Consider the following 44,528-nt stretch of genomic DNA (forward strand, 5'->3'; position numbering starts at 1 on the left):
CGGACGCCGTCCTCGATGCAGATCACGAGGCGGTGATGCGAGGCGAGGGCGATAACGGACTTGGGCACCGGCAGGACCCAGCGCGGGTCCACCACAGTGGAGCTGATGCCTTGGGCGCCGAGGCGGTTGGAGACGTCGAGAGCCAGCTCGGACATGGCGCCGACGCTGACGATCAGGACGTCGTTGTCGCTGGACCCGGCGGGCCGCCGGGCCAGCACGTCGACGCCGTCGCTGAGGCGTTCGAGCGCTTCCACTTCGGCGCCGACCGTGCCCTTGGAGTAGCGGATCACGGTGGGGGCGTCCTCGACGGCGACCGCCTCGCGCAGTTCCTCGCGCAGCCGGGTGGCGTCGCGGGGCGCGGCCAGGTGCAGGCCGGGGACGATCTGCACCATGGCCATGTCCCACATGCCGTGGTGGCTGGCGCCGTCTGGCCCGGTGACCCCGGCCCGGTCCAGCACCACGGTCACGCCGGCTTTGTGCAGCGCCACGTCCATCAGCAGCTGGTCGAAGGCACGGTTCAGGAAGGTCGCGTACACCGCCACGACGGGGTGCAGGCCGCCGAAGGCCATGCCCGCCGCGGAGGTGAGGGCGTGCTGCTCGGCGATGCCGACGTCGAACACCCGGTCCGGGTGGCGGGCGGCGAACTTGTGCAGCCCCACCGGGATCAGCATGGCGCCGGTGATTCCGACGATGTCCTTGCGCTCGTCGGCGATGTCGGCGATCTCATCGGCGAACACGGAGGTCCAGGACTTCGCGCCGCCGGCCTCGGTGGGTTCGCCGGTTTCCGGGTCGATGATCCCGACGGCGTGGAACTGGTCCGCCTCGTGAGCCCGGGCCGGCGCATAGCCGTGGCCCTTCTCGGTCATGGCGTGGACGATCACGGGGCCGGCGTAGTTCTTGGCCGTGGACAGCGCGTTCTCCATGGCCTGGAGGTTGTGGCCGTCCACCGGGCCGATGTACTTCATTCCGAGGTCCTCGAACATGCCCTGCGGCGCCCACCAGTCCTTGATGCCCTTTTTCATGGCATGCAGGCTCTTGTAGGTGAACTGTCCCACGGGGCCGCCGCTCTGCAGCCGCTTCTTCCACCAGTCGAGGGCGCCTTCGTAGGCGGGCGCGGCGCGGAGTGAATCGATCGTGGGGCGCAGCGAGGCGAGGTAGTCGGCGACGCCGCCGACGGTCGGGGCGTAGGAGCGGCCGTTGTCGTTGACCACGATCACCACACGTCGCTTCTTGTCCGCGGCGATGTTGTTGATGGCCTCCCAGGCCATGCCGCCGGTCAGGGCGCCGTCACCGACGACGGCGATCACGTACCGGTCGCCGTCGCCGGTCAGCCGCCGGGCGCGGGAGATGCCGTCGGCCCAGGACAGCGAGGAGGAGGCGTGCGAGCTTTCGACGATGTCGTGCTCGGATTCGCCGCGGTCCGGGTAGCCGGAGAGCCCGCCCTGCTGGCGGAGCGTGCTGAAGTCCTGGCGGCCGGTGAGGAGCTTGTGCACGTAGGACTGGTGGCCGGTGTCGAAGACGATGCTGTCGCGGGGGGAATCGAAGATCCGGTGCACCGCGATGGTGAGTTCAACGACGCCGAGGTTCGGCCCGAGGTGGCCTCCCGTCTGGGAAACGTTGCCGATCAGGAACTCCCTGACCTCGGCTGCCAGCTGCTCCAGCTGCGCCTCGGACAATTTGTTCAGGTCCTGCGGACTCCGGATGGTCTCCAAGATTCCCAACGGCCCCTCCTTGCGGGTAGTAGACATGCCTTTTAACTCTAACGCCTCCGAACCGGGCCGGGTGCCGGAAACGGGAAAGCCCCGGTCCGTCGGTGACGGGCCGGGGCTTTCGGGCGGTGCTGCCGGAACTGACCTAGCTGGCCGAGATCTGGCGCAGCACGTACTGCAGGATGCCGCCGTTGCGGTAGTAGTCGGCTTCACCCGGGGTGTCGATGCGCAGGACCGCGTCGAACGAGGTGGTGGAGCCATCTTCGGCCGTGGCGGTGACCTTGAGGGTCTTCGGCGTGGTGCCTTCGTTGAGGGCGGTGACGCCCTCAACGGCGAAGGTTTCCGTGCCGGTCAGGCCCAGGCTGGCGGCGTTCTGGCCGGCCGGGTACTGCAGCGGCAGGACGCCCATGCCGATCAGGTTGGAGCGGTGGATACGCTCGTAGCTCTCCGCGATGACAGCCTTGACACCCAACAGTGCGGTGCCCTTGGCGGCCCAGTCACGGGACGAACCGGAGCCGTACTCCTTGCCGGCCAGGACAACCAGCGGGGTGCCGGCGGCCTGGTAGTTCTGCGCGGCGTCGTAGACGTAGGCCTGCGGGCCGTCGGCCTGGGTGAAGTCGCGGGTGAAGCCGCCCTCGACGCCGTCGAGGAGCTGGTTCTTGATCCGAATGTTGGCGAAGGTGCCGCGGATCATGACTTCGTGGTTGCCACGGCGTGAGCCGTAGGAGTTGAAGTCCTTGCGCTCCACACCGTTGGCCAGCAGGTACTGGCCGGCCGGGGTGTCGGACTTGAAGGAACCGGCCGGGGAGATGTGGTCCGTGGTGACGGAATCGCCGAGCTTGAGCAGCACGCGCGCCCCGGTGATGTCCTGCACGGGCTCCGGCTGCGCCTGCATGCCCTCGAAGTACGGGGGCTTCCGGACGTAGGTGGACTTCTCGTCCCAGGCGAAGGTGTCGCCGGCCGGGGTGTCGAGTGCCTTCCAGCGCTCGTCGCCCTCGAAGACACCCTCGTAGCCGCGGGCGAACATGCCCTTGTCGATCGAGGAGTCGATGACCTGCTGGACCTCGACCGGGTTCGGCCAGATGTCCTTCAGGAAGACGTCGTTGCCGGCCTCGTCCTGGCCCAGGGCGTCGTTTTCGAAGTCGAAGTCCATGGTGCCGGCCAGGGCGTACGCGATGACCAGCGGCGGGGAGGCCAGGTAGTTCATCTTGACGTCCGGGTTGATCCGGCCTTCGAAGTTGCGGTTGCCGGAGAGCACGGCGGTGACGGAAAGGTCGTTGGCCTGGATGGCCTCGGAGATTTCGGCGTCGAGCGGGCCGGAGTTGCCGATGCAGGTCGCGCAGCCGTAGCCGACGATGTAGAAGCCGAGCTTCTCCAGGTACGGGGTCAGGCCCGACTTGTTGTAGTAGTCGGTGACGACCTTGGAACCGGGGGCCACGGAGGTCTTGACCCACGGCTTGGAGGTGAGGCCCTTGTCCACGGCGTTGCGGGCCAGCAGCGCGGCGGCCAGCATCACGGACGGGTTGGACGTGTTGGTGCAGGAGGTGATCGAGGCGATCGACACCGCGCCGTGGTCCAGTTCGAACTCGCGGCCGTCGGCGGTCGTGACGGCCACCGTCTTGGACGGGCGGCCGTTCGACTTCGGGCCGTGCGCGTGCGGCGCCTGGTCCGTGAGGTGGGTGCCGGAGGCGGTGAAGGACGGGGCGTCCGACGCCGGGAAGCTCTCGTCGATCGCTTCGTCCAGGCTGCCGTCGGCCAGGTCTTCCTTCACGTAGTTGCGCAGGTCCTCGCGGAACTGGGCCTTCGATTCGGAGAGGATGATGCGGTCCTGCGGGCGCTTCGGGCCGGAGATCGACGGGACAACCGTCGAAAGGTCCAGCTCGAGGTACTCGGAGAACTTGATCTCGCGGGAGGGATCGTGCCAGAGGCCCTGTTCCTTCGCGTAGGACTCCACGAGGGCCACGTTCTCGTCGGACCGGCCGGTGAGGCGCAGGTAGTCGAGGGTGACGTCGTCGATCGGGAACATCGCGGCGGTGGAGCCGAATTCGGGGCTCATGTTGCCGATGGTGGCGCGGTTGGCCAGCGGCACGGCAGCGACGCCTTCGCCGTAGAACTCCACGAACTTGCCGACAACACCGTGCTGGCGCAGCTGCTCGGTGATGGTGAGTACAACGTCGGTGGCGGTGGCGCCGGCCGGGATGGACCCGGTCAGCTTGAAGCCCACAACGCGCGGGATCAGCATGGAGACGGGCTGGCCGAGCATGGCAGCCTCGGCTTCGATGCCGCCTACGCCCCAGCCGAGCACGCCCAGGCCGTTGACCATGGTGGTGTGCGAGTCGGTGCCGACGCAGGTGTCCGGGTAGGCCCGGAGCGCGCCATCGACTTCACGGGTCATGACGGTGCGGGCCAGGTATTCGATGTTGACCTGGTGCACAATGCCGGTTCCCGGCGGGACGACCTTGAAGTCGTCGAACGCGGTCTGGCCCCAGCGCAGGAACTGGTACCGCTCGCCGTTGCGCTGGTACTCGATCTCCATGTTGCGCTCCAGTGCGCCGGAGTTGCCGAAGGCGTCGATCTGGACGGAGTGGTCGATGACCATTTCCGCCGGTGCCAGCGGGTTGACCCGCTTGGGGTCGCCGCCGAGTTCCTTGACGGCCTCACGCATGGTGGCGAGGTCAACAACGCAGGGCACGCCAGTGAAGTCCTGCATGATCACGCGCGCCGGCGTGAACTGGATTTCAGTGTCGGGCTCGGCGTTGGGATCCCAACCGGCCAGTGCGCGGACGTGATCGGCCGTGATGTTGGCGCCGTCCTCGGTCCTCAACAGGTTTTCAAGCAATACCTTGAGGCTGAACGGAAGGTTTTCTGCACCTTCAACGGAGTTCAACCGGAAAATTTCGTATTCGGTACCGGCTACATTAAGTTTGCCTTTTGAACCGAAGCTGTCCACAATGCTCATCGCAGGACTCCTCTCGCAACAGTTTCATCTTTGTCGCGCCGCAGACCCCTTGCTAGTTAGGTCAGCCTAACTAAGACATGAGTGATGATTTCTCAACAGTGAATTCTCAAAAGTGACTGCAGTGCGCGATGTCGGACTACTCCGCCCATCCTAGTGGCCTCAGCCCCGGGGAGTCAGTAACGCCACAGTCTCCAGGTGGTGGGTGTGCGGGTACAGGTCGAAGGCGCGCAGCCCCGCCAGGGCCCAGCCGGCCTGCTGGAAGTACCCCACGTCCCGCGCGAACGACGCCGGATCGCAGGAGACGTAGGCGATGGCGCGGGGCCTGGATGCCACCAGCTGGTTCACGACCGCCTTGCCGGCGCCGGCCCGGGGCGGGTCCAGGAGCAGGGCGTCGAAGCTGCGGGGCTGCTGCCGCAGCACGCGTTCGACCTTGCCTTGGATGATTTCGACCTGGGGCGCGCCGTGCAGGTTCTTCCGGGCGTCCCGGCTGGTGCCCGGCGCCCCTTCCACGGACAGCACGGAACCGGTGACCCCGACGGCGTCGGCCAGGGGCGCGGTGAAGAGCCCGGCGCCGGCGTACAGGTCCGCCACGACGGACCCGGCATTGAGGTAGCCGCCGCCCTGCAGGAAGCCGGTGACGGCCCCCACCAGTGTCTCCGGGGCGTCCCGGTGGATCTGCCAGAAACCGTCGCCGGTGACGCGGTATTCGTGCCCGGCCGCGGTTTCCTGCACCCAGGTGCGGCCGCGCAACTGCGTCACGGCACCGGTGCCGGGGTCAACGGCCGCCACCGAGATGTCGTCGGGCAACTGGGCGGTGATCGCGGCGAGCCGCTTGGCCCGGGTTCCGGCAGACGGGACCAGGAGCACCAGCGGCCGGGAGCCGTTGGCGGGAGCTGCGACCTCCACCCGCTCGATGCCCTGCAGGTCAATGTCCCAGAGCTTGAGGGCGTTGATGTCCTCGACGGCCAGCGGCATCTCGCGGACGGGGAAGACCGAGTCGGAGCGGTGCGCGTGCATGCCCAGCTTGCCGCCGGCCGTCAAGGCGAAACCCGTGCGGGTCCGCCAGGCCAGGCCGGTGCCGGCGGCGCCCGCCGCCTCCCCCACGGCTTCGACCGGGACGGCAAGCTCGACGCCGGCGAGCCGGCGCAGCTGCTCGGCCAGCACCTCGGCCTTGAGGCCGCGCTGGCGGTCCAGCGCGACGTGGCCCAGCTCGGCGCCGCCCACCGGCGGGTGGCCGTGGGACCAGGAGCGCTGCGAGTCGGCGGCGTGCCAGAAGTGCTCCACCCGGTCCGGCGAGGCCTCCAGCACCTCGACGACGTCGGCGCGCCAGAACTTGGCGGACTCGCCGTCGTCGGTCAGCCGGATCCGGACCTTTTCGCCGGGGATGCCGTGCCGGACGAAGATCACACGGCCCTCGTGCCGGGCCACGCAGTGGCCGCCGTGGGCGACGGGGCCGACGTCGACAATCAGCTCGGTGCGGGCGGGGGTCCGGGTGTCGGTGCTCATTGGATGTCCTGCAGTTTCTTGGCTTCTTCGGAGGATTTCAGCTGCCACGGCACACTGGCGACCATGACGCCGGGCTCGAAGTGCAGCCGGGTCTTGATCCGCAGCGCCGTCTGGTTGTGCACGAGCTGCTCCCACCATTTGCCCACCACGTATTCGGGGATGTACACAACGATCAGGTCGCGCGGGGAGTCGCGGCGCATGTTTTTGATGTACTCCATGATCGGCGTGACCGTCTCGCGGAACGGGCTCGCCAGCACCGTCAGCGGTACCGGGATCTCCAGCTTCTCCCAGTCCTCGAGGGTCTGCTCCGTTTCCTCGGGGCTGATATCCACCGTGATGGCGTCCAGCCGGGAGGGCCGTGAGGCCCGCGCGTAGGCCAGCGCCCGCAGCACGGGCTTGCGGACGTGCGAGACGAGCAGCACGGCGTGCACCCGGGTGGGCAGCGCGCGCGGCGAGGAGTCCTCATCCACGGCGAGTTCCTTGGCCACGTTGTCGTAGTGCGCCCGGATGCTCCACATGATCAGGAACAGGATGAACATGGCCAGCAGGGCGATCCAGGCCCCCTGTTCGAACTTGGTGATCAGCACGATCACCAGGACCAGGCCGGTCATGCCGAAGCCGATCGTGTTGATGGTGCGGGACTTGAGCATCCGCAGCTTGGTGGCGGCGTCCTTGGCGAGCTTCAGTTCACGGCCCCAGTGCCGGATCATGCCGAGCTGGCTGAGGGTGAAGGAGATGAAGACGCCCACGATGTAGAGCTGGATGAGTTTGGTGACGTCGGCGTCGAAGGCGATGATCAGCACCAGCGCGCCGGCGGCCAGCGCCAGCACACCGTTGCTGAACGCGAGCCGGTCGCCGCGGGTGCGGAGCTGGCGCGGCAGGTAGCCGTCCTGGGCGAGGATCGAGCCGAGGACCGGGAAGCCGTTGAAGGCGGTGTTGGAGGCGAAGACCAGGATCACGCCGGTGGCGGCGACCACAATGTAGAACGGGATCGAGCCGGGGCCGAAGACGGTCTCCGCGATCTGGCTGATCGCCGGGTTCTGGATGTAGTCCTCGGGCAGCGGCTTGCCGTCCAGCAGGAACTCCTTGGCCGGGTCCAGGACGATGTGCACCTTGGTGGCGTTGGCCAGGTAGATGATGCCGGCCAGCATGGAGGCCGCGATCACGCCGAGCAGCAGCAGCGTGGTGGCCGCGTTCTTGCTCTTGGGCTTCTGGAAGTTCGGCACGCCGTTGCTGATCGCCTCGACGCCGGTCAGGGCCGCGGCGCCCGAGGAGAACGCCCGAAGCAGCAGGAACGCGCCGGCCAGGCCCACCATCCCCTCGTCGAACCCGGCAGCCGGGACGATCTCGAACGCGGCCGACGGGGCCTGGCCCAGCTGGCCGGTGGCGGCCTGGAAGATGCCGACGGCGGTCATGCCGAGGATCGAGAACATAAAGATGTAGGTCGGCACCGCGAAGACGCTGCCGGCCTCGCGGATGCCGCGCAGGTTCACCAGGGCCAGGATCACGACGCCGATCGTAGCGATCGCGGCCTGCCGGCCGTGCAGCGACGGGACGGCCGTGGTGAGGTACGCCGCGGCCGAGGACATCGACACCGCTACGGTGAGGACGTAGTCCACCAGCAGGGCCGAGGCGACGGTGAGCCCGGCGTACTTGCCCAGGTTTTCGTTGGCGATTTCGTAGTCGCCGCCGCCGGAAGGGTAGGCGTGGACGTTCTGGCGGTACGAGGCCACAACGGTCAGCAGCACCACCATCACGGCCAGGCCCACCCAGGGTGAGAAGGCAACGGCGCTGACGCCCGCCAGGGCCAGGGTCAGCAGGATTTCGTCCGGTGCGTACGCCACCGAGGAGAGCGCATCGGAGGCGAAAATGGGGAGCGCAATCCGCTTGGGCAGCAGGGTGTGGGCCAGACGGTCGTTCCGGAAGGGCCTGCCTACCAGCACCCGCTTCACGGCATTGAAAATTGTCAGCACCAGACAAAGCTAGTCTGATTCGGGTCCGATGTCATGACGGCGGAGCCCGTCCGCCAGGCCCCCGGCGGGCCGCGCCGCTGATCGACGGCCTGCGGGTGCGCCCTGGCCGGTACAGTTTTACGCAGCAGCAAACCGCAGCAGCGCAAGAAGGTAGCTTGAGGAGGCACGTGTGGCGCACTTCGTGATCATGGGTTGTGGCCGTGTTGGGGCGACCCTGGCGCACACACTGGAGGACGCCGGCCATTCGGTCGCGATCATCGACCAGGACGACCGCGCTTTCCGCCGGCTCCGGACCGGCTTTTCCGGCCGCAAGGTCACGGGCGTCGGCTTTGACCGGGAAACGCTCAAGCAGGCCGGCGTCGAGGAGGCCTACGCCTTCGCCGCCGTGTCCAGCGGTGACAATTCCAACATCCTGGCCACCCGGGTGGCCCGCGAGACCTTCCACGTCCCGCACGTCGTGGCGCGGATCTACGACCCGGGCCGCGCGGAGATCTACCAGCGGCTCGGCATTCCCACGGTGGCGGCGGTGCGCTGGAGCGCGGACCAGGTGTTGCGCCGGATCCTGCCGGAGCAGCACCTCGCCGGCGACTTCCGCGACCCGTCCGGCCGGCTGGTGCTGGCCGAGGTGGACCTGGACGCCGGCTGGATCGGCCACCCGCTCTCCGCGATCGAGAAGGCCGCGGACATCCGCATCGCCTACCTCACCCGCTTCGGCGAGGGCATCCTTCCCGGGCCGGGAACCGCGTTCCAGGACGGAGACACCGTCCACGCCATGCTGAGCGTGGACCGCACCTCCGAGGTCGCCCACATTCTTGCCAAGTCCCCCGCCAAGGAGTCCTAAGTGAAAGTAGTCATCGTCGGGGCGGGCAGCGTCGGTTCCTCGATCGCCCGTGAACTGCTGGCCCACAAGCACGAGATCCTGCTGATCGACCTCAAGCCGGAGGTGATCGGCCGCAGCGGGCTGCGCGGCGCGCACTGGCTGGTCGGCGACGCCTGCGAACTGAGCACGCTCAAGGACGCCCGGCTGGAGGACGCCGACGTCGTGGTCTCCGCCACCGGCGACGACAAGGTGAACCTCGTGGTGTCGCTGCTGGCCAAGACCGAATTCGGCGTCGGCCGGACCGTGGGCCGGGTCAACAATCCGAAGAACGACTGGATGTTCGACGATTCCTGGGGCGTCGACGTCGCGGTGAACACCCCGCAGCTGATGACGGCGCTGGTGGAGGAAGCCGTGGAAATCGGCGACCTGGTCCGGCTGCTGACGCTGCAGACCGGGGTGTCCTCGCTGGTCGAATTCACGGTGCCGCACGACTCGCATGTGATCGGCCTGACCGTGGGTGATATCGACTGGCCCGAGGACGCCACCCTGGTGGCGATCCTGCGCGACCAGGCGCCGATCACCCCCAGCCGGGACGATGTGATCGACGGCGGCGACGAGCTGTTCTTCGTCACCACGATCGCCGCGGAGGACGGGCTGCGGGCCCTGCTCTCGGCGCCGGAGTCCGACGTCGAAGCCGCCGGGGAGCCGTCCGGTTCCGGCCGCCACCCGGCCGCCGTCGAGCCGCATGGCCGCGAGACGCAGCCCGCCGGCGACGACGGCTTCGAGGGCTGACATCCCCAAGTAGCTGGCAGTTGTTGCCGTTTTCAGGGCTGAAAACGGCCACAACTGCGGGTCAGTTGGGCTCGACCGGCTCCTCGGCGGGGGCCTCAACGGCGGCCGGCGCGGGGCGGGTGAGCAGCCAGGCCACCCACATGCCCAGGATGTACAGCGGCGCCCCCATGATCAGCCGGGTGGTGGCGAGGCCGGCGAGGCCCTGCTCCCCCATGAAATACAACGGGACCTGGACGAGCAGGCGCAGGACCAGCACCGAGATGATCACCCAGGTGCCGATGCGGTAGGCCTTGACCCTGGCGGGGTGCTTGCGCCAGTCCAGGCCCTCGTTCCGGATAAACCCGAAAAGGAGCCCGGCGAACGGCCACCGCACAGCGATTGAGATGGACATCGCGACGATGTACCCGAGGTTGGTGAAGAACCCGAGCACGTAGAAGTCCTCGGCCTTCCCGGTCGAATTCGCCAGCCAAGCCGAGAGCCCGACGCCGACGATGCCGGCCAGCGCCTGCGTCAGCGGTTTGCGCTGGAGAAGCCGCGCGACGGTGAACGCCGCGGCCACGGCCAGCGCGGCAACGAGGGCGAGCGGAAGTTCGCGGGTGATGGTGAATGCGACCAGGAACACCAGCCCGGGCAGGATGCTCTCGGCGATGCCCTGGACACCGCCGGCGCTCTTTAGCACGTCGATGTTGCCGTTGCCGGAGCGGTGCAGGCCTGCCTTGGCCGCATAGCCTTCGGCGAGCTGGGCCACGGTGGGCTGCTGGTCTTCGGGGGTGCTCATTGCTCCTCCTGGCGGGAGAGTATTTCGTAGCGCGGATTGAACATGGTGGGCAGCCCGTCACGCACCGTGACCATCCCTTCGAGCCGCAGCTCCAGCCCGGCCTTGACGCCGGGGATCCGGCGGCGGCCCAGCCAGATCACGCGCAGCCGGTCCGCGGCGACGGCGGGTCCCTTGCGGCGGACCCCGGCCGGGCCTGACGGGCTGGCCTGCCCGGCCGCGGCTGCCCGCACGGCTGCGGGGCGGGCCTTGGGCGGCGGGGCGTCGTGGTCGGTGATGATGGCGGTGAAGGCGGCCACCTCGCCGGCCGGGGCATACGTCACGGACTCGATGAAGCCCCGGCACACCACGCGGCCGCGCTCCGGAAGCCCCCGCACAGGATCGGCGGCGGCTGGTTCCTTGCCGGAGGCATCAGCCAATCTGGGTAATCTCCGGTCCGCGCTCGGGCTGGTCAAACTCGGGGGCACCCTGCGGTGCCGTCGCGCCGGAGTCGCGCGGCAGGCGGAGCTGCAGCAGGTCGCGCGGCGGCATCGGGTTCTCGCCCCGGACCACAACAATCTGGCGGAAGAGGTCCTCGAGTCCGGCGGCGGCGTTGCGGTCCAGCGCGGCTTCCCCGCCGAGGACGCCGCGGAGGAACCAGCGGGGGCCGTCGACTCCGATGAACCGGGCCACGCGGTAGCCCTCGCTGCCGTCGCCGGCGGGCAGCTTGGCGACGAGTTCGATGCCGAAGTGGCCCTCGATCTCGTCGACCTGGCCGCCCTGGCTGCCCACGGACTGGCCGATCTGCTCGCGGATTTCGTCCCAGAGGCCCTCGGAGCGGGGCGCTGCGAAAGCCTGCAGTTGCAGGCTGGAGCCTTCCAGGTCCATGGTCACGGCGACCACGCGCTGGGTGGCTTCCTCGACTTCCAGCCGGAGCTGCAGTCCTTCGCGCGGGGCAATCAGCAGGGCGCCGAGGTCCACGTAGCCGTCCTGGTTGTCGATTTCCGAGGCGTCATACGGGCCGGACCCGCGGAGGGCGCCGTCCGTGGCCACGGGGGGTGCGCCGGCGTCCACAGCGTCGGCCTCCCGGGTCTCGCCGGGGTCCGTCAACTGCTCCTGCTTGGCTTTCCTGCCACGCCCAAAAACCATGGGGTTGTCTCCTTAGTTGTGATCCTGCGCGAAGTTCCTGGCCCCGCGCGGGGAACAGCTGTGTGTAACGGCCGGGGTTCAGGCCCCGGGGGCGCCGAATCCGCCGGTGGAGCCGAAGCCGCCGCCGCCGCGGACGGACTCGCTGAGTTCCCGGACGGGCACGAAGTCGGCGTACTCCACACGCTGGATGACCATTTGTGCAATTCTATCGCCGCGTCGCAGTTCAATCGCCTGCTCGCGGTCGGTATTCAGCAGTGTCACGGCGATCTCGCCGCGGTATCCGGCATCCACGGTGCCGGGCGCGTTCACCACGGTCAGTCCGTGCTTGGTGGCGAGACCGGAACGCGGGTGGATCAAGGCCACGAAGCCGTCCGGAAGGGCGATGGAGACTCCGGTGGGAACCAGCCGCCGCTCCCCCGGCCCGAGCACAACGTCCTCGCGCGCGCGCAGGTCCGCGCCGGCGTCGCCCGGGTGGGCATACGAGGGCGGTTCCAGTCCGTCGTCGAGCATTTTGAGCTGCACCGTCAGGGTGGGGGCTCCGTAGGCGGAAATGCCGCCGGCTGCGGGCCCTGCCGGCGGGGTGGTCGCCGCGGTCGTTTCTTCAGTCACAGTTCCCCACTGTAACGCCCGCGGGGAGGATCGACCTACCGCGCGGGCGCCGCCGCAGCCCGGTATGGCGGTGGCCGCCTGGCCAAGGTGAAAAGGCCCGGAAAAAGTGGAAAGCTGGACCCATGCCCGAATCCAGCGCCGCCGTGCCTGCCTCCAACACCCCCCACAACGCCACCGTCCTCTATAGCGAAAAGCTCTGGCCAAGCTTCTGGAGCTGGCTGGTGGCTGCGGGACTGGCCGGGGCCGGCATCCTGGTGTTCGCGCCGATCAGCATCGCCGCCGGCATCACGGCCGCCGTGGTGCTCTTCGTCATCCTGGCCGTGCTGCTTGTCCTGTCCACGCCGTCCATCTCGGTCACCGCCGGCACCCTGCGCGTCGGCCGGGCCACGATCGAGAGGAGCTTCGTTGGCGCCGCCGAGGCCTTCCGCGGGGCGGAGGCGACGGCGGAGCGCGGCACCCGGCTCAACGGCCTGGCGTTTATGTGCATCCGGGGCTGGATCGATCCGGTGGTCCGGATCGAGATCACCGACCCCTCGGACCGCACGCCATACTGGCTGGCTTCCTCGCGGCACCCGGACCAGCTCGTCGCGGCCCTGAACGGCTGACCCCGCAGCATCGACCCCGGCGGCGCTTAGCCCTCGCAGTCCTTGCAGTACTTCAGGCCGTCCTTTTCGCGGGCGATCTGCGAGCGGTGGCGGACGAGGAAGCAGGAGGCACAGGTAAATTCGTCTGCCTGGGCGGGCAACACCCGGACCAGCAGCTCCTCGCCGGACAGGTCGGCGCCCGGGAGTTCGTAGCCTTCGGCGAGGTCGGTTTCGTCTTCATCGACCACCGCGGAAGGCTTGTCCGTACGCCGCGACTTCAGTTCCTCGATGGAGTCCTCGTTGAGGTCTTCTTCAGTCTTGCGCGGCGCATCGTAGTCTGTCGCCATTAGTAGTTGCTCACACTCCGCATTCGTTGGGTTGGATCGCCGCCTCCGCACCGGCGGGGGCTGGTAGCCCCCGGTCCAGGCCGGGTTCGGTTCACCGATGTCAACGCCGGACAAGCGCTTTTTGTGCCCGATGATCGGGCCATTTTTACGCACATCCCCGCCGTAACGCCAGAGTCCTGCGGTCCGGGGGCCGCGCGGCCTCTGCCGGCCGGCTCTAATGGGGCGCAAAGTCGCGGAAAATCACGGCGCGCCCGCCCTCCTAACCGGAATAGCTGCCCATCGGTGGCAGAGTTTCGAATGTTAGTAATGCCAGGGTGGAGGATTTGTATGCAGGATCTACGGCTTGTAGGCGTCCACGACGACGGGGAGCATCTCCTGGTCAGTGGCACCGGCGGCGAGATGTTCCGGCTGCCGATCGATGAGGCTCTTCGGGCGGCTGCCAGCCGGACGCCGGCGAAGGCCGCTTCCGGCGTGGGCGCCGCGCCCATTGCCATGTCCCCCCGCGACATCCAGGCCAGGATCCGCAGCGGTGCCACCGCCGACGAAGTCGCAGAACTTTCCGGCATCCCACTGGCCAAGGTCCAGCGCTATGAGGGCCCCGTGCTGGCCGAGCGCGAGTACGTCGCGCAGCAGGCCCGCAAAATCGAGGTCGCTTCCCCGTCCGCCGGGCACGACAGCTACCGTTCCTACTTCGGCGACCAGCCCGCAACACTCGATGACATGGTCACGCACCGGCTCCGGGCCCACGGCGTCGAACCCTCCACCGTGGAGTGGGATTCCTGGCGCCGCCCGGACGGGAGCTGGAACGTGGTGGCCCGGTTCGACGCCCCCTCCGGAGCGCACGCCGCGATCGGCGAAGAGCCGCCGGCCATGTGGACGTTCAGCCCGGCCCGGAAGTCGCTGCAGAACGCCAACCGCTGGGCCCAGCAGCTCAGTGAACTCGAACCGATTGACGGCCCGGTCCCGGCCCGGCGGCTCTCCGCGGTCTCGGACCGCCCTTTTGATTTTGAAACCGACGCCGAAGCTGCGGCGCGCACCGCCACCGCGCAGCTCAGTGTGGTCCATCCGAACGGAGCCCATCCCTTCGGCGGCCCGCAGGAAAAGGACGCCGACGGGCTGCTGGACATGCTGCGGTCACGCCGCGGCCAACGCCTGGGCCTGGACGAGGACGCCGACGACGCCCTGGCGCTGCTGCTGACCAACGGGGTTCCGGCCGCCCACCCCCGCCCGTCCGAGGTCCCGCCGCCGGAAGACTCCGGCGACGACGACACCGAGGTTCCCGGGGAGCCCGCACCGGCCGCGGAGGAACAGGCCCCGGCAGCGAAGACCGAACCGCACGCGGTTCCGGATGCGTTCGCCCGGCGCCGGGATGCCCGGCCGTCCATGCTCTCCCGGCTGAGCCTGGCGCCGCGGCAAGAGGACACCGACGGCGACGACGCGCTGAAGCTGCACGACGGGGTCAGCACCGAGACCCGCGAAATCACCATCGCGGCCTCGCAGTTGCGCCCGGTCCGCACCGGTCCGACGTCCAGCCCCGGGCTGGACGAGCTCCTGGGCGGCGGCCCCTCGCGGCGCGCGCAGGCCGACTCCCCCGCCGATTCACCCGCCGGCGACGCGCCCGTCAACGGCCCGTCCGACGCCCGGGCGTCCCACCGGGACTCGTCCCGCACCGACCCCGCCCGCGGTGACCGGGAACACGAAACACCCGAACGCCAGCCGTCCAAGCCCAAACGCTCCAGCGTTCCCAGCTGGGATGAGATCGTCTTCGGCACCCGCAGCGACTAAGACTACCGCCGGCACGTCACGCCCGTCAGGCTACGGGCCGAACAGGAGACGGCTCAGCCAGGAAGCCGCTCAGTCAGGAACTAGTTCAGTGCCGCGGAGCCTTCCGGGCCGGCTTGGCTCCGGTTTTCCCCTCAGCCTTGAAGCACAGCAGCGGGACCTCGCGCTCGGCCTTGGTCAGCGAACCGTGCTGGCCGACCACCTCCAATGCCCTTGCCTGGACCCGGCGGGTGTCATAGAACGCCAGCGCGTCACGGGCGGCAATCATTACATCCCCGATCCGTGCCCTCACCGGGCCGCGGACGTCCCCGAACAGCCCCGCGGCCACGGCCTCCTTCCGCGTAAAGGCCCAGATCCGGTCGCCGAAGCGCGCCCGCCACGCTTCCAGCAGCCGCCGCCGGCCGGCGTCGTCGGCTCCGTCCTCAAGGTAGAGGTGCACCATCCGAGGCTCCCCCGCTGTGTGCCGGACGCCGGCGATCAGTTCCGGGTCGGCCGAGTAATCGATCCGCTGCGATTCCGGCACGTCCAGCATGCCGTGGTCGCCCGTGACCAGCACGGTCGTGCCGGCGGGGAGGGTGGCGTTGAGCCGGCGCACGGTGGCGTCCAGCTCTTCGAGCTGGTGCTCCCACTGCGGCGACTGGCAGCCGTAGCGGTGCCCGGCCTTGTCCAGTTCGTGGACATAGAAGTACATCAGCGAGCTCTCGGCGCCGGCCATGGCTTCCGCCGCGGCGGCCGTCCGGGCGTGTGAGGTGGTCCCGGCCAGGAAACGGCCGCCGCGCAGCGCGGCCCGGGTCATGGCAGAGTCGCTGAACCGCGGCAGGGCGACGGTGCTGACGTCGACGTGTCCGGCGGCCCGCTCAAAGACGGTGGGCATCGGCTGCCATTGCTGCGGGTCGACGCCGTCGTCCCAGTTGCCCAGCATGTTCACCACCCGGTCCTGGTCCGGGTCGAGGACGTCGTAGCCGACCATGCCGTGCTGCCCGGCGGGCAGTCCGGTGCCGAAGCTGGCCAGCGAGGCGACGGTGGTGGACGGGAAGGCCGCGTCGATCCCCGCCGGCACGGCGCCCTGGCCGGCCTGCAGCACCGAGCGCAGGAACGGCGTGTGGGCGGACTTCTGTTTGAGCAGCTGCCGGCCCAGGCCGTCGGCCAGGACCACGCAGACGTGCTTCGCCGCGGGGAGCTTCAACCGGTTCTCGAAGCCCGGCACACCGAGGCTGGCCGCGGCGCTGCTGAGCACTTCGGCGATGGAACGCTCCCCGTAGGCCGGGGCCGCCGGCATGGCCGGCTGGCCGGCGGGCGACGTCCGGGGCGCCTGCGGCGAGGAGACCGGGGACTGGGAGGCGCGGACGGGCACCATCTCAGCGCTGGTGGCCGCGGCTGAGGCGGTTTCCGAAGACCCCGGCGCGGGGACGCTGCGGCAACGCGGAGACGCCGTGCGTGGCCGGCGCGGTGGAGCCGGTGTTTACGGCCCGGAGCGCGCGGGCGAAAAGCTTGGCGTCCTGGACGGCCTGCAGACCGTCCGCCTCGGCGCTGATGCGGAGCACAATGTCCTCCTGCGCGATGGTGCCGCTGTAGCCGTGGTCGGCCTCGCACTGCGGGTCGCCGCAGCTGGCCGGTCCCATGTCGAGGCGCTGGCCGCCGGACCAGGCGATGGAGAGGGTCAGCTCACGCACCGGGTCCGAGGGCTTGTAGTCCTGCGGCTGCGCGTAGACGTAGCTGAGCACCACGGAGCGGATCTGCGTGACCGGCACGGATTCGGTGGAGACCTGGGCGACGATCTGTTCGCCGGCTTCGTCGAGCTGCTGGTCGTCCACGTGCGTGATGACCAGCATGTCCTCGGTCAGCACCAGCACGGTGATGTGCCGGCGCACCTCGGCCCGGTCGAAGTGGGTCTCGAGGTGGACCAGGTGGGCCACGCAGTCGCGGCCGTCCAGGGCGTCGGCGACGACGTCGGCCACGAGGCGGGGGTAGAAGCCTGCCTGCTGGAGGGCCCCTTCCAAGCTCTGGCCCTGCGCGCTGTGGTCATGCAGGCCATGGGGCTGCGAGCCGTGGCGGGCGGGGACCGGCGCCTGGGGCTGGGATGCTGGAGGCTGGGAGCTCATGGCTTCCATTTTCACAGATCGGCTGGGCACTTGCTAACTGCACCGGCTAACTGCGCATCGCGCGCCTGGCGGTGTCCGTGCGCTGGGCGGCGTTGGCGATCCGGACGTCGGCGGCCAGGATCACGGCGCCGTCGGGACCGGCCAGGACCGGGTTGAACTCCACGAGGACGATCTCCGGGTGGTTGTCCTTGAGCCGGGTCAGCCGGGCCGCGAGGTCCTCGAGCGCGGCGGCGTCGACGGCGGGCAGGCCCTGGTAGCCGAAGAGTTTTCGGGCGGCGCGGGGTGCGCGGATGAAGTCGTGGACGTCGGAACCGGAGAGCGGCGGGACCCGGTGCGCCCAATCATCGAGCAGGTTGACCGCGTCGCCGGCCAGCCCGAAGGACACTACCGGGCCCAGCAACGGGTCCTCGATGGCGCGGAAGGTGCAGGCCTGCCCCACCGGGGCCATCGACTGCACCTCCAGGGAGGGCGAGCCGTAGCGCTGCAGCGACTTGCGCATCTGGACGACGTTGCGCCGCAGCGAATCGGCGTCCTGGATGTCCAGGCGCACCCCGCCTAGGTCCAGACGGTGCCGCAGCGCCGGGTCGGTGGTCTTCAGCGCTACCGGCCAGCCCAGCCGGTCGGCGGCGGCGACGGCGTCGTCCTCGCTCTCGAAACCCTCGGAGGGCAGCACCTGGATGCCGTAAAAGCCCAGCAGCTTGGCGGACGCGGCCGGATCCAGCCGGACCAGTTGCTCGCCGCCGACTGGCCGGAGCAGTTCCTCGAGATCCTCGTGGGCGCCCTCGGGATCGCAGCCCTCGGGTTCCACGAACAGGCCCTGGTCGCGGACCACCCACTGGGCGTAGCGCACCACCGCTGCGAGGGCGGCGACGGCGGCCCCGGGGTTGGAATAGCAGGGCACCCCGGCGGCGGATTCCGCCGTCTCGTCCGCGGCGGCCCCGACCATGCCCTCGACGTAGATGGACGGGTCAAGGAGGCCGGTGAACGCCGCCACCACGGGTTTGCCGGCGGCGGCCGAGCACTCCGCCAGCACCGCGCCGATCTTCTCCACGGTGAGCCCGCGGGCCGGCAGCAGGGCCACCACCACCGCGTGGACCGAGTTGATGGTCAGCGTCTCCTGCAGGCTGCGGCGCAGCGCCGGCAAGGCCCTGGACATGCCGGTGTCCAGGTCGACGTCGGCCACGATCCGCTCGACGCCGAGTCCGGCCGCGGCGGCCCGGTCCGCCACCACCTTGCCGAGCGCCCCGGAGTTGCTGAACACGGCGACGCCGGGCCCCTGGGGCAGCGGCTGGCTGGAGACGATCTGGGCCACGTCCATCAGCTGCTCGATGGTTTCCACCCGGATCACCCCGGCCTGGCGCATCATGGCGTCGAGGGCTTCGGGCGGCGCCTGGGTGGTGCGCACAGCGTGGCCCGGCGGCAGGTTCAGCCCCATGGCGTCGGACTTGGCCACGATCACCGGCTTGGTCCGTGCGAGCCGCCGGGCCAGCCGGGAGAATTTGCGCGGGTTGCCGATGGATTCAAGGTACAGCCCGACGGCGGTGGTGTCGGCGTCGTCCTCCCAGAACTGCATCATGTCGTTGCCGGACACGTCGGCGCGGTTGCCGGCGGAGAGGAACGTGGAGATGCCCACCCGGCGCCGGCTGGAGGCGGCGTAGAGCGAAACGCCGATCGCCGCGGACTGGCTGAACAGGCCGAGGCCGCCGCGGCGGGCCAGGGACGGCGCCATCGAGGCGTTGAGGGACACGGCGGGGTTGGTGTTGACGATCCCGAGCGAGGCCGGGCCGATCACGCGCATGCCGTTGGCGCGGGCCTGGCGGACCAGCTCGCGCTGCCGGGCGAGGCCGCGTTCGCCGTCGTCCGCGTAACCGGCGGCGGCCACCACGATGCCTTTGACGCCGGCGTCGGCGCACTCCTGGACCACCTTGGGGACCTCGTCGTACGGGACGGCGATGATGGCGAGCTTGACCGGGCCGGGGACCTCGGAGAGTTTGGCGAAGGACAGCATGCCGGCCAGTTCCAGGGCCTCGGGGTTGATCGCGTAGACCGGGCCGGTGAAGTGGCCCTCGATGATGTGTTCCAGCAGCTGGTAGCCCACGGTGCCCCACTTGCGGCTGGCCCCGATCACGGCCACGGAGGACGGCGCGAGCAGTTCCTGGATGCTGCGGGCCTCCGCGCGGTGTTCGCGGGACTCCATCACGGCGCGGGACTTGTCCGTGGGGTCGATGTTGAACTCGAGGCTCACGACGCCGTCGTCGAAGTGCCGCTTCACGTCGTAGCCGGCGTCGGAGAAGACCATCAGCATTTTGCGGTTCTCCGGGAGCACCTCGGCGCTGAATTTGCGGATCCCGTTCTCCCGGGCCGCGGCGGCGAGGTGTTCGAGCAGGATCGAGCCGATGCCGCGGCCCTGGTGCGCGTCGGCGATGTTGAAGGCGACCTCCGCCTCCTCCGGGTCATCGAGCCGGTCGTAGCGGCCGATGCCCATGATTTCGCCGCCGATCGTGATCACCAGGGCCACCCGGTCCTTGTAGTCGACCTCGGTGAAGCGTTTGAGTTCCTTGGCGGTGAGCTTGGACTTGAAGGCGAAGAAGCGCATGTAGATGGACTTCTGCGACTGGCCCACGTGGAAGACCTGCACGGCGTCGGCGTCGGCGGGGTGGATGGGGCGAAGGTGCGCGGTGCCGCCGTCGCGCAGCACGACATCGGCTTCCCAATGTTCCGGATATACGCCGTCCGCGGGCTGATCCACCATAGGCTTAGCCTAGCCATAAACTTTTGCAGTACCCGTTCAGCACCCCGTAGAAGGACCCACCCGCCTCATGGCACGCCGCCAAACCACACCCCCGGCAGGGGAAGCCCCGGACTTCGTCGAGAACATCGTCGATATCGACGTCACTTCCGAAATGGAAGGCTCGTTCCTGGAGTACGCCTACTCGGTCATCTACTCCCGGGCGCTGCCCGATGCCAGGGACGGCCTCAAGCCCGTGCAGCGGCGCATCCTGTACATGATGAGCGAGATGGGCCTGCGCCCGGACCGCGGCCACGTCAAGAGCGCCCGCGTGGTGGGCGAGGTGATGGGCAAGCTGCACCCGCACGGCGACACCGCGATCTACGACGCGATGGTCCGAATGGCGCAGGACTTCTCCCTGCGGCTGCCGCTGATCGACGGCCACGGCAACTTCGGCTCGCTCGACGACGGCCCTGCCGCCCCGCGGTACACCGAGGCGCGGCTGGCGGCGGCCGCGCTGACCCTGACGGACCACCTCGACGAAGACGTGGTGGACTTCGTCCCCAACTACGACAACCAGCTCACCCAGCCGGACGTGCTGCCGGCAGCGTTCCCGAACCTTCTGGTCAACGGAGCCACCGGCATCGCCGTCGGCATGGCCACCAACATGGCCCCGCACAACCTTGCCGAAGTGGTGGCGGCGGCCCGGCACCTGATCGCGCACCCGGACGCCACGCTCGAGGACATCATGAAGTTCGTCCCGGGCCCGGACCTGCCCACCGGCGGCCGGATCGTGGGCCTCGACGGCATCCGGGACGCCTACGCCACCGGCCGCGGGTCGTTCAAGACGCGCGCCAAGGTCGACGTCGAACAGCTCTCGGCGCGCCGCACCGGCCTGGTGGTCACCGAACTGCCCTACATGGTGGGCCCTGAGAAGGTGATCGAGAAGATCAAAGACGCCGTCAACGGCAAGAAGCTGACCGGCATCAGCGACATCGTGGACCTGACCGACCGCAAGCACGGCCTGCGGCTTGTGATCGAGCTCAAGAACGGCTTCAACCCGAACGCGGTGCTGCAGCAGCTCTACCGGTTCACGCCGATGGAGGACTCCTTCGGCATCAACAACGTCACGCTCGTCGACGGGCAGCCGCAGACCCTCGGCCTGCTCGAACTGCTCTCCGTCTACGTGAACCACCGGATCAACGTGGTGCGGCGCCGCACCTCCTTCCGGCTGGGCAAAAAGAAGGACCGCCTGCACCTGGTCGAGGGCATGCTCATCGCGATCGTGGACATCGACGAGGTCATCCAGATCATCCGGTCCTCGGACGAATCGGCCGAGGCCCGTACCCGGCTGATGTCCATCTACGACCTCTCCGAACTCCAGGCCAATTACATCCTGGAACTGCGGCTCCGGCAGCTGACCAAGTACTCCCGGATCGAACTCGAGAAGGAGCAGGAGGAGCTGCGCCGTGAGATCGCGGAGCTGCAGGCCATCCTGGACTCCCCCGAGCTGCTGCGTGCCCTGGTCTCCGATGAGCTCGGGGAACTCGCGGACAAGTACGGCACCCCGCGCCGGACTGTGCTGCTCGAGTCTGAGGCCGTCTCCCCCACGGTTGCCGCCGCCCTCGCCGCGCCCGGCGCCAAGGGCAAGGCCGCCCCGCTGTCCCTCGAGATCGCGGACGACCCCTGCTGGGCCATCCTGACCGCGTCCGGCCAGATCGCCCGCACGGCCAACCAGGACAGCCTGGCCGAGTCCGGTCCGCGGACCAAGCACGACGTGTTCCGTTCCGTGGTCAAGACCTCGGCGCGCGGCGAGATCGCCGCGGTCACCTCCCAGGGCCGGATGCTGCGGCTCCAGGTAATGGACATGCCCGTGCTGCCGCCCACCTCCGGCACCCCCAACATGGCCGGCGGCGTTCCGGCCAAGGACTTCATCACGCTGCTCAAGGGCGAATCGCTCGTCGCGTTCGCCCCGCTGGACCAGGTCCTGGCCATCGGCACCGCACAGGGTGTGGTCAAACGCGTCCAGCCGGACTACCCGCTGAACCGCGAGGACTGGGAAGTGATCGCCCTCAAGGACAAGGACACCGTGGTGGGCATCGAGCCGGCCGCCGGCGACGACGTCGAGCTGGTCTTCGTGACCCGCCAGGCCCAGCTGCTGCACTTCAGCGCCTCCGCGGTCAGGCCGCAGGGCCGCACCGCCGGGGGCATGGCCGGGATCAAGCTCGCTGCCGGGGACCGGGTGCTGCACTTCGGCACCGCCGGCGCCACCGACGACGCCGCCGTCGTGGTCACCATCGCAGGCACCGAGGGCGCCCTGCCGGGCACCGCGCCGGGCGCCGCGAAGGTCACCGCGCTGGCCGAGTACCCCGCCAAGGGCCGCGGCACCGCCGGCGTCCGCGCGCACCGCTTCCTCAAGGGCGAAGACACCCTGCTGCTCGCCTGGGCTGGCCACGGCCCGGCGAAGGCGTCCTCTCTGGCCGGGGTGGCCCGTTCCCTCCCGGGCGAGCACGGCCGCCGCGACGGCTCCGGCATCCCGCTCTCCCAGGCCATCGACGCGATCGGCCCGAGTATGGCCTGGGCCTCGGACGAACCGGCGGAGGCTTAGGGCCGGGACCGGGGCCGTTCCGGGCATCCGGTACCGCGCGGGGCTCCAGCAAACGACCAGGTCCGCCCATTCGCCACAGATGGCCGCTAACTGGCTCGAATTAGCGGCCATTTATGGCAAATGGACGGGCTGACCTGTGGACGACTCCTGACTCGGGACGCCCTGCCCGGCACGAGAACCGCCGCGACCCGCACCCGGCCTCGCTACCCGCGGACGGGCTCCTCGCCCGGCCGTGCGCTCATCCATTTGCCACACACGGCCGCGAGGGCTTCGCGATAGCGGCCATCTCTGGCAAACCGCCGCGGTGGGCTCACACGCGGACCCGAGGCGGGGCTGATCAACGGTGTCGCACGCAAGATAGACCCTGCGTTTTCGACTTCGAGCTCGCCCGTTCTCAGGCGGCGACGTCCCGGCGTCGGAAGCCGACGACGGCGAGCGCCACCAGCACCGCGACTGTTGCCGCGGACACGGCCACCCCGTCCCAGGCGACGCCCGTCCGCAGCGGGTCATGCGCGATGTACTGGAAGAACGGCGAGACCTTCTGGATCCGGTCGAAGGCGTCCACCAGGGGCGCCAGGGCATTAACGATGTAGGCGAACACCGCCAGCGCCGCCGGGACCCCGCGGCTCAGGCCGGTCTTGCCGGTGCCGGCCGAGAGGGCCAGCGCCAGCGCCCCGAACACGACACCGAGCAGGGCCAGATGCGCCATGGTGGCGGCGACCTTGTCCGCCGGCAGTTCCAGATCCACGAACTTGCCCTCCAGGACCAGCGAGGCACCCATGACGGCCGCCAGCAGGAAGGTGCCGAGGACCATCGCCAGGAACTTGTCCAGCACCACACGGCCGCGGCCCACCGGGTTGGACAGCAGCAGGTCCATGGTGTGGCGGTCTTCCTCCCCGCCGATGGACCGCGCGCCCGCGCCGATGGCGTAGACCAGCACGGCGATCGGCCCCATAAAGGAGAGCAGTTCAACCTGGATGTACCCGGCGGGGGTCGACATGTCCGCGCCCGAGGTGGCGAACATGGAGCGGAACGCCTCGGGCATCTGGTCGATGAAGTCGCCCATCGAGGGCTGGTCGCGGACGGCGGGCCACACGGCGGCGTACATGGCCACCAGCACCACGAGGGACAGCGACCACGCCAGCAGGCTCCGGCCCTGGTCCCGGAGCGTCTTCGCCAGCACGCTAGCCAGCATCGGGGCCCGCCGCCCCGGCGCTAACGCCGTTCGCGCCGTTGCGGTCCATGCCGTAGTAGCTCAGGAAGGTGTCTTCCAGCGGGGCCTCGGCGCATTCGAAGTCCTCGACCTGCCGCGCGCTGACCCGCTTCAGCAGGGCGTCGAGGGCCGATTGCGGGGCGCTGCAACTGAACGAGCGGCCGTCCACCAGCACATCGCGCAGACCGGGGACCCCGGCGAAGTCGGCCGCGGCCACGTCCTCGGCGAAGCGGGCCCGCACCTGGTGCAGGGACCTCGCGGCGAGGTCCTGCAGCCGCTCCACGGCGACCAGCTTGCCCCGGCGCACCACGCCGATCCGGTCCGCGACGCGCTCCACCTCGCCCAGGACGTGGGAGGAGAACAGTGCGGAGCCGCCGTCGGCGGTGTGTTCGAGCAGGATGGTGTGGAAGACCTGCTGCACCAGGGGGTCGATTCCGCTCGTGGGCTCATCCAACACCAGCAGCCGCGGCCGGGACATCACTGCGAGGACGACGGCGAGCTTCTGCCGGTTGCCCCGGGAGAGGGTGCGGGCCGGCCGGTACAGGTCCAGGCCGAGCCTGTCCGCAAGCCGGACCGCGTGTTGCGCATCGTCGCGGTGCCGCAGGTGGGCGCAGTACGCGACGTGCTGGTGCCCGGTAAGCCGTTCGTAGAGGGCCGGCTCCCCCGGGACGTAGCCCACCACGCGGTGCACCTGGACCGGCTGCCGCCAGGAATCCAGGCCCAGGACCGTGGCGGTGCCCGACGTCGGCCGCAGCATGCCCATGATCAGCCGGATGGTGGTGGTCTTGCCGGCGCCGTTCGGGCCCAGGTAGCCGAAAACTTCGCCGGCTTCGATGGTGAGGCTGACGCCGTCGAGCGCGGTGCTATGACCGAACCGCTTGCTGAGGCCGTCGAGCCGGACCAGGGCTTCCGCGCACATGTGCAGAGTCTGCTCCGCCGCGGCGGGCCGCTCCAGAGGCTTTGGGCCCGCGCCAGGTCCCGGGCAGCGCACTGCCGCCCGCGACCAAGCGCGGAGAAGCTACATCCCCGAGTTGATGTTCAGGATGTTGCCTTCGGTGTCGAGGAACCACGCTGCGGAGCTACCGTCCGGCAGGGTGGCGATGCCGTCCTCGGTCTTCAGGCCCGGGAAGTCGTACTCCTCGAAGACAACCCCTGCCGCGCGGAGCTCGGCGACGGTGGCCGGCAGGTCGGTGACCATCCAGCCCATCTGGGTGTTCTTGGCGCTTCCGGCGTTGGACGTCTGGTAGATCAGGAATCTGCTGCCGGCGCCGCAGGTGTATTGCAGGTTGTCCTCGGCATCCGGGTTATCGGGTTCGAGTCCGAGCTTGTCGCGGTAGAAACCGCGTGCGCGGGCGAGGTCCGCGGCCGGCAAAACGGCGCCGACCGGCTGGTCTTTGAGCATGGCTATATCCCTTTCCAGGCCCTTCCCCCGGTTCGCATCCTACTCCTTCCCCTAGACTGCAGACATGCCTATCGTGCCCGATCAAAAAGACTGGACCTGGGTGCTCACCCGGCCGTGCCCCGAGTGCGGTTTCGACGCCTCCGCCTGCACCCCGGCCACGACTCCGGGAAAGCTTGCCAACATGCTGCCGCGCTGGCGCGCCGTGCTGCGGCGGCCGGACGCCGCGGTCCGCCCGGACGAGGACACCTGGTCGCCGCTGGAGTATGCCTGCCATGTCCGGGACGTGTTCACGCTCTTCGACCACCGCCTGGACCTTATGCTCACCGAGGACGACGCCCGCTTCGAGGACTGGGACCAGGACCGGACCGCGGTCGAGCAGGACTACGCCGGCGCCGATCCCGCCGAGGTGAGCGCGGCGCTGACCGCCGAGGGCGAGCAGATCGCCGCGTCCTTTGGCCGCGTCCCGGAGCGGGACTGGGACCGCAAAGGCACCCGCAGCAACGGCTCGGAATTCACGGTGCTGACGTTCTCGCAGTACTTCCTGCACGACGTCGTGCACCACCTCCACGATGTGGACGGATAGCGCGTGGACGGATAGCGCGTGGATGGGTAGCGCCTCGACGGATAGGCGCGGGACTGCCTAGAGTTCCTTGTCCCAGGCCATGCTGCGGTTGACCGCGACGTACCCCATCTTGGTATAGAGCGCCAGTGCCCCGGTGGGGTTCTCGGAGTCGACGTCGAGCGAGGCCTTGTCCATTCCCGCCGCGGCGAAGCGGCGCATGGCGTCGGCCAGCAGCGCCTGGGCAATCCCCCGGCCCCGGAACTCCCGGCGCACCCCCAGCAGGTCGGTGTAGCCCTCCTTGAAGCCCCGGGCCGCGGCACTGTCGGCGTCGTGGCTGGCGATCTGGTAGCCGGCCACCCGGCCGCTGGCCTTCTCCACGACGACGGCGCTGAGGTCCGGCCGCGCCTGCGGATCGTTCACCACGAACCCCCAGGCCTCCTCGTCGCGGGGCTCGCTGCCCCAGTGGTCGCGGAAGGCGTCGTTGTGGGCCAGCCGGACGGCCTCGTGCAGGCCGGGCCAAAAGTCCACGAGTTCGAGTCCGTCGTCGAGCGCCGGCTCCGGGAAGGCGTCATCCAGCGGCCGGTGCATCTCGTTGTAGTAGCGGACTATCCGGTAGCCGCAGTCCTCGAAGAGCGAGCCCTGGTGGGTGTGCTGCTCTTCCATGTAGAGGCGCAGCCTCGGCCCGGGGGCCCCGGCGTCGTGGGCGAAGCGCTGCAGGGTCCGGGACTCCAGCCAGCCCAGCAGCCCGGTTCCGATCCCGCGGCCCTGCCACTGGGGGTCCACGCAGCCGAAGCCGACGGCCTTGTCACCCTCCGGGTTTTTCGTCAGCCTCGCATAGGCCCGTGCGACGCCCTCGCCGTCGTATCCAAGGATGCTGTTCGCGGCCACCGGGTTGGTCCGGGACGCCAAGATCTGGGCCAGGTCCTCGCGCCGCTCGAACCAGACGGGCCGCTCGACAGCGGCTGTCCGGGCAATCAGGGCTGCCCAGTCCTCCAGCTCGGCTTCGCCGGCGGGCCGCCAGTCCAGGCCGGGGTCGAGGCGGCCCTGCGGGTCGGTGTGTCCGGTCATGGCTACAGGCTAACTGCGCCCCTAGCCCCGTGCCAGCAGCGGCTCGGCCCGTGACGCTGCATGGTCGAGGTCAAGCAGGCCGTCCTCCGGGTCGATGTCCTCCGGGTTGTGCGTCACCAGGACCACGGTGCGGCCGGCCAGCCCGCGGCGCAGTTCGGCCAGCATCGCCCGGCCGGCCTCAGCATCCAGATGCGCCGTGGGTTCGTCGAGCAGGATCACGTCGGCGCCGGTCAGGAGCGTGCGGGCCACGGCCAGTCGCTGGCGCTCCCCGCCGCTGAGGAACGCCCCGCCCGGCCCGATGGGGGTGTCCAGCCCGCCGTCGAGCCGCTTCAGCAGCGGCTCCAGGCCGACGGCGATCAGCGCCTCGGCCAGTCGCCGCTCAAGCTCCGCAGCCCCGCCCGGCCCCGCCAAGCGGTCCCCTTCCGGAAGTCCCAGCATCAGGTTTCCGCGGATGGTCGAGTCGAAGAGGTGTGCCTCCTGCGGGCACCACGCGGCGCGGCCGGTCAGGAGGAGCTCTCCCCCCGCGGCCGGCAGGAAGCCGAGCATGGTGGCCAGCAGGGTGGACTTGCCTGAACCGGATGCTCCGGTCACCGCGAGCCAGCGCCCCGGTTCGGCACTGGCGGACAGGCCGGTGAAGACTTCCGCGCCGCCCGGCCACGCGGCCGCCAGGTGCCGGAGTTCGACGCCGGGACGCCCGCCGGGACGCGCGGCCAGCGGCACGATTCCCGGCGATTCCGGCTCCTCCGTTGCGAGAACCCCGGAGGCGCTGATGCGCCGCAGCACGGACCGCAGCGCCGGGTACTGCCGGACCGCCGTCGTGATGGCCGCATACGGTTCCACGAGGGCCAGCTGCAGCAGCACCACCACAGCCACGGTTGCCGGCTCCGCGGCGCCGCGAAAGACCAGGGGCGCGGCGAGAACCGCGCTGGCCAGCGCGGCGGCCCCGCAGGCCAGAACGGTGAGTCCCTGCCCGAGCCCTTCGGCGAGGGCGGACCGCTGCGACGCGGCCGTCGCGGCCCGGTCGGCCCGGTGGATGGCGGTCAGGACCGGGGCGCCGACGCCGTTGGCGTGCAGTTCGGCGCGCGCATCCAGGGCCGCGGCGACCCGGCGCAGCACGCCGGAGCGCAGTTGCTGTTCGGTGCGGGCGGACATCCGGTCCGCGAGCAGCGCCAGCGCCGGAGCGGCCACAAGGCTGACGGCGGCGCCGGCAATCACGGCCGGCAGGGCTACCGGCAGCAACAGCCCGATCCCCGCGACGGCGGCCGCACCGACGGCAACGGCCGTCAGCGGCGGCAGGACCACCCGCGGCAGCAGCTCCCGGACGGTGTCGACGTCGTCCACCACAGCGCCAAGGACGTTGCCGCCCTGCAGCAGCCGCCGCAGCGAGAGGGCCCGCCGGCTCAACGACTCCCACAACCGGCCTCGGAGCCGCGTCAGCGCTGTGAAAACGGCGTCGTGCAGCAGCAGCCGTTCGGCATACCGCAGGGCGGCCCGGCCGACGCCGAAGAAGCGCACCCCCACAATGGCGGTCAGCAGGTACAGGATGGGCGGCTGCTCGCTGGCACGGATGATGAGCCAGCCGGAGAGCCCGGCGAGGGCGAGGGCGAACAGCGCGGCCAGGACGCCGACGGCACCGGCGGCCGCAAACTTCCCGGCGACCGGCGCCAGCAGCCGGCGCAGCTGGGACGCCGCCGTCCCGGCGCCGGCGGCGCTGTCCGCCGGGTCGGGCGCGCTGCCAGAAGCTCCCGCGGCACGGGAGGCGGTGTGGGCCGGGGCCGACGGTCCGGAAGTGCCGGCACGCTGAGGGGCAAGCGGCGAGGCCGGGGCGGCTCCGGAGCGCCCGTCCACGGTTACCAGCTGGTCCGCGAGTTCCCGGGTCTGCCGGTCGTGGGCGACCAGCAGCACGGTGGCCTTGCCCCGCAGCCCCGCGATGCTGCGGCTCACGGCGTCGGCCGAGGCCCGGTCCAGGTGTGCGGTGGGCTCGTCCAGGAGCAGCACCGTGGCGCCGGCCGCGATCCGGGCCAGTCCGCGGGCCACGGCCACCCGGCGCAGCTCCCCCGGGCTGAGCTCGGCAGGATGCTTCGCGGCAAGATGTTCTGCCGCGCAGGCGGCGAGGCAGCGCCGGGCCTCGGCCGTGTCATCGGTGCTGGCGTGCCTCTGCGTCCGGTCCGGGGCCGCGCCCAGGTACAGCAGGACTTCGGCCAGCACGTTGGACTCCACCAACACGGGGTGTTGCGGCACCCACGCGAGGTCCGCCGTCGTAAATCCTGTGAACTCACCGGTGACATCCGTGCCGGCGCCGGAACCGATGGTGCCGGCGAGCACGCCTAGAACAGTGCTCTTACCCGCGCCGCTGTGACCGTCCAGGGCAGTGATTTCTCCCGGTGCAGCCGTAAAGCTCAACGGCCCGACGGCGGCCTCCGCGCGCCCGGGGTAGCGGACGGTCAACTCCCTGACGGTGACCGCGGGCGGCGCAGCGGCCGGCTCGACGGCCTGAGGGGCCGCGGCCGGGACCAGCGGCACGGCCGTGGCGGCGTCGAGCACTTCGGTGGTGTCGGCCAGCGCGGCCCGGCCTTCGTCACTGGCGTGGTGGGCGGTCCCGAGTTCGCGCAGCGGGAGATAGCAGTCGGGGGCCAGGATCAGGGCCAGCAGCCCGGCCTCGAGCGCCATGTCCCCGTGGACCAGCCGGACGCCGATGAAGACGGCCACCACGGCGACGGAGATGGTGGCGATGAGCTCCAGGGCCAGCGCCGAGAGGAAGGCGGTGCGAAGGGTCCCCATGGTCCTGGACCGGTAGTCCTCCGAGATGTCTTCGAGGGCCTTGCGCTGGGCGGCGGCGCGGCCCAGGCCCACGAGCACCGGCAGGCCCTTGGCGAGTTCCAGCATGTGGCCGGAGAGCCGGGACAGTGCCGCCTGCGCGTCACGGACCCGGTCCTCGGTGTAGCGGCCGATCAGGATCATAAACAGTGGCACGAGCGGGACCGTGAGCACGATCACGACGGCACTGATCCAGTCCGCGAACAGGATCCGGGCCCCCAGCAGCAAGGGGATGGCGGCGCAGTTCACCAGGGCGGGCAGGAACTGGGTGTAGTAGTTGTCCAGCGCGTCCAGTCCGCGGGTGGACAGCACCGCTAGGCCGCCGTCGGCCGGGCCGGCGGTGCGGATTCCGCTATGCAGGGCCCGCTCCAGCAGCCGCGAGCGAAGCTCCTCCTTGACCCCCAGGGCGGCCCGGCGGGCGGCCACGGCCTGCGCCCACACCGTCAGCGAGCGCAGCACCACCCCGGCCAGGCCCCAGCCCAGTTGGTCGGCCCAGGCGGGGCTGTGCGCGATCAGGCCCACCAGCATGGCCGCGACCGCCTGCCCCATCAGCACCAGGGACAGGGCTTTGAGGGCCGCGAGCAGCCCCAGCAGGTACAGCGCGGAGCGGGTGGCGGGGCCGGTGGGGAACTGCGGTTTCATCGGGCGGCTAGTCCTTCGGCGCCAGGGCCTTGGCGGCAATGGCGGGCAGGAAGCTGTGCGCCTCGGGAATGTGGGCGGCGCTGACCCGGCGGCGGAACACCCAGTAGGTCCAGGCCTGGTAGGCCAGGACCAGCGGCAGCCCGATGCAGGCGACGATGGTCATCAGGCCCAGGGTGTAGTCCGAGGACGAGGCGTTGGCGACCGTCAGGCTGAAGTCCGGGTTCAGGGTTGAGGGCAACACCACGGGGAAGGCGGCGCCAAAGATCGAGGCGCTGCCGAGCAGCAGGAAGGCTCCCAGCGAGAGGAACGCCCGGCCCTCGGCACCGCCACGAGCGAAGTTCCAGGCCAGGGCGGCGGCCACGACGGCGGCGATCACGGCGGCGACGGTCCACACCTCGCCGCTTTGGAACTGCAGCACGATCGCCCAGCCGGCGATCGGCAGCAGCAGCACCGGCAGCAGCCGCACGAACCACTGCCGCGCACGGTGCCGGACGTCGCCGTCGGTCTTCAACGCCAGGAAGGCGAGCGCATGCAGCAGCGAGAAGCCGACGACGGCGAGGCCGCCCAGCACGGCGTACCCCGTGAACCACGCGAACGGGCCGCCCTCGCGGTCGCCGTTGGCGTTCAGCGGCAGTCCCGTGGTGGTCAGCGCCAGGGCCGCGCCCACCCCGAAGGCGGCCACGAGGGAACCCAGGGCGAGCGCCCAGTCCCACCGTGCCCGCCACTGCGGCGTGTCCACCTTGCCCCGGTACTCGATCGACACGGCGCGGAAAATCAGCGCGACCAGGACCACCAGCAGCGGCAGGTAGAGCGCGGAGAACAGGGAGGCGTACCAGAGCGGGAACGCCGCGAAGGTGGCGCCGCCGGCGGTGAGCAGCCAGACTTCGTTGCCGTCCCAGACCGGGCCGATGGTGTTGAGCAGCACCCGGCGTTCGGTGTCGTTGCGGGCGAAGACCTTCATGAGCATGCCGACGCCCAGGTCGAAGCCCTCCAGAAAGAGGTAGCCCGTCCACAGCACCGCGATGGCAATGAACCAGATGGTGGGTAGCAGTTCCATACTGAAAATCCTCTGCTTCTTGTTCTTGGGCCGTTAGTAGGCGAAGGCCAGGACGTCGCCGGCTTCGGGCTTGCCGGGGGTACCGCCGGGCGGGGTCCGGTCTTTGTTCTCGTCCGCCGGGGCGTGGGCCAGCTCGGGCATTGCGGAGACAACGCCGCCGCGGATGTACTTCACCAGCAGCTTCACCTCAACCACCAGCAGCACGCCGTAGACGGCGGTCAGCACCAGCAGGGAGGTCAGGAGTTCGCCCGCGGAGACCCCCGGTGAGACCGCCGCGGCGGTGAACATAAACACCTGGTCGATGCCGCTGGGGTCAGGGTTCGGGGCGACAACGAAGGGCTGGCGGCCCATTTCGGTGAAGATCCAGCCGGCGGCGTTCGCGCCGAACGGGGCCAGGATGCCGAAGACGGCGAGCCGCATCAGGCCCCGGGAGGCCGGCACGGTCCCCTTGCGGGTGATCCAGAGCGCCACGAGGGCGGCGAGCGCTGCCACTCCGCCGAAGCCGATCATCATCCGGAAGCCCCAGTAGGTGACTTCCATGACCGGGACGTATTGGATTTCCTGGCCGGCCCGGTCACCGTAGATCGGGTTGTCCGGCAGGTGGGTTCCGTAGTCGGCCTTGTACCTCTCCAGCAGGCTGTTCACGCCCTTGACCTCGGTGGTGAAGTCGCCCTTGGCCAGGAAGGACAGGATGCCGGGCACCTCGATCACGGCCACGACGTCGTCGCAGTTCTTGGAGCCGACGTTGCCGACGCTCAGGATGGAGAAGCCGGTGCCGTCGTGGCAGGCGGCCTCGGCGGCGGCCATCTTCATCGGCTGCTGTTCGAACATGAGCTTGCCCTGCAGATCGCCGGTGATGGCGGTGCCGGCGAAGGAGATCATCGCGACGACGGCGCCGATCCGCAGCGAGCGGATCCAGACGGCGTGGTCCGCGCGGTCCCGGCCCGGGATGTCCGATTCGCCGGGGATGACCGTGCCGTCAGCCCCGACCGTGTCGATGCCGTCGTGGCGGCGGCGCCACAGGTGGTACCAGGCGATGCCCAGCAGGAAGGCCCCGGCGACGGCGAGGGCGCCGAACAGCGTGTGCGGCACGGCGACGAGGGCGGTGTTGTTGGTGAAGACGGCCCAGGCGTCGGTCATCACGGGCCGGCCGTTGATCATCTCCACGCCCACGGGGTGCTGCATCCAGCTGTTGGCCACAATGATGAAGTAGGCGGAGAAAACCGAGCCGATGACGGCGATCCAGAGGCACGCCAGGTGCACGCCGCGCTTGAGCTGCTTCCAGCCGAAGATCCAGAGGCCCAGGAAGGTGGATTCGACGAAGAAGGCCAGCAGCGCCTCCATGGCGAGCGGCGCGCCGAAGACGTCCCCGACAAACCGGCTGTACTCGCTCCAGGCCATGCCGAACTGGAACTCCTGCACGATGCCGGTGGCCACACCCATGATGAAGTTGATCAGGAAGAGCTTGCCCCAGAACTTGGTCATCCGGAGGTACTGCGGTTTGCCGGTGCGGTACCAGAGGGTCTGGATCACGGCCACCACCAGGCCCAGGCCGATCGTGAGCGGCACCATCATGAAGTGGTAGACGGTGGTGATGCCGAATTGCCAGCGTGCGATTTCCAAGGCGTCCAAGGCAGTCCCTTTGGCTAGGTTCCCGAGAGTTTTCTACATTGCGTAGAACTAACTTCTACAGAGTGTAGAACAAATCCACACCTTCCCGCACCCCAGCGTGGCACGGCGCACCCCGGCCCGCAATGGAGCGGCAGCAAGGTCCGTGGACGTGCGAAACCGTTCGCTCCTGGAGGACACGGCGGCCATGTTCTACCTTATGTAGAAACTGGACGCAAAACGCGGTAAATTTGAACCTGAAGTATTCAGCAACCACCCGGCGCAGCTACGGCGCCGGACGGCACTCACGAAGGACATACGGAATGGCAAGTCTCGGCGAACTGGAACGGGCAGTGATGGACCTGCTCTGGGCAGGCCAGGAGGCTGCGACGGCGAACACCCTGCGGGACCTGCTGGCGCAAAGCACGCGGTCGCCGGGCGACACCACCGGCCACGAGGGCAAGGACCTGGCCGTGACCACCGTGTTGACCGTTCTTTCCCGGCTTGAGCGCAAGGGCCTGGTGGAGCGCGAACGCGGCACCCGCCCGCACCGCTACCAGGCCGTCTCCAGCCGCGCGGACCACACCGCGGAACTGATGCACGAAGTGCTCGGCTCCGCCCCGGACCGCGAGGCCGTGCTGGCGCGCTTCATCGGCTCCGTGTCCGCAACCGAAGCTGAAACGCTGCGCAAACTGCTGGGCCACAGCTAACACCGGATGTTCTGGACCTCATATTTTCTGGCGGTCCTGGCGATAGTCCTGGCCTGGCCGGTGCCTATCCTGCTTTCCCGTGCCCAGTGGCCGGCCCGCTCCCCCTTTACGGCGATGCTGCTGTGGCAGGCGATCGCCCTCGCCGGCGGCCTGTCCATGATCGGCGCCATGCTTGTCTACGGTCTGGAACCGGTGGGAGACAACCTCCTGGCGGGCCTGCGCTCATTGGCGGGCATGGTCTTCCGCAACGACCCCACGACGGCGCTGGGCTTCTGGCACATCTTTGCGCTCTCCGCGGCGGCACTGCTGAGCGCCCACCTCGTGTTCACCCTGCTGCTGACCTACTACAAGATCCAGCGCCAGCGCCGGCGCCACCGCGAACTGCTGGCGTTACTGGCTTCCCCCTCGGCCGACGGCCCCCGGACCATGGTGATCAGCCACGACTCCCCCGTGGCGTACTGCCTGCCGGGCGGCGCCCGCTCCGTCACGGTGCTCTCGGATGGCCTGATGGCGGCCCTGGAACCGGACGAGCTGCGCGCGGTCCTGATCCACGAAAACACCCACCTGAGCCAGCGCCACCACCTGCTGCTCTGGGCCTTCGCAGCCTGGCGGCAGGCCCTGCCCTGGCTGCCGACCACCCGGCTGGCCCAGGAGGCGGTGAACTCGCTGATCGAGATGCTGGCCGACGACGTCGCGCTCAAGACCGAAAGCCGGGCCACCCTGATCAAGGCGATCGCGATTGTGGCGAGCGGTTCCGCGGGCGCGGCCGCTGCCCCGGCATTGCCGGCGGCCCGGATGGCGTTCGGCGACCGGGCCGCGGAGGCCGACGCCGGCCAGCCCGGCGCCACCGGGGGTGCCGGTTCGGCGGTGACTACCGCCTCGCGCGTCAGCCGGCTGCTCTCCCCGCAGCGGCCGCTGCCCGAGCCGCTGCGGATCGCCGTACTGGGCGCCTGCCTGTTGCTGCTCGCGGTGCCCACGGCGCTGCTGATCGTCCCCGGCCTGCTCGGCTAGGGCGCCGGGTCAGGCGGACACGTCAGGCGTCGATGCGCTCCCGGTCCAGGCTCGCGGCCCCGGCGATGATGAAGTCCTTCCGCGGCGCCACGTCGGAGCCCATCAGCAGGTCGAAGGTCTCCTCGGCCTGCTTGGCGTTCTCGATCCCGACCTTGCGCAGGGTGCGGTGTCGCGGGTCCATGGTGGTTTCCGCGAGCTGCTCCGCGTCCATTTCGCCCAGGCCCTTGTAGCGCTGGATCGGCTCCTTGTACCGCTTGCCCTCCTTGGCGAGCCGGGCCAGCAGGACGTGGAGCTCCGCCTCCGAGTAGGTGTAGATCATCTCGTTGGCCTTCTGGCCGGCGTTGATGACCTCCACCCGGTGCAGCGGCGGGACGGCGGCGAAGACGCGGCCCTCGTCGATCATCGGGCGCATGTAACGGAAGAACAACGTCAGCAGCAGGGTCCGGATGTGCGCGCCGTCGACGTCGGCGTCGGTCATCAGGATGACCTTGCCGTAGCGGGCGGCACCGATGTCGAAGCTGCGGCCGGAGCCGGCGCCCACCACCTGGATCAGCGCGGCGCATTCGGCGTTGGAGAGCATGTCCCCCACGGAGGCTTTCTGCACGTTCAGGATCTTGCCGCGGATGGGCAGGAGCGCCTGGAAGTCCGAGGAGCGTGCCAGCTTGGCGGTGCCGAGCGCGGAGTCACCTTCGACGATGAACAGTTCGGAGCGTCCGACGTCGTCCGTCCGGCAGTCCGCGAGCTTGGTGGGCATCGAGGAGGTCTCCAGCGCGTTCTTGCGGCGCTGGGTCTCCTTGTGCACGCGGGCCGAGATGCGGGACTTCATCTCGCTGACGACCTTTTCCAGCAACAGCGCCGACTGGGCCTTGTCGTTGCGGTTGGAAGAGGTGAGCTTGGCGTTGATCTCCTGCTCCACCACCTTCGCCACAATCGCCCGGACGGCCGAGGTGCCGAGGATCTCCTTGGTCTGGCCCTCGAACTGCGGCTCGGCGAGGCGGACCGTCAGCACGGCCGTCAGGCCGGCGAAGATGTCGTCCTTCTCGATCTTGTCGTTGCCGGCCTTGAGCTTGCGGGCGTTAGTTTCCACGGCCTTGCGGAAGGTCTTGAGGAGCGCCTGCTCGAAGCCGGACTGGTGCGTGCCGCCCTTGGGCGTGGAGATGATGTTGACGAAGCTGCGCACGGTGCTGTCGTAGCCGATGCCCCAGCGCAGTGCCACGTCCACCTCGCAGTCGCGCTCCACTTCGGCCAGCTGGCTGTGGCCGCGCTCGTCCAGGACGGGCACCGTTTCCTTGAACTTCCCGGCGCCGTGCAGGCGCCAGATGTCGGTGACGGCCGGATCGGCGGCAAGGAACTCGACGAACTCGGAGATGCCGCCGTCGTGGTGGAAGACCTCCTCGTGCGGGCCGGACTCGCCCGGGGTGCCGGCAACCCTGCGCTCGTCCCGCACGGTGAGCTTCAACCCGGGGACCAGGAAGGAGGTCTGGCGGGCGCGGGCCGCGAGCTCGTCGTAGGAAAACTTCGCGTCCGGGGTGAAGATCTGCCGGTCGGCCCAGTAGCGGATCCTGGTGCCGGTGACGCCCCGCTTGGCCTTGCCGATGACGTCGAGCACGGAACCGTCAACGAAGGGCTCGAAGACGGCGGCGGGGTCCGATTTGGTGCCCGGGTCCTTGAAGCGGCCCGGTTCGCCCCGGCGGAAGGACATCTTGTAGGTCTTGCCGCCGCGGTCCACTTCGACGTCCAGCCGGGAGGACAGGGCATTCACGACCGAGGCGCCGACGCCGTGCAGGCCGCCCGAGGCGGTGTAGGAACCACCGCCGAACTTGCCGCCGGCGTGCAGCTTGGTGAACACGACCTCGACGCCGGTGAGCCCGGTCTTGGGTTCGACGTCGATCGGGATGCCGCGGCCGTCGTCGTGGATCTCTACCGAGTTGTCCGCGTGCAGGATGATCTTGATGTCGTGGCCGAAGCCGGCGAGGGCCTCGTCGACGGAGTTGTCGATGATTTCCCAGAGGCAGTGCATCAGACCGCGGGAGTCGGTGGAGCCGATGTACATGCCCGGGCGCTTGCGGACGGCCTCGAGGCCTTCCAGCACGGAGAGATGCCGGGCGGTGTAATCAGAACTTGGGGCCACGGGTCGGAAACTCCTTCAGGGATGGAACGTAAAAGACGCTTTTCCTAGGTTAGTCGGCTTATGGCCCGCCGCCCGGTTGCCACTCCCCGAAGGGACACCAGCGGCCAACCCGGCGGACGACACCGCGGACACCCTGGCGGACATCCCGCGGCAGCCGTTACTGAGCCGTGATACGCGGACAGCGAAAGTGGCCCATCCTTGCCATGGATTGTCTGCGAATGCTGGTTATATAGATGTATCGATCTACTAAGGAGGCCGAACATGACAACAGCAGTTGCGGACCGCACACTCACCACCGTTGACCGGTGCGACCGTTGCGGAGCTCAGGCATACGTCCGGGTTGTTCTCGGAGCCTCCGGCGGTGAACTGCTCTTCTGCGCTCACCACGCACGCGCCGTTGAACCGAACCTTCGCCCGCTCAGTTCCGACTGGCACGACGAGACGGGCCGTCTCCACGAGAAGGCGCCGGTTCCGGTCGACTAGACGTCCACTCTCGAAGGGCCCCTCCACTGCGGAGGGGCCCTTCTGCGTTAACCGCCGGGGTGGCCTGCACCCCGGGGCGCGGCCGCGGCGTTAAACAAACAGCGCGGGGTCACGCCACGCCCATGGATCCGATGATCATGGGCGGGAAGCGACCCCGCGCTGCCTGCTGTGGTGCTTAGTCCAGGTAGTCGCGCAGGACCTGCGAGCGGGACGGGTGGCGCAGCTTGGACATGGTCTTCGATTCGATCTGGCGGATACGCTCGCGCGTGACGCCGTAGACCTTTCCGATTTCGTCTAAAGTCTTCGGCTGTCCGTCGGTCAGGCCGAAGCGCATCGCCACGACACCGGCCTCGCGCTCGGAGAGGGTGTCCAGCACCGAGTGCAGCTGTTCCTGCAGCAGGGTGAAGCTCACGGCGTCGGCCGGGACCACGGCTTCGGAGTCCTCGATGAGGTCACCGAATTCCGAGTCGCCGTCCTCGCCCAGCGGGGTGTGCAGCGAGATCGGTTCGCGGCCGTACTTCTGGACTTCGACGACCTTTTCCGGGGTCATGTCCAGCTCGAGGGCCAGTTCTTCCGGGGTGGGTTCGCGGCCGAGGTCCTGCAGCATCTGGCGCTGGACGCGGGCCAGCTTGTTGATGACTTCCACCATGTGGACAGGGATGCGGATGGTGCGGGCCTGATCAGCCATGGCGCGGGTGATGGCCTGGCGGATCCACCAGGTGGCGTAGGTGGAGAACTTGAAGCCCTTGGTGTAGTCGAACTTCTCGACCGCACGGATCAGGCCGAGGTTGCCTTCCTGGATGAGGTCCAGGAACAGCATGCCGCGGCCGGTGTAGCGCTTGGCGAGGGAGACGACCAGGCGGAGGTTGGCCTCCAGCAGGTGGTTCTTGGCGCGCTTGCCGTCGTGGATGACGAACTCGAGCTCGCGCTTGAGCTTCGGATCCATGGAGCCGTCGTCGGCGGCGATCTTTTCCTCGGCGAAGAGGCCGGCCTCGATGCGCAGGGCGAGGTCAACTTCCTGTTCGGCGTTCAGCAGGGCGACCTTGCCGATCTGCTTCAGGTAGTCCTTGACCGGGTCGGCGGTGGCGCCCGCGGACATGACCTGCTGGACCGGGGCGTCGTCGTCGTCGGCGTCGGAGTAGACGAAGCCGGAGCCGGTGGTGGCGGCTGCCGCTTTGCCGGCTACTTCTTCGCCGTCGTCGCCGAGCTCGGCGGCATCGGGGGTCACGTCATCGAGTTCCTCGTCGACCTCAACGTCGTCGGAGTCCTCGTCCCGGGACTTGCTGGCGGCTTCGGCCGCGGCTTTGGCGCCGGGCTTGGGCCCGCGCTTCTTGGGCTCAGGCTTGGCGACTGCCGGGGCGGAGTCATCGCCCGCGGCGGAGGCGGCGTCTTTCGCAGCCTTGTTGGCTGCACGCGTGGCGGCACGCTTGGCGTTTGCCGCCGCCTTCTTCTCCTCGGGAGACAATACGGCCTGGTCGGCGGGTTCCTTCTTCGCGGAAGACGGGGTCACAGAAAACCTTTCTAGCAGCGGTCTGCGGAATCACCATACGGGCAACACCACTATGACCCTGTCAAGTCCGTGTTTCACATCAAGTGCAATCACGACCAGCAGAGCCACTAAGTAGAACTGCCGGAGCGACCGTAATGTTCCCTGTTTCCAAGGTTCCTTACACGCACTCAATCCACGGACCCAACCGGGTCTCGCCAACCATTGTCTCACGATTTTCCGGATCAGGGCCTCGAAGCCGCTACTGCCGCGTTATATGGCGCACCGCGCCGGCAGGGTTCAGGCGGCGTCAGGATCGAACTTCTGCCACGCGGCGTCCCTGCGCCGCGCCCACCCGCACAAGGTCCCGCGGCGGCCCAGCTCGGCCAGTAACTCGGCCAGCCGGTAACCGGGCTGTTCGGCGGCCGCCTCGGTGAAGAGAGCGTCGGCGAACGAGCCGCGGCCGCGGCACCATTCAATCCAGCCCCGGCCAGTGAGGGCAGCTGCCTTGGCCTCCCCGCCACCGCAGCCGCCGAGGTGGGCCAGAACCCGGTCGAGCCCCGCCAGGCGTGCCCAGTCCGGAGCCGGAGGCAACAGGCCCAGCAGTACGTCCCCGTACCCCGGGGGCTCCCCGGCACCGGCGGCCTCCCCCGGCGCCGGACCGGGAGCGGGCGCTGCCAGGGGGAACCCGTCGAGCTCGGGCAGCGGGGCCGGCTCGTCCGGCCCGGCGTCGAACACACCGAACTCCTCGGCACCGGCTTCCGCGGCCGCACGCCCGGCGGCGGCCATGACCAGGACCGCGTCCCGCCAGGGCGCCACGCACAGCGTCGCGCGCAGGTACCCGGCGAGGCCGGCAGGTAGCGCGCCGGCCGGCACGCCGGCGGACTGCCGCCCGGCGGTATTCCTGGCAGCCGGGCCGTTCGAGGCATCCAGCACGTGTTCCCAGACATCCAGCACGGCGTGGAACTGCGCCCGGTTCCGCCACCGGCCGGAGAATTTCCGGGTCCAGCCCTGCTCCGCCTCCAACGCGGCCGGTTCGTCCGGCGCTGGCGTGCCGACCGCGCCCGGGCGTCCCGGGAGGGACCGTCCCGGGGCGGCGCCCACGCTGCTGCCGCGGAAGACGAGCTCGGCGTTGAGCCTGCTGTTCTTGATTTCCTCTATCGGCCGGCCGGGCGGCGCGCAGCAGGACGGGTCGGTGCAGTGGGCGTTGCGCCAGTACCGCTCCCCGATCAGCCAGGCATCCCGCACCGGGAGCCCGGCCGCGCCGAGGGTGCGCTCCAGTTCACGCAGGAGTCTCGCCAGGGAGGGAGAAACGCCGTCGTCGGGGACGTCTCCGCCGCTGCCACCCGTTTCGCCCGCGCCAGGTTCGCCGTCGTCGGCAGCGTCCTCCGGCGCGGAGAAGATGGCGAGCAGCGCGCCGTCCGCCTCCTCATCCGCCTCAAGGTAGTCGCGGACGGTCCGCGCAAACTCGGCCAGCGCAGGCCCACGGCACCTGGACGGCTCCGGGAGGTCGACCCGCAGGGTGGCTCCGAGGCGCTTTCCCTGCAAGGTCATGGCCACAAGGCTGTTGGCCGGCCAGTAGCCGAGCGAATGCGGGATAAAGCCAAGAACGTCTTCGGGGCCGGTGATTTTCAGATGCTCGGGGGCTGTCATAGGCCCAGCTTCGTCCGCGCCGAAAGCGGCCGTCAGCCCCGAAGCCTGCTATGTGGACAACCGCCCGAACAACCCCGGAAAACCGGTCAGGGGGTGCGGCGGCGCTCCGCGACGAGCCGGCGCTGCCGGGCGAGGGCAGCGAGCAGCGGCGGCACCACCACGCCCTGCGCCGCCATCTGGCGGCGCACCTTCCGCCGCGTGATCAGGATGGCCACGGCACCGGCCACCAGCAGCACAAACTGCACGCTCAGCGCGATCCGGAACGCGCCGAGGCTGTAGAGCCCCTCCGGCGACAGCCCGGCCAGGTGCAGCGCATCCAGCGCCAGCCCGATCAGGAAGATCGAGAGGAGGGCGGCGATGAAGCCGCCCACGTTCACGATCCCGGTGGCGGTGCCGATCCGGTGGGCGGGGTTGAAGGTCCGGGCGAAATCGAAGCCGATCATCGAGCCGGGGCCGCCGATGGCCAGGACCACCACCAGCCCGGCCAGCAGCCACAGCGGCGACCGCTCCGGCTGGAGCAGCACCGCAGCCCAGGCCACGGCCGTGGCGCCGGAGATCAGCAGCACCATGGTGGAACGGCGCAGCGGGTGGCGGGCCACAAAGCTGCCCATCAGCGGCCCGGCGGCCATCGCGGCGGCGACGTACAGCGCCATCAGGGCGGACACGGTGCCGGTGTCCAGCCCCTGCGCCGAAATCAGGAAGGGGTAGCCCCAGGTCATCGCGAAGACGGTGCCGCTGAACTGCACGGTGAAGTGGCTCCAGAGGCCCAGCCGGGTGCCGGGCTGGCGCCAGGCCCGGGACAGTGACACGCCGGTGGCGCGGAGCCCCTGCGAGGGTTCCGGCGCGGGGTGGCCCGGCGGCAGGTCCTGCAACAGCACCACCACCAGCACGACGGCGAGCCCGGACATCCCGGCCAGGGTCAGGAACGCCGGGGTCCACCCGGCGGAGTGCAGGATCAGGGCGAACGGCACCACGGAGAAGAGCTGGCCCAGCTGGCCGGACATGCCGGTCAGCTGGGTGAGCAGCGGCACCCGGGACGGGGCGAACCAGAGCGGGATCAACCGGATCACGGAGACGAAGGTCATGGCGTCCCCGGCACCGACGAGCACACGGCCCAGGACGCCGCCGGGGATGCTGTCGGCGAAGGCCAGCTGTAGCTGGCCGAGGCCCATCAGCAGGGCGCCCCCGGCGATCATGGCGCGGGAGCCGAAGCGGTCCACGAGCACGCCGACGGGGATCTGCAGGGCCGCGTAGACCAGCAGCTGCAGCACGGTGAAGAAGGAGATTTCGGCGGCGCTGGCGTGGAACCGGACAGTGGCCTCGAGGCCCACGACGCCGAAGGAGGTGCGCTGGCTGACCGCCACCAGGTACGCGAAGACCCCGATGATCCAGATCAGCCAGGCGCGGGGGGAGGTCACTCCCCCATTATGCCCCGGCCCGTCATAAATAGTATTTATTCGCCGGGTTCTTTACGGGCCAGGTAGGCCTCGACGGCGGCGCCGAGCGCGTCGGCGTTGGGGAGCTGGTCGTTCTCGTCCGCGAGCAGCGAGCGGCGCACCGTCCCCTCGGCCTTCTCGTCGTACCGGGTTTCCAGCCGGGAGACGACCTGCTGGACTTCCTCGGAGGCGTCGATCTGTTCGGCGATCTGCCGGCCGACCTCCCGGCCGGCTTCGCGGAGCCGGTCGGTGGGGAGCATCAGCGAGGTCGCCGCGCCCAGGTATTCCAGCCCGGCGACGGCGGCCGTCGGGTATTCGGCCTCGGCCAGGTAGTGCGGCACGTGGATGACGTAGCCGGCGATGTTCCGGCCCGCCTCAACCAGGCGCAGCTCGAGGATGTGGCCGACGGCGGCCGGGACCTCGACGGTAGGCTTCCAGACCGAGATCCCCTCGATCAGTTCCGGCCGGTTGCCGTGCACGGTGACCCCGACCGGGCGGGTGTGCGGCACCGGCATCGGGATGGAGTGGATCCAGGCCGCCAGGTTGACGTCCAGTTCCTCCACGATGCCGACGACGGCGCGCGCGAAGCGCTCCCACTGCAGGTCCGGTTCGAACCCGGCCAGCAGCAGGAACGGCTTGCCCAGCCCGTCCTGCATCCGGTACAGGGCCAGGCGTGGGGCCTGGTAGTCCTGCAGGTGGTCCTCGACGAAGCTCACCTGCGGCCGCCGGGAGCGGTAGTCGATCAGCTGGTCGGCGTCGAACTCGGCGATGAGCTCGGACTCCAGGGTGTCGAGCAGTTCCGCGGTGATCTGTTTGACGACGTGGCCGGCGTCGGCGAAGCCGGTGAAGCCCATCAGCAGGTTGAGCCCGCGCAGCTCGGGGCTGCGGAACAGCGCGTCATCACGGACGTACAGAGTGTGGGGGTCCAGCAAGGAGCCGGAAATCCGTTCCATCACGGCATGTTCCTTTCGCAGTAGCAGGTAGTGGGGCGGCGGAGCCAGAGGGCAGGGCGGTCCACGGGCCGTGCCGATACCAGCTACAACGCCCCGTCTGCCGGGGTAATTCCTGCCGCGGCTGTGGGCCAGCTCTCATTAAATTGAACTCCGGCGCCGGGGAGAGACTACGATCGGAGCTGGCCTTATAGATGGCCTTGCAGACACCGGATCGCGTGCAATGCCGACGGTGGCTCAGGTACCCGTGGCAGGGCGCCGAACATGCAGTTCCTGCCGAAATATCACAGAGAATTGAGGACTGTCCTCGTGGTCAAGAATACCGAAGTCAAACTGAGTGCCATCGCCGGAGACTTGAAGAAGTCGCCGTCCGACGCCCTCGTCGTCGGCGTGGGACAGGGCACCGAGGGTCCTGTCCTGCTCGAGAACCCGCTCTCGGCCAAGGCTGCCGAGGCGCTGGCCGAGTCCCTGGCCGCTCTTGGCCTCACCGGCGCCGCGGACCAGGCGCACCGCCTCCCCGGTCTGCCCGAGGCCGGGGCCGCCGTGCTGGTCCTCGCCGGCGTCGGCAAGGTCTCCGCAGGCACCCCGCTCTCCGAGGAAGCACTGCGCCGGGCGGCCGGTTCGGCCGTGCGCCAGCTCGCCGGCGTCGCCACCGTTACCCTTGCCCTGCCGACGCCGAACCTCGCCGCCGTCGCGGCCGTCGCCGAAGGCGCCGCGATGGGCGCCTACTCCTTCACCGAGTACCGCACCGCCAAGGACAGCATCAAGGACCCGGTCAAGAATGTCCGCATCCTCACCGACTTCGCCGCGGACAAGGCACTGGCGCCCGTGCTCGAGCGCGCCTCCCTGATCGGCAAGGCCGTCAACGCCACCCGCACGCTGGTCAACCAGCCGCCGAGCCACCTTTACCCCGAGTCGTTCGCCGACGCCGCTAAGGACCTGGCCAAGGGCCTGCCCGTCAAGGTGACCGTCTGGGACGAGAAGCGCCTGGAGAAGGACGGCTTCGGCGGCATCCTCGGCGTCGGCAAGGGCTCCACCCGCCAGCCGCGCCTGGTCAAGGTCGAGTACGCCCCGGCCAAAGCCACCGCCAAGATCGCGCTCGTGGGCAAGGGCATCACCTTCGACACCGGCGGAATCTCGCTGAAGCCGCACCTGGGCATGGGCGACATGAAGTCGGACATGGCCGGCGCCGCCGTCGTCCTCAACACCGTCCTGGCCGTCGCCGAACTGGGCCTGCCGGTCAAGGCCACCGCCTGGCTGTGCATCGCGGAGAACATGCCCTCCGGCGCGGCCCAGCGTCCCGCCGACGTCATGACCATCTTCGGCGGCAAGACCGTCGAGGTCCTGAACACCGACGCCGAGGGCCGCCTGGTGATGGCCGACGGCATCGTCGCCGCGAGCCAGGAGTACCCGGACGCGATCATCGACGTCGCCACCCTTACCGGCGCGCAGCTGATCGCCCTCGGCGACCGCACCGCCGGCGTGATGGGCTCCGATTCGGTGACCGGCGCCATCAAGGCCGCGGCCGACCGCGCCGGCGAGCTGGTCTGGCCGATGCCGCTGCCCGAGGAACTCCGTCCCAGCCTGGACTCGCAGGTCGCTGACATCGCCAACATCGGCGAACGGCACGGCGGCATGATGACGGCCGCCGTGTTCCTGCGCGAATTTGTCGGCAAGGGCAAGGACGGCGAGCAGATCCCGTGGGCCCACATCGACATCGCCGGACCGTCCTTCAACAACGGCAGCCCTTACGGCTACAACCACAAGCAGGGAACCGGCTGCACCGTGCGCACCCTGGTGGCGTATGTCGAGGACATTCTCGCCAAGGCCGTCTAGCCGGGACCGCCGCCTTGGGGGGGGGGGGGGGGAAACCGACC

34 protein-coding genes (1 of these 34 running past the window's edge) are annotated in these 44,528 nt (G+C 69.5%); 10 read left to right on the top strand and 24 right to left on the bottom strand.

The genetic code is table 11. From position 1 onward, the window contains the following. The 4 genes from dxs to ABLI39_RS02845 form a co-directional block, all read right to left on the bottom strand. Nucleotides 1-1,721: the 5' portion of a 1-deoxy-D-xylulose-5-phosphate synthase gene (gene dxs / locus ABLI39_RS02830; RefSeq protein ID WP_349411851.1), read on the bottom strand. Its footprint begins 253 nt before the window's first position; the window shows 1,721 of its 1,974 coding nt (coding positions 1-1,721); the start codon lies at nucleotides 1,719-1,721; its stop codon lies beyond the left edge, outside the window. A gap of 133 nt (nucleotides 1,722-1,854) precedes the next feature. Next, nucleotides 1,855-4,668, bottom strand: coding sequence for an aconitate hydratase (locus tag ABLI39_RS02835; protein ID WP_349411853.1), 2,814 nt, complete (start codon nucleotides 4,666-4,668; stop codon nucleotides 1,855-1,857). A 159-nt stretch (nucleotides 4,669-4,827) separates the two neighbouring features. Further along, complete coding sequence (locus ABLI39_RS02840; RefSeq protein ID WP_349411854.1) at nucleotides 4,828-6,174, bottom strand: class I SAM-dependent RNA methyltransferase; 1,347 nt, start codon at nucleotides 6,172-6,174, stop codon at nucleotides 4,828-4,830. Further along, the gene (locus ABLI39_RS02845) at nucleotides 6,171-8,147 is read right to left on the bottom strand and encodes an APC family permease (protein WP_349411855.1); all 1,977 of its coding nucleotides are present in this window, start codon (nucleotides 8,145-8,147) and stop codon (nucleotides 6,171-6,173) included. The genes ABLI39_RS02840 and ABLI39_RS02845 overlap by 4 nt, the downstream gene beginning before the upstream one ends. A gap of 169 nt (nucleotides 8,148-8,316) precedes the next feature. On the opposite strand from ABLI39_RS02845, the gene ABLI39_RS02850 reads away from it, so the two are divergent. Both ABLI39_RS02850 and ABLI39_RS02855 read left to right on the top strand, forming a co-directional pair. Beyond that, nucleotides 8,317-8,988, top strand: a complete 672-nt coding sequence (locus ABLI39_RS02850; RefSeq protein ID WP_349411856.1) for a potassium channel family protein — start codon at nucleotides 8,317-8,319, stop codon at nucleotides 8,986-8,988. Further along, nucleotides 8,989-9,759 carry a potassium channel family protein gene (locus tag ABLI39_RS02855; protein WP_349411857.1) on the top strand — a complete coding sequence of 257 codons (771 nt, stop codon included), beginning with the start codon at nucleotides 8,989-8,991 and terminating at the stop codon, nucleotides 9,757-9,759. A 61-nt stretch (nucleotides 9,760-9,820) separates the two neighbouring features. Here ABLI39_RS02855 and ABLI39_RS02860 read toward each other — a convergent pair whose 3' ends face one another. The 4 genes from ABLI39_RS02860 to dut form a co-directional block, all read right to left on the bottom strand. Then, complete coding sequence (locus tag ABLI39_RS02860) at nucleotides 9,821-10,537, bottom strand: DUF3159 domain-containing protein (RefSeq protein ID WP_349411858.1); 717 nt, start codon at nucleotides 10,535-10,537, stop codon at nucleotides 9,821-9,823. Continuing rightward, complete coding sequence (locus ABLI39_RS02865; RefSeq protein ID WP_349411859.1) at nucleotides 10,534-10,953, bottom strand: hypothetical protein; 420 nt, start codon at nucleotides 10,951-10,953, stop codon at nucleotides 10,534-10,536. Before ABLI39_RS02865 ends, ABLI39_RS02860 begins: the two co-directional genes overlap by 4 nt. Beyond that, the gene (locus ABLI39_RS02870) at nucleotides 10,946-11,662 is read right to left on the bottom strand and encodes a DUF3710 domain-containing protein (protein WP_349411860.1); all 717 of its coding nucleotides are present in this window, start codon (nucleotides 11,660-11,662) and stop codon (nucleotides 10,946-10,948) included. Before ABLI39_RS02870 ends, ABLI39_RS02865 begins: the two co-directional genes overlap by 8 nt. Nucleotides 11,663-11,740: 78 nt before the next feature. Continuing rightward, complete coding sequence (gene dut / locus ABLI39_RS02875; RefSeq protein ID WP_497898095.1) at nucleotides 11,741-12,271, bottom strand: dUTP diphosphatase; 531 nt, start codon at nucleotides 12,269-12,271, stop codon at nucleotides 11,741-11,743. 122 nt (nucleotides 12,272-12,393) lie between these two features. Here dut and ABLI39_RS02880 point away from each other — a divergent pair, with 122 nt between their 5' ends. Beyond that, the gene (locus ABLI39_RS02880; RefSeq protein ID WP_349411862.1) at nucleotides 12,394-12,876 is read left to right on the top strand and encodes a DUF3093 domain-containing protein; all 483 of its coding nucleotides are present in this window, start codon (nucleotides 12,394-12,396) and stop codon (nucleotides 12,874-12,876) included. A gap of 26 nt (nucleotides 12,877-12,902) precedes the next feature. Here ABLI39_RS02880 and ABLI39_RS02885 read toward each other — a convergent pair whose 3' ends face one another. Continuing rightward, entirely contained in the window at nucleotides 12,903-13,202 is a 300-nt protein-coding gene (locus ABLI39_RS02885) for a DUF4193 domain-containing protein (RefSeq protein WP_138769577.1), read from the bottom strand. A gap of 327 nt (nucleotides 13,203-13,529) precedes the next feature. Here ABLI39_RS02885 and sepH point away from each other — a divergent pair, with 327 nt between their 5' ends. After that, nucleotides 13,530-14,987, top strand: coding sequence for a septation protein SepH (gene sepH, locus ABLI39_RS02890; protein WP_349411864.1), 1,458 nt, complete (start codon nucleotides 13,530-13,532; stop codon nucleotides 14,985-14,987). Nucleotides 14,988-15,072: 85 nt separating this feature from the next. Here the strand turns inward: sepH and ABLI39_RS02895 are convergent, their stop codons facing one another. Genes ABLI39_RS02895 through ABLI39_RS02905 form a run of 3 tightly spaced genes read right to left on the bottom strand, consistent with a single transcriptional unit; the run spans nucleotide 15,073 to nucleotide 19,838 of the window. After that, nucleotides 15,073-16,341 (bottom strand): alkaline phosphatase family protein, encoded by a 1,269-nt coding sequence (locus ABLI39_RS02895; protein WP_502935177.1) that lies wholly within the window; start codon nucleotides 16,339-16,341, stop codon nucleotides 15,073-15,075. A gap of 1 nt (nucleotide 16,342) precedes the next feature. Further along, nucleotides 16,343-17,086: a DUF5998 family protein gene (locus tag ABLI39_RS02900; RefSeq protein WP_349411865.1), complete on the bottom strand. Its 744-nt coding sequence runs from the start codon at nucleotides 17,084-17,086 to the stop codon at nucleotides 16,343-16,345. Between the two features lie 46 nt (nucleotides 17,087-17,132). Beyond that, nucleotides 17,133-19,838, bottom strand: a complete 2,706-nt coding sequence (locus ABLI39_RS02905) for a bifunctional acetate--CoA ligase family protein/GNAT family N-acetyltransferase (RefSeq protein WP_349411866.1) — start codon at nucleotides 19,836-19,838, stop codon at nucleotides 17,133-17,135. Between the two features lie 67 nt (nucleotides 19,839-19,905). Between ABLI39_RS02905 and ABLI39_RS02910 the strand changes: the two genes are divergently transcribed. Next, nucleotides 19,906-22,422 carry a DNA gyrase/topoisomerase IV subunit A gene (locus tag ABLI39_RS02910; protein WP_349411867.1) on the top strand — a complete coding sequence of 839 codons (2,517 nt, stop codon included), beginning with the start codon at nucleotides 19,906-19,908 and terminating at the stop codon, nucleotides 22,420-22,422. 394 nt (nucleotides 22,423-22,816) lie between these two features. Here the strand turns inward: ABLI39_RS02910 and ABLI39_RS02915 are convergent, their stop codons facing one another. The 3 genes from ABLI39_RS02915 to ABLI39_RS02925 form a co-directional block, all read right to left on the bottom strand. Further along, entirely contained in the window at nucleotides 22,817-23,605 is a 789-nt protein-coding gene (locus tag ABLI39_RS02915; protein ID WP_349411868.1) for an ABC transporter permease subunit, read from the bottom strand. A gap of 1 nt (nucleotide 23,606) precedes the next feature. Continuing rightward, complete coding sequence (locus tag ABLI39_RS02920) at nucleotides 23,607-24,554, bottom strand: ABC transporter ATP-binding protein (RefSeq protein ID WP_349411869.1); 948 nt, start codon at nucleotides 24,552-24,554, stop codon at nucleotides 23,607-23,609. A 99-nt stretch (nucleotides 24,555-24,653) separates the two neighbouring features. After that, a complete protein-coding gene (locus ABLI39_RS02925) occupies nucleotides 24,654-25,037 on the bottom strand; it encodes a VOC family protein (RefSeq protein ID WP_349411871.1) in 384 nt (127 codons plus the stop codon). Between the two features lie 64 nt (nucleotides 25,038-25,101). Between ABLI39_RS02925 and ABLI39_RS02930 the strand changes: the two genes are divergently transcribed. After that, nucleotides 25,102-25,620 (top strand): DinB family protein, encoded by a 519-nt coding sequence (locus ABLI39_RS02930; protein ID WP_349411872.1) that lies wholly within the window; start codon nucleotides 25,102-25,104, stop codon nucleotides 25,618-25,620. A gap of 57 nt (nucleotides 25,621-25,677) precedes the next feature. On the opposite strand, the gene ABLI39_RS02935 is transcribed toward ABLI39_RS02930, so the two are convergent. Genes ABLI39_RS02935 through ABLI39_RS02950 form a run of 4 tightly spaced genes read right to left on the bottom strand, consistent with a single transcriptional unit; the run spans nucleotide 25,678 to nucleotide 32,815 of the window. Next, nucleotides 25,678-26,667, bottom strand: coding sequence for a GNAT family N-acetyltransferase (locus ABLI39_RS02935; protein WP_349411873.1), 990 nt, complete (start codon nucleotides 26,665-26,667; stop codon nucleotides 25,678-25,680). A 21-nt stretch (nucleotides 26,668-26,688) separates the two neighbouring features. After that, entirely contained in the window at nucleotides 26,689-30,126 is a 3,438-nt protein-coding gene (gene cydD, locus ABLI39_RS02940) for a thiol reductant ABC exporter subunit CydD (protein WP_349411874.1), read from the bottom strand. 7 nt (nucleotides 30,127-30,133) lie between these two features. Then, nucleotides 30,134-31,183 (bottom strand): cytochrome d ubiquinol oxidase subunit II, encoded by a 1,050-nt coding sequence (cydB, locus tag ABLI39_RS02945; RefSeq protein ID WP_349411875.1) that lies wholly within the window; start codon nucleotides 31,181-31,183, stop codon nucleotides 30,134-30,136. A gap of 33 nt (nucleotides 31,184-31,216) precedes the next feature. Continuing rightward, the gene (locus ABLI39_RS02950) at nucleotides 31,217-32,815 is read right to left on the bottom strand and encodes a cytochrome ubiquinol oxidase subunit I (RefSeq protein ID WP_349411876.1); all 1,599 of its coding nucleotides are present in this window, start codon (nucleotides 32,813-32,815) and stop codon (nucleotides 31,217-31,219) included. Between the two features lie 299 nt (nucleotides 32,816-33,114). Between ABLI39_RS02950 and ABLI39_RS02955 the strand changes: the two genes are divergently transcribed. Beyond that, entirely contained in the window at nucleotides 33,115-33,501 is a 387-nt protein-coding gene (locus tag ABLI39_RS02955; protein ID WP_349411877.1) for a BlaI/MecI/CopY family transcriptional regulator, read from the top strand. A gap of 6 nt (nucleotides 33,502-33,507) precedes the next feature. Further along, nucleotides 33,508-34,512 (top strand): M56 family metallopeptidase, encoded by a 1,005-nt coding sequence (locus tag ABLI39_RS02960; protein ID WP_349411878.1) that lies wholly within the window; start codon nucleotides 33,508-33,510, stop codon nucleotides 34,510-34,512. Nucleotides 34,513-34,534: 22 nt separating this feature from the next. Here the strand turns inward: ABLI39_RS02960 and ABLI39_RS02965 are convergent, their stop codons facing one another. After that, the gene (locus tag ABLI39_RS02965; protein ID WP_349411879.1) at nucleotides 34,535-36,643 is read right to left on the bottom strand and encodes a DNA gyrase/topoisomerase IV subunit B; all 2,109 of its coding nucleotides are present in this window, start codon (nucleotides 36,641-36,643) and stop codon (nucleotides 34,535-34,537) included. A gap of 261 nt (nucleotides 36,644-36,904) precedes the next feature. Between ABLI39_RS02965 and ABLI39_RS02970 the strand changes: the two genes are divergently transcribed. Beyond that, on the top strand, nucleotides 36,905-37,126 hold the full coding sequence (locus ABLI39_RS02970; RefSeq protein WP_175321658.1) for a DUF7455 domain-containing protein: 222 nt from the start codon (nucleotides 36,905-36,907) through the stop codon (nucleotides 37,124-37,126). Nucleotides 37,127-37,301: 175 nt separating this feature from the next. Here ABLI39_RS02970 and ABLI39_RS02975 read toward each other — a convergent pair whose 3' ends face one another. From ABLI39_RS02975 to ABLI39_RS02990, 4 genes are all read right to left on the bottom strand, one after another. Next, nucleotides 37,302-38,636 carry an RNA polymerase sigma factor gene (locus ABLI39_RS02975; RefSeq protein WP_349411880.1) on the bottom strand — a complete coding sequence of 445 codons (1,335 nt, stop codon included), beginning with the start codon at nucleotides 38,634-38,636 and terminating at the stop codon, nucleotides 37,302-37,304. A gap of 276 nt (nucleotides 38,637-38,912) precedes the next feature. After that, entirely contained in the window at nucleotides 38,913-40,265 is a 1,353-nt protein-coding gene (locus ABLI39_RS02980) for a DUF4192 family protein (protein ID WP_349411881.1), read from the bottom strand. Nucleotides 40,266-40,351: 86 nt separating this feature from the next. Further along, nucleotides 40,352-41,683, bottom strand: coding sequence for an MFS transporter (locus tag ABLI39_RS02985; RefSeq protein WP_349411882.1), 1,332 nt, complete (start codon nucleotides 41,681-41,683; stop codon nucleotides 40,352-40,354). Nucleotides 41,684-41,718: 35 nt separating this feature from the next. After that, nucleotides 41,719-42,657: a proteasome assembly chaperone family protein gene (locus ABLI39_RS02990; protein ID WP_349411883.1), complete on the bottom strand. Its 939-nt coding sequence runs from the start codon at nucleotides 42,655-42,657 to the stop codon at nucleotides 41,719-41,721. Between the two features lie 303 nt (nucleotides 42,658-42,960). Between ABLI39_RS02990 and ABLI39_RS02995 the strand changes: the two genes are divergently transcribed. After that, nucleotides 42,961-44,487 (top strand): leucyl aminopeptidase, encoded by a 1,527-nt coding sequence (locus ABLI39_RS02995; RefSeq protein ID WP_349411884.1) that lies wholly within the window; start codon nucleotides 42,961-42,963, stop codon nucleotides 44,485-44,487. The last annotated feature ends 41 nt before the right edge of the window (nucleotides 44,488-44,528 follow it).

The sequence above is a fragment of the Pseudarthrobacter sp. B907 genome (genome assembly GCF_040137805.1).
In the GTDB taxonomy this organism is placed as follows: domain Bacteria; phylum Actinomycetota; class Actinomycetes; order Actinomycetales; family Micrococcaceae; genus Arthrobacter.

Excerpts from the sequence above, each read along its gene's own strand:
- ABLI39_RS02910 (WP_349411867.1), top strand. The coding sequence starts at position 19,906 with ATGGCACGCCGCCAAACCACACCCCCGGCAGGGGAAGCCCCGGACTTC.
- cydD (WP_349411874.1), bottom strand. The coding sequence starts at position 30,126 with ATGAAACCGCAGTTCCCCACCGGCCCCGCCACCCGCTCCGCGCTGTAC.
- ABLI39_RS02925 (WP_349411871.1), bottom strand. The coding sequence starts at position 25,037 with ATGCTCAAAGACCAGCCGGTCGGCGCCGTTTTGCCGGCCGCGGACCTC.
- ABLI39_RS02935 (WP_349411873.1), bottom strand. The coding sequence starts at position 26,667 with ATGACCGGACACACCGACCCGCAGGGCCGCCTCGACCCCGGCCTGGAC.
- sepH (WP_349411864.1), top strand. The coding sequence starts at position 13,530 with ATGCAGGATCTACGGCTTGTAGGCGTCCACGACGACGGGGAGCATCTC.
- ABLI39_RS02930 (WP_349411872.1), top strand. The coding sequence starts at position 25,102 with ATGCCTATCGTGCCCGATCAAAAAGACTGGACCTGGGTGCTCACCCGG.
- ABLI39_RS02895 (WP_502935177.1), bottom strand. The coding sequence starts at position 16,341 with ATGGTGCCCGTCCGCGCCTCCCAGTCCCCGGTCTCCTCGCCGCAGGCG.
- ABLI39_RS02880 (WP_349411862.1), top strand. The coding sequence starts at position 12,394 with ATGCCCGAATCCAGCGCCGCCGTGCCTGCCTCCAACACCCCCCACAAC.
- ABLI39_RS02970 (WP_175321658.1), top strand. The coding sequence starts at position 36,905 with ATGACAACAGCAGTTGCGGACCGCACACTCACCACCGTTGACCGGTGC.
- ABLI39_RS02920 (WP_349411869.1), bottom strand. The coding sequence starts at position 24,554 with ATGTGCGCGGAAGCCCTGGTCCGGCTCGACGGCCTCAGCAAGCGGTTC.
- ABLI39_RS02905 (WP_349411866.1), bottom strand. The coding sequence starts at position 19,838 with ATGGTGGATCAGCCCGCGGACGGCGTATATCCGGAACATTGGGAAGCC.
- ABLI39_RS02885 (WP_138769577.1), bottom strand. The coding sequence starts at position 13,202 with ATGGCGACAGACTACGATGCGCCGCGCAAGACTGAAGAAGACCTCAAC.
- ABLI39_RS02980 (WP_349411881.1), bottom strand. The coding sequence starts at position 40,265 with ATGACAGCCCCCGAGCATCTGAAAATCACCGGCCCCGAAGACGTTCTT.
- ABLI39_RS02955 (WP_349411877.1), top strand. The coding sequence starts at position 33,115 with ATGGCAAGTCTCGGCGAACTGGAACGGGCAGTGATGGACCTGCTCTGG.
- ABLI39_RS02900 (WP_349411865.1), bottom strand. The coding sequence starts at position 17,086 with ATGAGCTCCCAGCCTCCAGCATCCCAGCCCCAGGCGCCGGTCCCCGCC.
- ABLI39_RS02860 (WP_349411858.1), bottom strand. The coding sequence starts at position 10,537 with ATGAGCACCCCCGAAGACCAGCAGCCCACCGTGGCCCAGCTCGCCGAA.
- cydB (WP_349411875.1), bottom strand. The coding sequence starts at position 31,183 with ATGGAACTGCTACCCACCATCTGGTTCATTGCCATCGCGGTGCTGTGG.
- ABLI39_RS02870 (WP_349411860.1), bottom strand. The coding sequence starts at position 11,662 with ATGGTTTTTGGGCGTGGCAGGAAAGCCAAGCAGGAGCAGTTGACGGAC.
- ABLI39_RS02840 (WP_349411854.1), bottom strand. The coding sequence starts at position 6,174 with ATGAGCACCGACACCCGGACCCCCGCCCGCACCGAGCTGATTGTCGAC.
- ABLI39_RS02960 (WP_349411878.1), top strand. The coding sequence starts at position 33,508 with ATGTTCTGGACCTCATATTTTCTGGCGGTCCTGGCGATAGTCCTGGCC.
- ABLI39_RS02835 (WP_349411853.1), bottom strand. The coding sequence starts at position 4,668 with ATGAGCATTGTGGACAGCTTCGGTTCAAAAGGCAAACTTAATGTAGCC.